This window comes from Enterococcus sp. DIV1067f (genome assembly GCF_050543505.1).
Taxonomy (GTDB): Bacteria; Bacillota; Bacilli; order Lactobacillales; family Enterococcaceae; genus Enterococcus_D; species Enterococcus_D entomosocium.
In genome coordinates this window covers 2,841,104-2,898,774 of record NZ_CP172940.1, presented here as the reverse complement: position 1 = coordinate 2,898,774, position 57,671 = coordinate 2,841,104, and the positions used below count along the sequence as shown (strand labels likewise).

The following is a 57,671-nucleotide window of genomic DNA, read 5'->3' as shown; positions in this document are numbered from 1 at the left end:
CTGAAGCCATTCTAGAAAAATTCGCAATCGCATCGGATTTACTGCCGCCGCTTTTTGAATCAGCAGCGCCTGTAGGGCAAATGCGAAAAGAACTGCAAGAAGCCTTTGGCTTTGAACAAGAGGTGACGATCTATGCAGGTGGCGCAGACAATGCCTGTGCTGCACTAGGGTCCGGGATCATCGCCGAAGGTGTCGGCATGGTGTCGATTGGCACTAGCGGTGTGTTCTTATCCTTTGAAGAAGCGCAAGAGGTTGATTATCAAGGCGATCTACACCTTTTCCGTCATGCGATCAAAGACAAGTTGTATTCAATGGGGGTCACGTTAGCCGCTGGAAATTCCTTAAGCTGGTATCGTGATACGTTTGCCCCAAACCAATCGTTTCAGGAATTGCTTTCAGCGATCAGTGAGGTAAAACCGGGGGCAGAAGGCCTGCTGTTTACGCCTTATATCGTGGGTGAACGCACACCACATACCGACAGTCAAATCAGGGGAAGTTTTATTGGCATTGACACACGGCATCGCGAAAAGCATTTCAGTCGTGCCGTCTTAGAAGGGATCACCTTCTCTCTGAAAGATTCCCAAATGATCATGGAAGAACGAGCACAGCGGAAATTCACCCAGATCGTTTCTGTGGGGGGCGGTGCGAAAAATGCCGAATGGCTGCAAATGCAAGCCGATATTTTTAATGCAGAAATGCTGACTTTATCTACTGAACAAGGTCCAGGTATGGGCGCAGCAATGCTGGCAGCAATCGGCAGCGGCATTTATCCAGATGCGGCCGCTTGTGTTAACGCCTTTGTCAAATACAGCAAGGCAATTGCACCGATTCCTGAAAATGTCGCCAAATACCAAGAAATCTATGCGATCTACCGGACCGTCTATCAGCAAACCGCGCCTATCTGCCATGCGTTGGCGCAAATCGAATAGCATAATGGCAGCAGAAAATCTGCTTGATTAAAGCGAGGAATCGTTTTTGGTTCTAAATGATTGGAACCAAGTAAGTTAGTTTATTACACTAAAAAACATAAAATGGAGGCAACAACAATGACTTATTTCCCAGAAATCGAAAAAATCCGCTACGAAGGTCCTAAAACAGACAATATGTTTGCATTTCGCCACTACGATGCCGAAGAAGTTGTTTTAGGCAAGAAAATGAAAGATCATCTACGTTTTGCAATCGCCTATTGGCATACGATGACGCAAGACGGCTCTGATCCTTTCGGCGCACCCGTCAACAAACGGACGTGGATTGGTGACACCGAAATGGAAACGGCGAAAAATCGAGTAGAAGCCTTCTTTGAGATTTGCGAAAAATTAGGGGCAGAGTTCTTCTGTTTCCATGATGTTGACGTGGCACCTGCGGGAGAAACGTTAGAAGAATTTTTCCAAAACTTAGACGAAATCACCGATTTGATCAAAGAAAAAATGGAACAAACGGGGATCAAACTATTATGGAATACAGCAAATATGTTCTCACACCCTCGTTTCAACAACGGCGCTGCTTCCACCAATAATGCGGAAGTTTACGCGTATGCAGCAGCCCAAGTTAAAAAAGGCTTAGATATCTCGAAAAAATTAGGCGGTGAAAACTATGTCTTCTGGGGCGGCCGTGAAGGCTATGAAACCTTGTTGAATACAGACATGAAATTTGAACAAGACAACATCGCCCGTCTATTCAAAATGGCGATCGCTTATGGCGAAAAAATCGGTCATAAACCGCAGTTCTTATTAGAGCCGAAACCAAAAGAACCATCGAAGCACCAATATGATTTTGATGCAGCGACAACGATGGCCTTCATTCAGCACTACGGCTTAGAAGGAGATTTCAAATTAAACCTAGAAGCCAATCATGCAACATTAGCTGGCCATACCTTTGAACATGAAATCGCCGTTGCCCGTAGCTATAACGCATTAGGCTCACTGGATGCCAACCAAGGAGATATGCTGTTAGGATGGGATACGGATGAATTTCCAACCAACGTTTTTGACTCGACACTCGCTTTATACGAAGTCTTAGAAAACGGCGGTATCGCACCGGGAGGAATCAACTTCGATTCTAAAGTCCGTCGTTCGTCATTTGAAATGGAAGATCTGTTGTTAGCTCACATCGCTGGTATGGATACGTATGCCCGAGCGTTGAAAGCAGCAGCGAAACTGAAAGGAGACCGCTTCTTAGACGAGTTGAAGGAAAAACGGTACGCCTCTTTCCAAGAAGGCATCGGAGCGAAGATCGTTGCTGATGAGGAAAACTTAGAAACACTGACAGATTACGCATTGGCGCATGATCAAATCGAATTAGAATCCAGCCACATTGAATATGTGAAATCTCGTTTGAATGATTACCTGTTTTAATAAGAAACGACTGTCGTTCTGAGGAGCGACAGTTTTTTCACCTAAAAAATATCTTTTGGCAATTGTTACGAATCAACCAAATTATGATACGATAAAATGTAACCGATTTAACTCGGTTTAGGAATTGAAGGAGGCAACTTGATGTTTCACACAAACTTAGATCCTTTCCCAGAAAACTTCTTATGGGGGGCGGCTTCGGCGGCCTATCAAATTGAAGGTGCATGGGCAGAAGACGGCAAAGGTCCGTCGATTTGGGATACCTATGCCCAAATTCCCGGCAATACCTTTGAGGAAACCAACGGCAAAGTGGCGATCGATCACTACCATCGATACAAAGAAGATGTTGCCTTGATGAAGCAAATGGGCTTGAAAGCCTATCGCTTCAGCGTGGCGTGGTCGCGAATCGTGCCTGATGGCGAAGGTGCGGTCAATGAAGCTGGTGTGGCGTTTTACGAAAAGCTGGTGGACGAATTGCTTCGGCAAGGAGTAGAACCGATTTTGACGCTGTATCATTGGGATCTTCCTCAGGCTTTGCAAGACAAATACCAAGGATGGGAGGGACGAGAAACAGCAGCGGCATTTGAACGGTATTGCCGAATCCTTTTTGAACGCTTAGGAAAGAAAGTCACCTATTGGGTCACCATGAATGAACAAAATGTCTTCACTTCTCTTGGGTACCGTTGGGCGGCACATCCACCGGGCTTGAAGGACTTAAAACGGATGTATGCAGCCAATCATATCATCAACCTTGCCAATGCAAAGGCAATTAATTTGTTCCATGAGCTGGTTCCACAGGGCAAGATTGGTCCAAGTTTTGGCTATGGTCCGATGTATCCGTTTAGCTGTGACCCAGAAGATGTGCTGGCTGCAGAAAATGGCGAAGCCTTCAACAACGCGTGGTTTTTAGATGTCTATTGCAAAGGCGAATACCCGAAATTTGTCTACAAGCAATTAGCCAAAGTCGGTCTGGCTCCTGAAGTCACTCCAGAAGATCAAGCACTATTAAAACAGGCAAAACCTGATTTCTTAGGGATCAATTACTATCACGGTGGAACGGCCCAACAAAACAATTTGCAAAAGCAGTCAGCTGAAAAGAAAGAATTTTCTAAAGTCGATCCGTATTTGATGCAAGCGGCAGCTGGCGAGTTCTCACCAGAAGAAACCATGTTTGTGTCAGCAGAAAATCCTCACTTGAAAAAAACAGATTGGGGCTGGGAGATCGATCCCGTTGGTTTCCGCGTAGCCTTGCGGCGCATCCAAGCCAATTATGACTTGCCGATTTTTATTACTGAAAATGGGTTAGGCGCTATCGATCAATTGACAGAAGACAAACAGATCCATGATCCATACCGCATTACCTATTTGCAAGAACATCTGGTGGAACTGCAAAAGGCCATCACGGATGGGGTTGAGCTGATCGGCTATTGTGCTTGGTCCTTTACAGATCTACTAAGTTGGTTGAATGGATACCAAAAACGCTATGGGTTTGTTTATGTCGATCGCGACAATCAAAACGAACGTCAGTTGGCGCGCATCCCGAAAGATAGTTTTTATTGGTATCAAGAGGTGATTCGCACCAACGGGGCAAGTTTGACAAGGGAAACATGATGTAACGAAGGAGTAGCTGAAAATGGAGGTTGGAAAATGCGTAAAGTGTTGATCGTTGATGATGAAGCATCGATCCGAAATGGACTGCCTCTGATCATCGATTGGGAACGTCTGGGGTATCAAATCGTCGGGTCGGCGGAAAACGGCGAAGCTGGCTTGGCAATGATCCGCGAATTGAAGCCAGACGTTGTGATCGCTGATATCCGTATGCCGGGAAAAAATGGTCTTGAGATGGTGCAAGCAGCATCGGAGGAAGGTCTTTTGTTTTTTGCCATTATTTTGTCCGGCTACTCAGATTTTGACTATGCCAAGCAAGCTTTGCAACTGGGCGCTGTGACCTATTTGCTGAAACCAGTTGATGAAGAAGAGCTGATCGGTATTTTGACGAAAATCGATCAAAAAGCCAAGACCGATCAGCAGAAAAATCAGAAGAGTCAGTTGATGGAGAAATTGTTTGGCGGGGATCGAACGGGGATCAAAGACGCACAAGCCATCAAGCTATTGCGACTTTCCGAGGAGGCAGATGCCCAAAAGCTGGTTGAGAAATTACAGGAGCAAGTGGCGCAAGTCATCACCTTGATCCATCGGCATCATCGGTATTTGGTTTTGTTAAACGAGGAACGCTTTCCCGACGAGGCGATCGATGCGTGGTGCCGCAAAAAAATGGCTCATCAAGAGATCTTGATCTCCCGCTGGTTTGCGGCGCAAGAGAACGTGAAGCCATTGATGATCGACATCCAGACATTGAGTAAATTGATTTTCTTATTTCCCAATCAAGTCATTTCTCACCATGTTTTGGATACGACCCAAGAAGCAGAAGAACGAAGCGATTTGCGTGAAGAATTAGTAAAAGCGATTTTGGCAAACGATCCGTTGGAACAGCCGTTATTCCGCTATTATCAAACCTTTTATCATTCATTGGCATTGGAAGAAGAGATCAAATGGCAAATCAATGGCGACATCGAATGGCTGCAGCATCAAATCAGTGAAAAAGTAGCCTTAGCGATCGAATGGTCGACAGACGAAGTGCATCAGCAGATTTTTCTCGCCCAAACGTTTCCGATGCTGCAAGAGGTCATCACCGCAAAACTAGCAGACTTGCAAGCAACAGTCGCCAGCAGTTTGAACCAAATCGATATCATTGCAGAATTGATCCAATACACGAAAAAGCATTATCAAGAAGATTTGACCTTGAAAAAAATCGGGGAACGTTTCAATTACAATAGTGCCTATCTAGGCAAGAAGTTTCGCAAAGAAACCGGTAAAAATTATTTGGCGTTCTTGGATGAAGTACGAATGGAAAAAGCGGTGGAAATCTTACGTCATTCCAATCTAATGGTCTACGAAGTTGCTGAATTGGTGGGCTACAGCAATGTTGATTATTTCTACAAAAAGTTCAAACAATACCATCAGGTTTCGCCGAATGAGTTTCGGAAAAATGAATAACCACAAAGATGTCCGTGATTTTCTACGGACATCTATTTTTTAGGGTAACGATGACTAAATTGCTTGGTAGGCTTTCTTTTTTTTCTTTTATATAATTTAAATGAAACTGTAAGCGCTTTTTGAACGGAGGAGGAGAAATGACAGATGTACGCCTGTGCTTTGATGTAGGCGGGACCTATATCAAATTCGGGGTTTTTACCGAGAAGAATCAATGGCTGGACCGAGGCAAAATCAAAACCCCGAGTAATACGCGGGATGAATTTTTTGCTGCCTTAGCTGCCAAAATACAAGAAGTCGAGCAAGCGCATGTTATCGAAGGGATCGGGTTGAGTTTTCCTGGTTTCATTGATTCAGTCAATGGCCGAGCGATCATGGCGGGGGCGTTGGCTCCTTTACACGGCTGTGCTGTCGTACAAGAGCTGCAGCAGCGTTTAACCAAGTCTTATCCGATCTGGATCGAAAATGATGCGAAATGTGCTGCTTTAGCAGAACTTTCGACCGGAAATGCTGCTGACGTACAAGATTTTGTCATGATCACATTAGGCACCGGTATTGGTGGCGCGCTCGTTCATCAGCGCCAGTTGATTCACGGAAATGGGTTTCGGGCAGGAGAATTCGGAATGATGATCACTGATTTTCAAGCATCTTCTTTTGCGACCCTCCATGATCTAGCTTCAACGAGAGGGCTGATTGCTGCCTATCGACGAGCAAAAGCGATTCCTGAATCAGAGGAGATTTTAGGAGAAACCATCATGCAGCAGCGGTCGAGTGATCCTGAAACGCAGGAGATTCTGAAACAGTGGGCACATTATGTCGCACTTGCGATTTACAACCTAGCTGTCACGATGAATCCCGAAAGAATACTGATCGGCGGCGGCATCAGCCAAAACCCTGATCTATTAGCTATAATCAAACAAGCAATCAATGAGAACCCCCATTGGCCGGACTTCCAAGTGCCGATCGAGACTTGTCGTTACTATAATGATTCTGGTCTGTTAGGGGCGTTGACATTGATCCAACAAGGAGGAAAAAAATGAAATTTTCAGATGGCGGTTGGTTATTTCGTGAAGGATTTGATGTGAAATTTGCGGTGCATGTCTACGATGCCCGTAAAGAAGAAAACAAATTGGTCTTATATCTGCCTTATAGCTATGTCGGGCATAAAGGGGCAACACTGGATGGCGGATTGTTAACGATGGAAGTCACTACCCCTAGAACCAATATCATTGGGATCACCCTCTACAATTATAAAGGGGTCCAAGCCAAAGCCCCCAACTTTGAATTGATGACAGAAGAGATCACTCCTGATATTTCAGAGGATGAGCAATCATATGTTTTTCGCTCGGGAGACTTGCAAGTCGTGATCAGCAAAGAGGAAAATGTGACAGCTTCGTTTTATTACAAAGAACAGCTGATTACCCAAAGCAAACCTCGCAGCAAAGCCTTAGTGATTGATCCGCAAGCAAATACCCATATCAGCGAACAGTTGACCCTGGATGTGGGAGAAACGATTTATGGTTTAGGGGAACGCTTTACAAATTTCGTGAAGAACGGCCAAAGTGTTGATATCTGGAATGCCGACGGGGGCACTGGTACGGAGCAAGCTTACAAAAATATTCCGTTTTATGTAAGTAATAAAGGGTATGGCGTCTTTGTCAATTCACCCGACCGGGTGCAATTTGAAGTGGGGAGTGAAAAAGTTTCTCGTGTTCAATTCAGCAATCCAGGACAAACGCTGCAGTACTTTGTGATCGCCGGTGATGAGTTAAAACAAGTGATCCAGCGCTACACTGATTTGACGGGGAAACCGTCGCTGCCACCTGCGTGGTCCTTTGGGTTGTGGCTAAGTACCTCGTTCTTGACGGATTATGATGAACAAACCGTAACATCTTTTGTAGACGGTATGGCAGAACGTGAGATTCCCCTTGAGGTCTTTCATTTTGACTGCTTATGGATGAAGGAATACGAGTGGTGCAACTTCACGTGGGACGAACGAACTTTCCCAGAACCGGAAAAAATGCTGCAGCGCTTGAAAGCCAAAGGATTGAAAATCTGTGTCTGGATCAATCCGTACATTGGGCAAAAATCACCCTTGTTTGACGAAGGGATGGCCAATGGCTACTTTTTGAAACGCGCCAATGGAGATGTCTGGCAATGGGACAAATGGCAAGCAGGTTTGGCGATCGTCGACTTCACCAACCCTGAAGCGGTCGCTTGGTACAATAGCAAGCTGCGTGCCTTATTAGACATGGGTGTGGATTGCTTCAAAACGGATTTTGGTGAACGGATTCCCACCGATGCGGTGTACTATGACGGCTCTGATCCAGAAAAAATGCACAATTATTACGCCTACCTATACAATAAAGTCGTCTTTGACTTGCTGAAAGAAGTCAAGGGAGCAGAAGAAGCCATCGTTTTTGCGCGGGCAGCTTCGGTTGGTTCGCAACGCTTGCCTGTACACTGGGGTGGCGACAGTACCTCAGATTATCCATCAATGGCAGAGTCACTGCGGGCAGGTCTGTCCTTTGGGTTAGGCGGCTTTGGATATTGGAGCCACGATATCTCAGGGTTTGAAGCTGGCTCAACCCCAGACCTTTACAAGCGCTGGACACAATTTGGTCTGCTGTCTTCCCATAGCCGTTACCATGGCAGCTGGGAATACAAAGTGCCTTGGGTTTATGACGACGAAGCCGTGGCGGTAGCCAAAGCCTTTACCAAGTTAAAATTGTCCTTGATGCCTTACTTGCAAACTCAATCGGTGCTAACCGCCCAAACGGGGATTCCGATGATGCGGGCGATGGTCTTAGAGTTTCCTGAAGACGAGATGACCCATCATTTGGATCGCCAATACATGCTGGGGGAACACCTTTTAGTTGCGCCCATTTTTAATGATCAAGGAACGGTCTCCTTTTACGTACCGAAGACGAAGGGGCATTGGATCGACTATTTATCTGGCAAAGCTTACGAGGGCGGACGTTGGTACCAAGAAACCTATGATTATTTCCACTTGCCACTGTTAGTCCGACCAAATCAACTGATTATCGAAGGCCATGAACAAACCAAAGCAGTCTATGACTATGCCGAACATCCAACGATCCATCTCTTTGATCCGCAAGACAAGACCGCTGCGGCTATCTATGATCACCACGGTGAGTGGATTGGCGAGGTGGCTGTTGAAAGAGTCGATCAAGAACTGATCGTCAAGCTGACAGGGATCCAGCAAGCATCCTTGCAGATTCACACGACTGCTGGAAAAACGAGCCATAAGCTGACGGCTGACCAAACCACGATAAAGGAGTTCTAGATGCCGATGCGAACCATCACGAATCCAATTTTACCTGGATTTCATCCAGATCCCAGTATTTGCCGTGTCGGTGAAGACTTTTATCTGGTGACGAGTACTTTTGAATATTTTCCTGGATTACCAATTTATCACAGTAAAAACTTGGCAGACTGGCAGCTGATTGGTCATGGACTTTCGCGACCTGAGCAGCTGCAGTTATCGACGGAAAATCCCAATGCTTTTGGTCTGTATGCCCCAACCTTGCGTTTTATCAAGGACCGCTTTTACCTCGTTTGTACCAACGTTGGGGCAAACGAAGGAAGAGAAGGCAACTTTCTGATCTGGACAGATGACATCGCCGGTGAATGGTCTGCCCCGATTTGGTTGGACACTCCTGGGATCGACCCGACGATTTTCGCAGATGACGATGGGCAGACCTATTACTTAGGCACCCATAAGGAGATCTATCTGCGGACGATCGATTTGGCTTCTGGAGAATTAGGCCCGCGCCAAAACATTTGGACTGGCAGCGGAGCGGCTGATCCAGAAGGCCCCCACTTGTATAAAAAAGACGGCTATTACTACCTGTTGATCTCCGAAGGCGGAACGTCCTATGGTCATATGCTGACCATGGCCCGCAGCCGTTCCTTGACGGGACCCTATGGAGCATGCCCCAACAATCCAGTGATGACCAATCGCAGTACGAATCTGCCGCTGCAAGCTGCAGGGCATGCGGACCTCGTGCAAGATACCCAAGGCAATTGGTGGGCAGTTTGTCTGGCAGTACGCCCCATCAGCTATCCTTTGAGGCATTTGCTAGGTCGGGAAACATGCCTGCTACCGGTGGACTGGTCAAACCCATGGCCGGTGTTTGGCGAGGAAGGTCACTTGCCAGAAATCATTCAGGTAGACACAGCGGCGGCACCAAAGGAAACACAAAAGAAGAGCAGCAAGCCTGATTACGTGACTTTATTCGAATGGGACCCGACGTTGATTGAAGAAGAGCCGCATGGCTTCTTGCTGCATCCTAATCAGACGGGTCTATCTGATCAAGGCAAACTCGCGGCTGTGTTCCAACGACAAACCGCCTTTGAGCAACAATTTCAGGCAACCTTTGATTGTCGGCAACTAACGGATGGGCAAGCAGGATTGACGGTTTTCTTAAATGCCACCCATCACTATGAGGGATACCTAGAAAAAACGGCGTCCAGTCAGCAGCTAGTTTTCCGCCGACAAATCGGTTCCTTATGGAAAGTGGAAAAGAAACTGCCTTATGCAGCAGATATGGTCACCTTGCAGCTGAGCGCCGATAAAGAAACCTATCGTTTTTCTGTTCTTGATGAACAAGGACAAGCACAGCTTTTAGGCAGTGGAGAAACAAAATATCTGACCACTGAAGTCGGTGGTGTCTTTACTGGGATCATGGTGGGCTGTTACGCCAGTGCTTCTTCACCACAACAAACCGTTCGTGTGCGGGATTTCTAATCAATCAAAAGCCCCCTTTCGATTTCTGAAACAGGAATCGAAGGGGGCTTTACTGTTTTAGTGAAGAGAAAATGAATCTTGGCTTAGATCATGGATGCGCAAGATGACTTGTGTGCCGCTACCCAGCACACTCTCGATCGTCAAGCCGTATTCAGGTCCATAAAACATTTTGACCCGATGATTGACGTTGGCTAGCCCAATGTTCTTTTTGGCATGGGTGGAGGGCGTCTTGATTTTTTGCTGCAAGCCTTCGAGTTTTTCTGGCGGTATCCCGCTGCCGTTGTCTTGTACCACGATCACCAGATCATGGCCGTCTTTGGTGATCGTCAAACGGACAAACCCTGGATAGGTGATGCCTTCCAAGCCATGGGAGATGGCGTTTTCCACCAATGGTTGAATCAGGAGGGGCAATATTTGGACTTCTTTTTGGTCGATCTCATTGGAGACTGAATAGGAAAAGTTGACTCGATCGCCAAAGCGCATCCGCTGGATCTTGACATATACGTGAACGGCATCTAAGGACTCTTCTAAACTCGTTCGCTTGGTTCCGTGGGCTTCTAGCGTATAGCGCATCGATTTTGCCAGTAATTTGATGGCGTAAACGACGTCAGAATTGCCGGAAGTCAGCGCCATCATGCGAATCGTTTCTAACGTGTTGAACAAAAAGTGGGGATTGATCTGCCCCGCTAAGATATTAAATTCCATTTGCTGTTGTTGAGTCAACAGCTCTTGCTGCGCCAGACGCGAACGGTAGATCTCTTCTTCTTTTTTCTTGATTCGTTGAATGATCTTATGGAAATCAAGAGAGATCTGAGAAATTTCGTCTTCGCCACTAATATTTTGAAAGAAATCATAATCCTCGATCGAGGCAAAGTAGACCGCCTGCTGCAGTTGAGAAATTCGTTTGGTAAAGAATCGAGCAAACAGAAAGACGATGATGAAAGTAGTGATCAAAATCACCAAAACGATCGTGCTCCAACGGATCAGATTGGCGCGTAGATTGCTATAGGCATTTGTATCCGCACTATAAATTGTGATGATGTCTTCTTTGTTACTCATGGGTAAGGTGCTTTTGGTGAGCATCACCTTGGTACCATCATCTTTTAAAAAGGCAGCACTCGTTTGCGGCTCAGAAAGAGTCGTAAGCTGTCCCGGTTCACCGACTTGATTGATTTTGTCGCTATAAAAGATGACATCATCATTTAACTGTAATTCCAATTCATAGGATGAATTACGAAGTCGGTTGCTGAGATAATTATAATCGACTTGGATCTCCAAAACGGCAGTTTCTTTTGATAAAGGCAAAGGCAACGTTTTATAAAGACTCAAACGATTTGCTTTGTAATCCTCTGGCATCGTCATCAAAAAAGCATCGGGTTGCTTGAGGGCTCGTTGGTACCAGGCGGTCGCTTGAATTGTGTCATCTGCCTGTTGAAAATATTTATAGTTCGGAATGGTTTGATTCGTCGTATAGATAGTTAATTTCGCAATCGAGGTTTGAAGATTTCTGATCTCATCTAGCTGATCATAGCTATTGATGTCCACGATCGCTTCTTGGTCGTCAAGGTAATTTGCAGTTAAAAGCTGACGTAGATGAGTATCGTTTGATAAGGAACTCGCCGTGTTGGTCAGCGTGTTTGTTGTATCAAAAAGAACAGATTTGACACGCTGAGCATTCAACTCTGCCAAGTGTTGGTAATTGCCTGTCAGCTGCTTGGTTGAATCGTAGACCAATAAGAGACCAATAGTCACTGTGGATAAAAAAACAACAGGCAGATAAAGAATGAATAATTGTCGCCGAATGGAAAACTGACTCAGACGACGAAAAAGTGAGAGATGACTGATTTTTTTCATGCTTGCTGATTACGAAAGATGGAAAGCAACAGGAACGAACTACAATAAATAACGAAAGAAAAACCAAAAATCAACAAGAGGAATTTAAACAACGGAAATAAAACAACAAAACAAAACGCAGCGATAGGAATAAGCGCGAGGGCTAACGAACGGATAGGGTCCGCGATCGGTAACAGAAACGCGTTTTTTAATGTTTGCCTAAAGCTGTTTTCATAACGTCCAATTAACGCGAGGCAATAGACTAACACAATAAACAGATAAATAGCTGTAACAATTAGAACGAAGGCAAAAATACTGGCAAGAATGGTTTTTGAGGAAAACCAAAACAAGCTACTATACAGTAGTGCTACCATGGGCAATCCAAGAAGGAGAAAACTACCGGTGGCTTTCATAAAGTTTGCTCGTAGCGCTCGGACATAGCCCACGATCAATTCACCACGCTCTTCATCCGCATAACGAATCGTCACTTCATAAAGGGCAGCTGTCGCAGCTCCAATCGTAATAATTGGCAAACAGCTAATGATATATAGTAAATTTAACAATGTGAATTGTGAAAAAACGGTGGTTATTTTGTACAGTTGACCATCAGGATTGTACTTCATTTTTATCCCTCCAAAATTGATATATTCCTATAGTACTCGCAAAAAACAAATTTTGAAAGCCTTACCATTTAGGTGTCTTTTATCTGAAACCTTGATATATCAGTATTCTTTATAAATAAAAGAAAAATAAAGTCTAAAATGTACGGATTGACCTCTATTTTTAACAGGTGGCAAATAAGATTTCAGGTGCTAGTATTAAAAATGTAAAAGCGGTTACAAAAAAGGGGGAGGAAAATGGAAAGTAAATTAAGCAGTGTCCCAAGAAAAAATAAGCGGGTGACACGAGAAGGGAAGATTTTGTTTTTATGTATCGTTCCCTTCCTGATTCTCGTGTTTTTGTTCTCTTATTTTCCTTTGCACGGATGGATTTATTCACTTTATGATTACAAACCAGCATTAGGTTTAGCGCGCAGCGAGTTTGTAGGCTTCAAATGGTTTCGACTTCTTGTCTCTAGTCCAACACAAGTGGATCAGATCGTACAAGTAATGAAAAACACCTTTGCCATGAGTTTTTTAGGGATCGCCACTTCGATCCTACCAGTAGGCTTCGCCATTTTACTGAACGAAATCAAGTGCAAATGGTTTAAAAACTTGGTCCAAACGCTGACCACGCTGCCAAATTTTATCAGTTGGGTTTTGGTGTATACGATCGCCTTTAGCTTGTTTTCTTCAACAGGGCTGGTAAACACGTTGCTGCAAGAATGGGGCTTCGTTACCGATCCAGTCAAATTTTTGGATAGCGGCAATCATACATGGCTGATGATGTGTCTTTGGAATATTTGGAAAGGCTTGGGCTGGGGTGCCATCATGTATCTGGCAGGCATTTCAGGAATTGACCCCGAATTGTATGAATCGGCACGAATCGATGGGGCGAATCGTTTCCATCTGATGCGTCATATCACACTACCTGCCTTGATGCCGACGTTCCTTGTGATGCTGATGCTGTCTATCGCCAACTTGCTGAACAACGGGATGGATCAGTACTTTGTTTTCCAAAATGCATTCAATCGAAATACGATCCAAGTCCTCGATTTGTATGTCTACAATTTAGGGATGGGCGGAAATAGTCTATCTCTGGCTACCGCGATCAGTATGCTAAAAAGTGTCATTTCTGTTGCCTTGTTAGCCATCGTCAATATTGCTTCGAAAAAAATTCGGGGGACTTCCATTATTTAGGAGAGGAGGATATCTATGGAACTATCGATTAGTGAAAAGAAAAAGGCGAAAAAAGTACCCAAACGTGAAAACCTGACGTTTAGTATCCTCAATTATACCTTTTTCTTTCTGATTACGTTGATTTGCGCGTATCCTTTTTATTACTTGATTATTAATTCAATCAGTAATAATGAGTTGAGTGCGTTAGGACAAATTCGCTTTTTTCCACAAGAGATCCATTTTGAAAACTACAGTCAAGTGTTACAACTAAAAGGGTTGCCATTAGCCGCAACCGTTTCGGTGGCTAGAACGGTGATCGGAACAGCAGCAACCGTCTTAGCTTCAGCCTTCTTAGGCTTTATGTTTACCCAAGAAAAAATGTGGAAACGAAAATTTTGGTATCGCTTTGTCGTGATTACAATGTATTTCAATGCAGGGCTGATTCCATTATTCATCACGATGAAGACATTAGGTTTAACGAATAATTTTTGGGTCTATATTTTGCCGGCTGTCGTTCAGCCTTTTAACATCATCTTAGTGAAAACCTATATTGAGTCAATCCCCAAATCGTTGCAAGAAGCAGCTGAAATGGATGGAGCTGGCATCATTCAAGTATTCTTTCGGGTAATTTTACCCAACTGTACGCCGATTTTAGCAACAGTCGCGATCTTCTCGGCAGTTGGTCAATGGAATTCTTTCCAAGATACACTGATTTACATTACGGATCAAAGTCTCTACTCCTTGCAATACCTTCTTTATACGTATATCAATCAAGCCAATTCGTTGGCACAAATGGTCAAAAATACATCGGGATCACTTTCCAGTATCGCTTCAGCTGCAACAACGCAGACACCGACTTCGATTCGCATGACCGTTTCAGTCATTGTTGTTTTACCAATCATGTTTATTTATCCGCTTTTCCAGAAATATTTTGTCAAAGGAATTATGTTGGGTGCGGTGAAAGGTTAATAAAAAGAAAGAGGGAAGAAAATGAAAAAAATGTCGAAATATGTAACAACAGGTTTGTTAGGCATGACATTGCTAGGTAGTTTAGCCGGCTGTGGAGGAGCGGCTGACTCTGACACAGACGCTGCTTCCAGCGAAAGTGGCTACGATGAAACGATCACGATCGATGTCTATAATGGGCTAGCCAACTATATGGGGATGCAAGAAGGTTGGTTTGCCAAAATCGTGCGGGATAAATTCAATATGGAATTGAACATCATCGCACCAAACGTTGCTGGAAACGGAGACACTCTTTATCAAACGAGGACGGCAGCAGGTGATTTGGGCGATTTGATCATTGTTGATAATGGCCAACAATACAACGAATTGGTTGAAGCTGGTTTGTTGACCGATGCGAGCGAGTATTATGAAACTATGGAAAATGTTCAGCGCTTCGATGCGGCTGTTCAAAATCTAAACAAAGATGCCGATGGTCTATATGGCTTTCCAACTTCCGTTTCTACATTAAAAGCCACCGATCCTTCAGAAGGATTAGATCCTACATTTGGTGCTTATGTGCGTTGGGATCTTTATGGGGAGCAAGGATATCCAGAAATCGGTACATTGGAAGACCTGCTTCCTGTGATTCAAAAAATGCAAGAAGACAATCCAACAACAGATTCTGGGAAAAAAGTTTATGGGTTTTCTCTATTCAGCGATTGGGACGGCAACATGATGAATGCAGGCAAACAGCTGGTCACCTACTATGGGTACGATGAATCAGGTTTTGTCTTGGCAAAAGCGGATGGTTCTGATTATCAAAGCATTCTCGATAGTGATTCTGAATATATTCGCGCACTTAAGTTTTATTTCCAAGCCAATCAAATGGGCTTAGTGGATCCAGAATCAACGACGCAAAATTACGATACACTTTTTGCCAAATTCCAAGAAGGACAAGTCTTATTCTCATGGTGGCCTTGGTTAGGTCAAGCGGCTTTTAATACGACTACGAACTTGAATGAAGGAAAAGGCTTTATGTTGGCACCGATTCAAGACCAAAAAATCTTCTCTTATGGTGCGGAAGTTTACGGTGGCAAACAATTTATCGGGATCGGTTCAAATGCCGAAGACCCAGAGCGAATCGCAGCCTTCATTGACTGGCTCTACTCTTCAGAAGGCGTGTTAGCAAATTCTTCTCAAACAAGCGGTAGTAGTGGCCCTGAAGGCTTAACTTGGGAAATGAAAGATGGCGAGCCTGTCTTAACTGAGTTTGGGAAACAAGCGTTGCTAGATGGCGATGGGGATGTGCCAGAAGAATATGGTGGCGGAAGTTACAAAGATGGTGTATCCGCGCTAAACGTCAATACGGTATTACCGATCGATATCAATCCTGATACCGGCTTCCCATATGCTTATACGATGTGGGAAAGCTATCAAAATGAAACAACCGATCCTGTAAAAGAAGATTGGTCAAAAAATATGGGTGGTGCAGAATCGACCATTGGCTATTTAGAGGAGAACGACCAATTGTTAGTTGCCCCTGGTGCCAGCTATGTAGCGCCAGAAGATAGTTCAGAGATCTCTACGTTGCGGAACCAAGCCAAAGCGACAATCATCGAGTACTCTTGGCGAATGGTTTTTGCCAAAGATGAAGCAGAATTTGACCAATTGCTAAAAGAAATGCAAGAAACAGCAGACGGCTTAGGCTATCAAACAGTGCTAGAATTTGACATGAATAATGCGAAAGATCAAAACGAAAAACGGGTAGAAGTAGCGAAAGAATTTGGGGACTAATCAAAAACAAAGAATCATAAAAATGGTTGGTCAACGGTTCCTTGACAAAAGTGAGTAAACAGCGTTTGGTTAAGCAATCACTTAAGAAGATTGATCCAGCACCAGCGGATCAGTCTTCTTTCTTTAAGGAGGAAAACAATGATAGTGGATAAAAAAGATCGTCTGCTTTTTATGGGGGATTCGATCACAGATAGTAATCGAAATTATCAAGCGATACCTGCGGGATGGTCGTCATGGGGGGACGGCTATGTTCATCTGATCAACGCCTATACCACAGCATTACTCCCACAAATGGAATTAATGATCGTTAACCGAGGCATCAGTGGAGATACAGTCGTCGATTTGAAGAAGCGTTGGAAGGATGATGTATTGGCATTTCAACCAGATTGGGTAACGATCATGATCGGTGTAAATGATGTGTGGCGGCATTTTGATGGCACATTTGCTCAAACGGAACTGGTGGGGATTGAAAGATTTGAATCAGAGTTGCGTGATTTGATCGCTCAGACATTACCGAGTGTCAAAGGAATGATTCTCTTGACCCCGTTTATGGTTGAAGCCAACAAAGAAGATCCACTAAGAGAAATGCTTACCAACTACCAACACGTGCTTGCTAAAGTAGCGCAAGAGTATGGTATCCTTTTAGGAGATACGCAGGAAAAGTTTGATGATTTTTTGCTTTATCAGTCATCCTATGTCTTAAGCAGTGATCGTGTGCATCCGTCGACTGCAGGACATGTGTTAATTGCAAAAACATGGCTGGAAACAGTCGGTATTTTGGAGGAAAGACCATGATCACAGTAGAAACGATCCACCAAGTCGCGCATCAAGGCCCCTTTTTCCCAAATTGGCAATCTTTGGGCGCTTTTGTTCTACCGGAATGGTTCCCCAAAGCAAAATTTGGGGTCTTCATTCATTGGGGATTGTATAGTGTTCCTGCATTTAATAACGAGTGGTACTCCAGAAATATGTACATCAAAGACCATCCGGAATACGATCACCATATCAACACCTACGGTCCGCAAAAAAACTTCGGCTACAAAGACTTTATTCCCATATTTACTGCAGAAAAATTCGATGCAAATGAGTGGATTCGACTGATCAAACAAGCCGGTGCCAATTATCTTTTTCCCGTTGCAGAACATCACGATGGGTTTCAGATGTACAAAAGCGAGATTTCTGAATGGAATGCGGCAGTTATGGGACCGAAAAAAGATATTCTTGCGGAATTAAAAGAAGCAGCTGAGGAACAAGGCCTGCATTTTTGCACCTCATCTCATCGTGCCGAACATTGGTTTTTCATGGGACATGGTAAGGAATTTGACAGCGACATCAAGGAACCGTTAGAAAAAGGCGACTTTTATTGGCCTGCTATGCCAGAACCTGATAATCAAGATTTGTATAGCGAGCCATATCCCTCAAAAGAGTTTTTAGATGATTGGCTACTGCGAACCTGTGAACTCGTCGACAACTATCAACCAGAGCTGCTGTATTTTGATTGGTGGATCCAACACGAAGCCTTCAAGGAGCACTTGCAACTTTTCGCTGCTTACTATTACAATCGTGGGGCTGAATGGGGCAAACAAGTTGGTATCTGCTACAAACACGATGCCATGATGTTTGGTAGTGGTATTGTGGAGATCGAACGGGGAAAATTTGCCGAACCACAACCTTTTTACTGGCAAACAGATACAGCGATCGCTCGCAATTCATGGTGTTATACCACAACGTTGGATTACAAAACAACGCGTGAGATTTTACAGGATTTGATCGAAGTCGTCAGTAAAAATGGCAATCTTCTTTTGAATATCGGGCCGAAAGGGAATGGTTCGATCCCAGAAAAAGATCAAACGATCTTAAAAGAAATCGGTGCGTGGCTGGATGTAAACGGTGAAGCCATTTATGAAGCGAAACCATGGCGCAAAGCCGGGGAAGGACCCACGACCGTTGTCTCAGGCCAATTTCAAGAGGCACAGGCGACGACATACACGAGCCAGGATTTCCGCTTTACGGTTCAGGGGGATTCGTTGTATGCTATTGGCATGGCAAGTCCTGAGAATGGACACGCAAGGATCCAAGCACTGGCCCAGTCTAAAGATCAAAATTTGCCAGAATTTCACGGCATCATCCAAACCGTGACGATTCTAGGACACGAAGAACAGCCTATTGATTGGCAAGTGACCGATGAAGGCTTGCAACTAACTTTTGAACCAATTGAAACCGACCAACCAATCGTCTATAAAATTACAATGAAATGAGGCGCAATCCGTGATACATGAAAAAAGAACCGCACTTTTACCAGAAAGCCAAGCCAGTTTAACCACGTATGTCATGGAAAATTCTCCTGAAATGGAACCAGATCGTGTTCGACCAGCGGTCATCATCTGTCCTGGCGGCGGCTATGAAATGTTGTCTGATCGCGAAGCGGAACCCATCGCCATCAAAATGATGAGCTTTGGTTTCCAAGCCTTTGTGTTGCATTATAGTATCAAACCGGCTGTCTATCCGTTAGCCTTAAAGGAATTGGCGGCTGCCGTTCGTCTTGTCCGCACCAATCATGAGGTCTGGCACGTCGATCCTGAAAAAATCATTGTTGCCGGTTTTTCAGCTGGCGGTCACTTAGCTGCTAATCTGGGTGTGTCTTGGCAGCAACCTTTTCTAGCAGAGGCTTTACAAGGAGCCAATGAAGAATGGCGACCTAACGGGTTACTGTTGAGTTATCCGGTCTTATCTAGTGGTGAACTTGGGCACCAAGATTCCTTCCGTTCATTATTAGCAGATCGCTATGAAACAGAAAAAGCGGCTTTGTCTTTAGAGACTTTAGTCAATGAACAGACACCGCCGACGTTTCTTTGGCATACGTTAGAAGATGGATTAGTCTTGGCGGAAAACAGCCTCCTTTTTGCCGAACAGCTGCGCAAATTTAATATACCTTATGAGCTGCACATTTTCCCTCGCGGTGGTCATGGACTAAGTTTAGGAACACCGGAAACCGCCAACGGCAATCAACACGGGATCGAAGCATCGGTTGTCCGTTGGCCAGAATTGTTTGCTGATTGGGTGAAGTGGAACATCTAAGAGGAATTCAAAAAAACAGTATAATCTCTAATCAATCATCTTTGTCTAATTCTCAAATCCATTTTTTCAGCAGCATAAAAAGGATTTACTGAAAACACAAGATTGAGTGCTTGGTTCATTTACAAAATTAGGAAAGTGAAAGGAGTATTCAGTGAAAGTCAGATTAAAAGACATTGCAAAAGAAGTAGGTGTATCGATCGCAGCCGTTTCTCAAGTGTTAAATGACAAACCGATTCGGATCACAGAAGAAAAAAAACAGCAAATCAAGCGCTTGGCGGCAGAAAACAATTATACGCCGAATGCTGCGGCTAAAAGCCTGGTTTTGAAAAAAACCAATACGATCGGACTGATCATCCCAGATATCAACAATCCTTTTTTTGCCAACTTGGCCAAGGTCTTAGAAGATTTGCTGCGAAAACAGGGGTATCTGCTGATTTTGGTCAACTCAGATGATAAAGTTGACGTTGAGAAGGAATTGATTCAGCTCCTGATTGACCGCAACGTTGATGCGTTGATCATCGCCCTTTCAACCGAATCCTACGCGGATGAGGTACAAACCAAAGAACGATTGAAGAATCTTTCGGTTCCAATCGTTTTGGTTGATAGAGGAATAGATAACTTTGAGGTCGATCAAGTCTTTTATAATAATCGGCATGGGGGATACATTGCTACCAGTGAGCTAATAAAAAAAGGACACAAAAAGATTGGTACGATGATGAACCCTGATAAAAATATCAATTGTGTGTATCGATACCAAGGCTATTTAGATGCGCTGAAGGAATTCAATCTCCAACGAAAAGACAGTTGGCATGTGGTAACAAAGTTCCAATTTGAAGACGCCTATGAAAAAGCAGACATTCTCTTAAAAAACCGAGATGTAACCGGCATTGTTGCTGGCAACGACTTGATTGCATTGGGAATTATGAAGCGTGCCAAAGAACTAGGAATCAAGGTTCCAGAGGATGTTTCGATCGTAGGATACGACAATCTTGTTTTGAATGATCTTTTAGAAGTATCTCTAACGTCTGTGGAACAAGATGTAAATGATTTAGGTGAAAAAACGGTTCTTGCCTTGATGAATGCAATCAGCGGACAGAAGCCACGTTACGTCCAATTGACACCTAGATTGATAAAAAAGAACAGTGTGACTGAAAGAGTTTCCTAGCGAAACTCTTTTTTTACTATTGACAGCGCTTTAAAACGATGCTATTCTTTGTGTGAACATTAGATAAAACGCTTTATCAGATGTTCGCTTTTTTTAGAAAAATGATAAAACGTTTTATCAAAGGTGAGAGGAGAATACGTATGTCAAAAAAAGAAGTCATTATTGATACGGATCCGGGGATCGATGATGCAGTTGCGTTGGGAATTGCTCTATTTAGTGAAGGCTTGGAGGTCAAGTTGATCACGACAGTGGCCGGAAATGTCGGTATTGAACATGTCACCAATAATTTACTGAAACTGCTTTCCTTTTGGGATTTGTCGATTCCAGCAGCACAAGGTGCATCTCAGCCACTAACGCGAGCAGTCAAAGATGCCAGCGATGTTCATGGGGTCACAGGAATGGCCGGCTATTCATTTCCAGAACCAGATCGTTCATTGCTGCTGGAAACTTCAGCTGTGGAAGCGATGTATCAAACGATCAAAAAGAATAAAGAAAAAATCACAATTGTCGCATTAGGTCCTCTAACGAATATTGCTCTTTTGCTTAAGATTTATCCAGAAGTCAAAGAAAAAATCGATGAGATCGTTTTAATGGGCGGAGCCTTAGGCAGAGGAAACTTTGGTGTATTGTCAGAGTTCAATATTGCGATTGACCCCGAGGCTGCAACGATTGTTTTTGAGAGCGGCTTACCACTTTCTGTAGCACCATTAGATGTGGGCGCAAAAGCGCTTGTTTACCCAGAAGACAGCGCAAAAATCAAAGAAATGAATCAAACCGGAGATATGATGGTTCAATTATTCAAAAAATACCGTGGTGGCAGTTTTGGCACGGGGCTGAAAATGTATGACAGTTGTGCGATCGCTTATCTTTTGTGTCCAGAGATGTTCACTGTTCAAGAGACTTTTGTTGCGATCGAAACACAAGGAGCCTACACAGCAGGTGCGACAATTGTCGATCTCAACAATCGTCTGAAGCAGAAAAACAATTGCCGTGTTTGTGTCGATATCGATGAAGCGCTCTTTAAAGAATGGTTTTTACAGGCAATCAGCAAGTGTAAATAGGAGGGGAAAGAAATGATAGAAGCGATTTTAGTACTCGTTGTTTTGGGGATCGTCGGATATTTTATTATTAAGAGTTATAATCCAGCATTGATTTTGATTATTGGGGCACTTGTCTTGCTTTGTGCATCCGTTACTTTAGGAAATCCGCTTTACCCAGAAGGCGAAGGGACTGGCTTGGCCTTATTCGATATTTTTTTAAAGCTTAAAGATACGATCATCTCTCAAGTAAGTTCTGCTGGTCTAGTGATCATGATCTTATTCGGATATTCAGGTTATATGAATCTCATTGGTGCCAATCAAAAAGCTGTCAATATCCTGGTTCAGCCAATGACCAAAATCAAGTCTAAGGCATTATTTATTCCGATCGTTTTCTTATTAGGGAATTTGATGTCGTTAGTCGTCCCAAGTGCATCTAGTTTGGCAATAATTTTGATGGCAATCCTTTATCCACTGCTTCAAGGGATTGGTATCTCTTCCTTAACAGCAGCCGGTGTTATCGCAATGACTGCCACGATCATGCCGACGCCATTAGGTGCGGATAATGTGATTGCGGCTCAGACATTGAATTACAACATCTTAACTTATGTTCTGTACCATGCGAAAATTTCCATCCCAACATTGCTGATCATGGCCATTGTTCATTACTTTTGGCAAACGTATTGTGATAAAAAAGAAGGCAAAGATGCCTTTGTAGAACTAAAAGAAATTGAAAGTAAGTCAGAAGAAACGGCTGTTCCTGGATTTTATGCAATTTTACCACTCCTTCCTTTGGTGTTGATCATTATCGTTGGTATAATCGGTATATTCAAAGAAGGTGTAACAATGGATATTTTCGTCCTAACGATGATTTCCTTTTTTGTCGCATTACTGATTGAATGTTTGAGAAAGAAATCTTTCAAAATCGCGCAAGAAAGTGCAGTGGAACTATTCAAAGGAATGGGACAAGGGTTTAGTCAAGTAGTCATGTTGGTTGTGGGTGGATCATTATTTACCACAGCTATCCAAAGCTTAGGAGTGATTGATTCACTAATGAGTGCGGTAGAAAATTCTCAATCTGCTGGCGTGTTAACGGCATTGATATTCAGCGGCGCAACCGCATTGTTCGGTATTTTGAGTGGCGGAGGATTGGCGATGTTTTACGCTGTGATTGAACTGATTCCCGATATTGCCGCTAAAGCGGGAATTGACGGGATTTTGATCGCCTTGCCAATGCAGATGATCGCCAATCTTGGCAGAACGATCTCACCAGTTGCCGCTGTAATTATGATTGTGTCTTCTTCAATCGACGTCAGCCCTGTTCGGTTACTGAAACGAACCAGCGTTCCAACGATCGTTGGGATTATAGCAGTGGTCATTTTGTCGTTGGTATTGCTCCCTTACTAGAGTCATGAATGAACTTCAAAGGGCGTCACGACAAGAATTAGCAGAGATTTTTCAAATGTTCATCGAAGCAAAGCAGCAGATGAATAGAAGGAAAATCTACCAGTGGACTGATACTTATCCCTCCCTAGAAATCTTAGCGAAGGATATCGAGAAAAAGGAACTGTTTGTGTTGAAGGATGAAAATAAAAACATTGTAAGTGCCGGTGTTTTGTCAGTTGACTCATTGTCAAATTGTAGCAAAGAATATCATGGGATAAGAACGATTCAGCGACTCGTTGCGAGACCATCTCAAGCGGGGCAAGGCTTTGGCCGCCAGTGGATCAGAAGCTGTTTGGAACAACAGTGTGATGAAGGGGAAACACTTCTTTCAATCACAAATCATACCAATCTGCCCATGCAGCGATTATTTGTAAAAACAGGGTTTTTAAAGGTTGGTGAAACGACCATTGAGGGTCGGGAAGCCTTTGGTCCTTTTTATATATTCAAGAGAAATAGGTGATTTTTTGAGTAAGATAACGATTTTAGGTAGTGTGAACATGGATATCGTGATCACGACAACACGAATGCCGAGGATCGGCGAAACGATCATTGGGGAGCAAATTGATTATTTTGTCGGGGGCAAAGGAGCAAATCAAGCAGTGGCAGCTTCTCGTTACGGTGCATCAACAAAATTTTTAGGGAAAATCGGGGAAGATACTTTTGGGGAAAAGGTTCTTCAGCACCTCAGCAGAGAAGCTCTCGATTTATCGGCTGTTTCCCGTGAAAAAAATATGTTCACAGGAATTGCGAGTATTTTTAAATTAGCAGAGGATAATTGTATCACTGTCGTCCCCGGTGCGAATGGACTGATCGATGAAGCCTACGTTCAGCAAACAATCAGTGAACTTTCACAAGGGGATATCTTACTTACTCAACTGGAAATTCCTGTGGAAACAATCAAACAAGCATTGATTCTTGCCAAGAAAAAAGGAGTTCTAACGATTTTGAATCCTGCTCCTTACAATGAAATCGTACCGGAACTCCTGCCGTATATTGATATTTTGACACCAAATGAAACGGAATTTGCCGCTTTGATCGGTAAAGAGGCCATTTTGGAAGACGAAATTGAGCAGGTCATTGCTGATTGGCAAAAAAAATATGCCACGCGAATCGTTGTCACACGAGGAAGCAAAGGGGTAACATTTGTAGAAAAGTCACAAGTTGTGACGATTCCATCGAACAAAGTTTCAGTTGTAGACACTACCGGTGCGGGGGATACCTTTAATGGCATCTTGGCAGCAGCTTTAGGGGAAGGAGCCGATTTTTATGAAGCCGTTTGTATGGCGAATAATGGAGCTAGTCTGTCCGTTCAAAAGCTGGGGGCTCAAACAGGAATGCCACTAAAAAGTGAAATAGAAGAGTTTATGAAGCAGCAGGTTGATTCATTTACCTGAAAGACTATGTACAATTAGCAAACGACTATTCCTGAAAAAAGGCATCTGCGCCTCTAAAAAGAAGCGCAGATGCCTTTTATATAGGTAAGATTTATGCGGTGAAAACAACTGTTCCTTGATAAAAGCTTTTGCTGACGAAGCCTTTACGGGCAACGAATTCTGCCGTACAAGTAGCTGGTGTCAGTAAGAAATCAGCCGAATCACCAACCTTAGGCCATTGCTGCACACCGTTTTTATCCAACGGGACTTTGCCATCCGTGACTAAACCTAATGCTTGCGTCAAGTCTTCCTGACTTTTGACGGCAAAAATCTCTAAATAGCGGGCCAGTTTTTCTTGTAAAGAACCATCTCCTAGAGAAGACCAAGAATCATAGACGTTGTCGCAACCAATATGAACAGCAACGCCATAGCTTTGCAATTCCTTAAGCGGTGGAATCGTGCCAGGGCTGATGGGAATACTTGAAATGATGTGGATCTCTAAATCTGCTAAGGCTTGAAAGACTTCTTTGCGTTCTGTGCCTTCAAAGTCATTTAGACCAAAGGCGTGACTGATCGCCACATTTCCTTGCATATTGAATTCCTTCGTCAAACGAATCATTTCTTTGACGGTCGCTCTGCCAGCTTCTTGCCGATCGTGAAGATGGAGGTCAATCCCGACATGTCCTTTTTGAGCAAGTTCAAAAGTTGTCCGTAAGGAAGCCTGGTAATCTTGATCGAGTGTATAAGGATCAACACCGCCAATAAAAGATGCTTTGCCCGTTGCTAAGGCTTCTTCAATCAAAGAAGCAGCATTTGAGCGCAATAAGCCATGTTGTGGGAATAAGACCAACTCCGAGCCAAAAGGTTGTTCGGCAACTAATTCGGTAATCGCATCAAAATAACGCAGCTGAGTCATTGGTTCAATATCAATATGTGAGCGGAACATCACCGCACCATGAGGCAGTTCTAAATCGATCAGCGCTTGTCCGCGTTCTTTGATCGATAACGGCAAGGCATCTAATTGGGGAATCTCAGTTTCAAATCGTTCCACCAAGCTAGCTGCCGGCGTTACTGGACGCCAAGGAGTACCTAATTTACTTTTGTCCAAATGACAATGTTTTTCGATCAATCCTGGCAACAATAACTGATTTCCCCCATCAATGATCGTCGCTTCGCTTGATGCCTGCCATTCGGTCATCGGCACGATCTTCGCTATTTTTCCATCATTGATTCCGATTGCTGTATTTTCTGTTTTGGTTCCATAAGACCAATCGCCTTCTTTTAAATAACTCGTCTCAAGTTGTACATTTGTAAGCCATAAATCCAAGAAATCGCCTTCTTTCGTATTTGCTTCATGGTATCACAAGTAAAGCTGGTTCCCAACCAAATCGCTTGCAAAAAAACAGACAATCTAAAACGTTTTAGTATTTACGCGATTTTCCATTAGGAAATCGGAAAAAATAAACATTATTTTTTTATGAAAACGCTTGAATAGAGAAAAGATGTCTGGTAATATGTGAATGTAACGAAAAGGTTTTCGGAAAAAGGAGGACAAATATGCTGTTACTAAGATTGCTAGCATTTTTGATTGATTGCATGATCATTTTTTTACCAAGTACCATGCTTAGCTATCTCCTAATGGTACCTGCTGGAGTAACGATTGTCTTGCCACAACTTCTCTTTGTGGTCTACAACATGATTTGTTTGAGTAGTTTTGAGGGGAAAACGATTGGCAAACATTTTGCGAAACTCGTTGTTTTTACGAATCAACGTAATTTATTAACTGTAGGAATGAGGGAAGTAGCAAAATTGCTCTACTTTTTACCAATGATCGGTTGGTTGTTTTTCACTGGTTCTTTCTTCCTCTATCTAGGTACGAAAAAAACGTTACACGACATTTTAGGACAAAGTGTAGTGGGGTTCAATAAGAAACAGGGGAATGATCAGTATGAACGAAACCTCCTTCGATGAGTTGTTAACAGGGAATCCTTTATTGGAGATCAATACACAAGCGCTACTTTTGTTAGTTATTTTTGCTTGGGCTAGTGCGAGTCTTATTGCTTGGAAGTGGCGAAACGAATACCAAGCCGCAAAAATAATTAGAGATTATGCTTACTATGCGCCACTCCACTTGATCGTAGGATGGGTGTTTCTTAACGCAGCAATTGTCCTAGTAATTGGTAGTTATTTCATGGGCTTGATTGTACTTTTGTTTCGGTCCAATAACTATTTTTATAAATAAAAAATTTTTGAAATAAACTAAAACGTTTTCTGAAGAAGTAGGAGGAAAAAATGGAGACAGCGATGCAGTATTTAAAAGAAGACCCTTGGAAAATTACGGAAAAGACCTTTGATACAAAATGGTTAGGCAAAGCAGAAGCCATCATGTGTTTGGGCAACGGGTATCTGGGGATGCGCTCTGTGACAGAAGAGAAATATGTTGGCGAAACGCGTAATCTTTTTGTTGCAGGAACCTTTAATAAATTCGACGAAAATGAAGTGACTGAGCTTCCTAATGTGCCGGATATGATTGGAATGGAGCTCCTTTTTGATGGCGAACGATTAGATTTATCAAAAGGCAAATATTCAAACTATTCACGTGTCTTAAATTTGAGAACTGGGGAACTCACGCGCTCCTTTCAATGGAAACATGGTCAGATTAATGTCGAACTGACCTTTAAGCGATGTGTTTCCTTTGCCCAAAAGCATGTGTTTGCGCAACAAGTGCTGGTCGAAAATTTAGGAAAAGAAGTCACGTTGGAAATTATTTCTGGTATTGACGGACAAAAGACAAATAGCGGCTCACAGCATTTTACTGAAGGTGACAAATCATTAACAGAAAATCGTTTCTTACAAATGATGCCAAAGACCACTCAATCTAAGATCGCCTTTGTTCTTTCGACAGCACATAATCTAGAAAAAACAGAAGATTGCTATGATGGAACCAAGAAGCGGATCGAGATGGGAAGACGGAAAATCTACAATCGTTACTGGCAAACCTTGGCACCTAATGAGACGTTGAAGCTTGAGAAGTTTTCTTCTGTTTATACCACGATCGATAAAGAGCATTTAGGAAAGACACCACAAGATTTGAAGAAGATTGCCCTTGAAGAGCTGAAAGAGATTCGCAAAAACGGCTATCAGGAATTAGCAAAAGCTTCAGCAACGGCATGGGACAAAGAAGTCTGGTCCGTCTTTCCAATCAAAATCAAGACAGAGAACACACTAGATCAATTAGCGATTCATTTTGCAAAATATCATCTACATGTGATGACACCAGCCCATGACGAACGCATGAACATAGGTGCCAAAGGCCTATCTGGGGAAGGGTACAAAGGACATACCTTTTGGGATACAGAGATTTTTATACTGCCATATTTTACCTTCACACACCCAGAAATCGCCAAAAAATTAGTGACTTATCGCTATTTAGGTTTGGCTGGTGCCCATAAAAAAGCTACTGATAACGGTTATCAAGGCGCCCAATTTCCGTGGGAAGCTGCTTGGCCTGAAGATGGTGAGACTACGCCAGTTTGGGGCGCTGCGGATATCCTTACGGGCTTACCAACGAAAATTTGGTCAGGATTTATTGAACAGCATATTACCAGCGATGTCACCTACGGCATCAAACAATTTATTGATGTAACGAATGATCAACAATTTGCATGGGAAAAAGGCTATGAAGTGATTTTTGATACAGCGATCTTCTGGGCGAGTCGTTTAGAGTGGTCCGAAGAAAACCAGCGCTTTGAAATTTTAGACGTTGTCGGACCAGATGAATATAAGGAGCATGTCGATAATAATGCTTTCACGAATCATACTGCGCACTGGAACATTCAATTAGCTATTTCATTGTATGAAGAGTTGAAAAAGAACCAGCCAGAACAATTTACGAAACTAGCTGAAAAATTACCATTAAATGAAGCTTATCAAGAATGGCAAGCAAAAGTAGCTGCTATTTATTTACCGCAACCGAATGAAGCGGGAATCATCCCGCAAGATGATACCTATTTGACGAAAAAAGAGATCGATCTCACGAAATATAAAAATGATTCGCAAGTAGGCACACTGTTCCATGAGTATAACTTAGAACAGGTCAACGAGATGCAAGTTTCGAAACAAGCGGATGTTCTTTTGCTCTTGTTCTTATTTGAGAACCTTTTTCCAAAAGAAGAGAAACGGTTGAATTGGGATTACTATGAGCCGAAAACGTTGCATGATTCTTCCTTATCCTTATCGACACATGCCATCCTCGCTGCTGATTTAGGGGAAGTAGCACTTTCTTATGATTTGTTTCAACAAGCAATCAACATTGATATGGGAGAAAATATGCTGTCTTCCAATGAAGGGATTCATGCAGCATCACTCGGCGGTATTTGGCAAATGACGGTCTTCGGCTATGGTGGTGTCCGTTGTTTAGACGGCCAGTTAAGAATCGAACCACATTTACCAAAGGCTTGGGAAGCACTTGAATTTGGTATTATGTGGCACCAACAGCCATTAAAGATTGAGGTCACACAGGAAGGTTTTACGGTCACCAACCATGGGGAGCAAGCGATTGAGTTTATCGCTTTTGATAAGGTTTATCTGCTTGAAGAACAAATCAAAATCACTTTTTAGGGGGAAATAAAATGACTGGATGGAAAAAAGTAGTAGGAACAGGGCTTCTATTGTCTGGAGCAGTGGTGCTGGCAGCTTGTGGTGGAAACGAAGACACCAGTAGTTCGACAGATCAGACGGATTTCACGGGGGATTCGTTAACGATCGGTGTTTGGGGTGGCAACGAGGCAGAAGAAAAATCGTTGGATGAAATGATCCAATCTTTTGAAGAAGCAACGGGTGCTACAGTTGAAAAGAAAGTATATACCGATTATAATACCCAAATTCAAGCTGACATGGCTGGTAGAACGGCACCAGATGTCTTTTACGTGGATGCCTATATGTTCCCATGGTTCTCAGAGAATGGCACACTTGCAGAGCTGGATCCGGCTAATTTTGAAAGTGAGCAGTTTTATGATAGCTTGATCGATGCTTTTACGACTTCGGATGGACAACTGCAGGCTGTTCCCAAAGATATGTCAACTTTAGCACTCTATTTCAATACAGCGATTTTTGAAGAAGCGGGTGTGTCGATCGATGAAGTGCCAGACACACTTGAAGCGTATGTTGAGTGGCTGCCGTCGTTCCAAGAAAAAATCAATGAGGCGTATGGTGACGGAAATGTTTTTGCCATGAGCTATAACCAAGATATGGCTCGCAACTATCATCTTGCAACGCGTGAAAATGCTCAACCAATCAATGAAGATGGGACGGCTAATTTGGCTGATCCAGCAGTAGTTGATAATCTTTCGATTTTAAAAGAGTTGGTCGATACGAAAGCAGCTGTTACACCGCAAGATATCGGAACAGGTTGGAACGGCGAAGCTTTTGGTTCTGGAAAAATTGCGATCATGGATGAAGGAAACTGGGTGTATGAGACACTTAAGACAGAATTTCCTGATATTCCTTTTGTTGTAAAAGAAATGCCAACGTATAAAGGAACGGAAGGGTCAATGATGTTTTCTGTCGGTTGGGGAAAATATGTTGGGACTGAAAAAAGTGCCTTGGCAGATAAATGGATTCAACACGCTACTGGTCAAAGCGGTATGCAAGCATGGGTTGAAGGAACCGGGACATTACCTAGTCGTCAAGATGTAGCAGATGCGGCCAAAATCACAGAAAACAGTGACTTGAATGTTCACCTAGAGGCTTGGGATTATGCAACGATTTGGCAAAAGGGCACCACTTTAGATACGATCAACAAAGCCTATCAAAACTTTTTACCGAATGCTTTAAATGGAAACATGACCTTTGAAGAAGCAATGGAAGCTGCTGATGAACAAGCGAACGCAGATATTACAGCAAACTAGTCTGAATTTGAACGAGGGAGAGGAACTCCTCTCTCTTTTCTTTTGGGAAAGGTGACAACATGATGGAACGAAAAAAAACTAACTATACAAAAAGCCAATGGCAAGAAATCCGACAAGCGTGGCTTTTTCTGGCTCCAGCAATCATTGTCGTAGGAATCTTTTTCGTCTTAGCTGTTCTCTTTGCTTTTTATCTATCTTTCAACGACGTCAATTTGTTTACCAATACATTTTCTTTTAAAGGGATAGAAAACTATTTACGTATCTTCACCGATCAAAAAGCGCGAATCGCTCTTAGAAATACGGCCACGTTTGCCTTGGTCGTCGTTCCGTTACAAACGATTTTTGCTTTGATTATCGCGTATATTTTAAGCAGCAAAGGAATCAAGGGGAAGAAACTGTTTCGGATGGTTTATTTTTTGCCAACTTTAACCTCTAGTTCAGCATTGACGATCATCTTTATGTTTATTTTTAATATTTACGGTCCAGTCAATGACTTATTTATGAATTTAGGATTTTACTCAGAACCAATCAATTTTTTACAAGAACCGGCCTATGCGTTGAAAGTGATTATGGTAATGAATATCTGGTCGACCGTGCCTTATTATATGACGATCTATTTGGCTTCTTTAGTTGATCTGCCTCATTCTTTGTACGAAGCAGCAGAGATCGATGGTGCGACAACCGTGGATAAATTACGGTATATCACGATTCCCTATCTACGCCCAATCACTACCTATGTACTGCTGACGGGGATCATTGGTACCTTTCAGATGTTTGACCAGGCGTATATCTTCTCGAACGGATCAGGGGGACCCAACAATTCGACTCTGACCTTGTCACTAATGATTTACCAATACGCCTTTGGACAAATGAACACGATGGGGTATGCGGCAGCATTAGCGATCGTTTTAGCAATTATTATCTTTATCACGTCACTTTTAGCAGAAAAATTGAACAAAGAAAGAGGGTAACGTCCGTGAGAGGAAAAGAGAAAACAAAAATTTTAAAGATCTTGCTCTATACGATCTTGATTCTTTATGCAGTACTGACCTTTTATCCTTTTGTCTGGGCAATTGCTGCATCTTTCAAACCCTATAGAGAAATTGTTTCCGGGGATATGAGTTTGATCCCCAATGAGTTTACTTTAGACAATTTTCGATATGTCTTGGGGCGCTCTTCTTTGTTTATGCGTTGGTTTCTAAACTCCGTGATTATATCCGTTATTGGAACGACCATCAATATTTTATTAAACACGATGGCAGGTTATGCCTTAGCAAGATTAAATTTTCCGGGGCGTGAACGAATTTACTATGGGTTTTTGGCATTGATGATGGTGCCAGCTCAGGTTTTGTTGATTCCAAATTACTTAATCTTGATGAATCTAGGAATGTTAGATAGTTTTTCAGCGTTGATTTTACCAGCTGCGATCAACATCGGGAATATCTTTATGATGCGTCAATTCTTTTTATCTTTTCCAAAAGATGTGGAAGAAGCTGCGGCAATCGATGGTCTCGGCAGATTTCAAACATTCTTTCGTATCGTGATGCCATTAGCAAAACCATCCATCGCAACACAAGCTGTCTTTATTTTTATGGGCTTTTGGAACGAATTCATGAAACCAATGCTCTATTTGACCACGCCAAGTAAATATACTTTGACTCTAGGGTTGCAGACTTTCCAAAGTCGAAATGGTGGTGTACGATGGGATCAGACGATGGCGGCAAGTGTGATCACGATCATTCCCATTGTGATCATTTACTTGCTGTTCAACAAATATTTCTTACAAGGAGTGCGAATGGATGGCGAAAAATGATTCATTTAAAGTAAGAACACAGGAACTTTCTCATCAAACCCCTGAATACTTAGAAACATTGTTTGCAGTTGGCAATGGTCAAATTGGCGTGCGGGCAGGGCATCCTTTAAAAGTTAATGAGCTTTACGAGGGAAACCCAGGCTCCTTTGTTAATGGCTTTTTTGATAGTGAGCCGATCCAATATGGTGAATGGGCATACGGCTATGCCAAAGAGCATCAGACGATCATCAAGCTGCCGAATCTAAGAGGCGTACGTTTACAGATTGGTGACGAGGACTCTAGTGCTTCAGAATGGCAAGTAAAGCCTATACAAATGACTTTGGATTTGGAAAAAGGCGTGTTGGATGAATCCTATAAAGTAGTAACGCCACTAGGTAAAACTTTTGAATTGGTGATGCAGTCGTTTGCCTCTGTGACACGAAGTGAACTCTACGTCTGTCAGTATCAAATTAAGAACACCAATTTCTCAGAGCCAATTTCCATGACACATCCGTTAGAACAAAAAGCAGCAATTGTTCAAACAGATGATCCTCGGGTTGCCAGTAAAGCACATCACTTACGAAAAGCTGATTATCAGGATTATGCGATTTGGACTGCTGAAAATAGTCAACGAAGTATAGCAATTCGAGTGATCAATGGCGAAAAGCAATTACAAGCAGAGGAGACGCTTACGACGGTTTTCCAAATGAAACTACTTGAAGATAATCAAAATCACGAAACACCTTTTAACCAAGAGTTAGCCGATTTTGAAGTTCTCTTGCAAGAGCAGCAACAAAGTTATCAGCAATTTTGGGCGGCAAGTGATATCCAAATCGAAGGAGATCCAGTTCTTCAAAAAGGCATTCGGTTCAATTTGTTTCATTTGAATCAAGGTGCGGGGCGAGACGGCAAAACAAATTTCGCAGCCAAAGGATTGACTGGCGAGGGATATGAAGGGCATTACTTCTGGGATACGGAAATGTATCTGTTGCCATTTTTTATTTTCACGAACCCTGAAATAGCCAAGGCATTGCTTTCCTATCGCGGGAAGATCTTGCCGCAAGCCAAACAACGGGCGCAGGAGCTAAGCCAAGAGGGTGCTTTGTTTGCTTGGCGAACAATTGATGGAAATGAGACGAGTGCTTATTATCCAGCGGGAACTGCCCAAGTCCATATCAATGCGGATATCGTTTATGCATTCCAATTGTATGAACGAGTGACTGGCGACCAGGCATTCATCGAAACGGTTGGCAGTGAAGTTGTTTTTGAAACGGCGAAATTCTGGTTGAGCTATGGCGATCTAGTAGAAAAAGAGGGCAAACTTGCCTTTTGCATCAATGGAGTGACTGGACCTGATGAGTACAGTGCCCTTGTTAATAATAATTTTTATACGAATAAAATGGTTCAAAATAATCTATATTATGCCATTGAGTTAGCACAGCGGTATGGTAAATACCAAGAAACAATTAGTGCTTGGCAGCAAGCAGCCGACTTAATGTACTTTGGTTACGATGAACAGCGAGGGATTACGAAGCAAGACGATGGATTCTTAGAACAAGCAGTCTGGCCATTTGAAACTACACCTGCTGAAAAGTATCCTCTCCTGCTGCATTATCATCCAATGGTCATCTACAAACATCAAGTCTGTAAGCAAGCCGATACGGTTTTGGCCCAAATGCTCTATACAGGAGACTTCAGTCTTGAGCAATTAAAAAAAGATTATGACTATTACGAACAAGTGACGACGCATGATTCCTCCTTGTCTCGTTCTATTTTTAGCGTGATGGCGAGTCGAATTGGGGATTCTGAAAAAGCCTATCGTTATTTTATGGATACGGCTTTGATGGATTTAACGGATCTCCAAAAAAATGTTGTCGATGGCATTCACGCAGCAAATATGGGGGGAAGTTGGCTGAGCTTGATTTACGGTTTTGCAGGGTTGTATTACGATCAAGGCCTGCGATTAGCGAATCATTTGCCACAGAAAATAAAAGAACTAAAATTTACGCTCTTTTATCAAGGAGAACCTGTTAAAATCAGTTTAAAGGATCGCGATATTGACTGTCAGTTAGCGGAGACAACCCAATTGCTCGCTACGAAGACTGATGGTGGTATTTGGATAAAGGAGAGATAGCAAATGCGAACAACGATTCGCGATGTGGCAAAGGCAGCCGGTGTATCAATAGCGACTGTATCCAAAGTTTTTAACGGGTATAGTGATATCAACCAACAAACCAAGCAAGAAATTTTAAAAATAGCGAAAGAATTAGACTATTCCCCAAACATGGCAGCAAGGACACTGTCTTCGAAGAAACAACAAACCATCGCCTTGATTTTAAATGAGTTGAATTTCAACCGAAAATCAACGATGCCTTTGGAAGTGTTGAATGGGGTCTATCGTTATACGGATCAGTCAGATTTTGAGTTTGTCTTTTATGGGACAAGTACTGAGAAACAAAAGCAAAAGACGTTTAGTCAGTTCTGCAATGAGCACAATATCACTGGTGTAGTGATCCAAGGGTTAAAAACCACCGATCCTTACTACCAGGAAGTACAGCAAACCTCTTTGCCGACAGTTCTGATTGATATGGAAATCGACAATCCTAAGATCGGCTTGGTTTCGATTGACAATGAAAAAGCGGCGCAAGAAGCTGTGGATTTTTTGATTGCCAATAATCATCGACAAATTGGCATGATCAACGGGAGTCGTGATGCCAATGTCAGTGAACTTAGAGAAAAAGGCTACCGCGCTTCTTTGGCAGCGCATGGCTTGTTAGTGAATGAGTCGTATATCCAGTACGCCAACTATGAAGAAGAAATTGCCTATTTGATTTGTAAAAATCTGTTAGAAAACAATCAAGAAATCACTGCACTGTTCTGTGCTAGTGATATTATGGCAATCGGAGCGATACGAGGAATCAAAGACATGGGCTTGCGGGTTCCTGAAGATATTTCGGTCATCGGGTTCGATGATATTATTTTGGCTAGCTACGTAACGCCTGAATTAACAACCGTTGCCCAAGATATGGAACGAATCGGTTATGAAGCAGCTGAATTACTAGCAGACATCATCACCAATCAAGCAGAAACGAGCCATCGAAAAATTAGTCCCCATCAATTAAAAGTGCGACAGTCGGTAGAGAAAATCAGCGAGGTTCGCTAAATAAAAAAGACATGACCTTCATTGAGTGAAGATCATGTCTTTTTTTGTGGAGAAGAAAACTCAAACAAATTGGTCGGTCATATGTGGCAACAACAAAGTGAAAGTCACGACCATTCGTTTTTTTCATAAGAAGCAAAGCACAAGGCAAGCAACTTCTTGTAGAAATTTCCCTTAATGAAAGGGAAGATATACCTATGGAGGTTGCTTGGGTTTGACTCTAAACTAGTAAGCGAGGGAGAGAGAGATGGAAAAATTAAGCCTATTGTTGTTAAGAACACTTTCGGAGCATGACGGTTTTATGACGAGTAAAGCGGCTGCTGCCGAGTTGGGTGTTAGCAGAAAAACCGTTCGCCGTTATGCAGAAGAAATCAACCAGCATCAAGAACGATACGGTTGTATGATTCAAGCGAAAAAAGGGAGTGGGTTGTATTTACAAATAACGAACGAAGAAGCTTTTCAGCGAAGGAAAGAACAAGCGTCCCACAATGACGACTTTGTTTCTAGAATTATTGAATTCTTTATTCAAGAAGAAACGTATATTAAATCCGAAATGCTTTGCGAACGCTTATTCATTTCTCAGAGTAAGCTATCTCAAGAATTGAAAAAGCTGCGACGGATACTAAGCCATTACCAGCTCTCCATTCAAACGAAGCCGTATTACGGAATGAAACTTAGCGGTAGCGAATTTGACTTGAGACGGTTTATGGCTAGTAATTATTTGCAAAGAACCCATATCAAGCAGTTAGAAGAGGGCACAATCAGCGAAGATACACCGTCGCTTCTTCACCAGCAGATAAAAGCGATCGTTTCGTCGGAGTTTTCGCAAAAAGCCTACCCCATGTCGGAGGCTATTTTGAACAATCTGGTGAATCATTTAGCGATCGCTGTCTTACGCATGCAAAGCGGCCGCTACTTAGATCGAAACCTACCGATCAGCGGCAGGACCAATGATGAGCAGACATTACTAGGAGAGCGAATCATCGCCAGAATTGAAAAAGAGTGTGCTGTACATTTTACCGAATACGAGCGAAATTATGTTTTAGGGCAAATCGTTGGCAAACGAGTAGTCCCTAGAAATGAAAAGATGACTGTTTCAGATGAAGCAGCAGAATTGGTCAGCAAAATTTTAAAAGCGATCAAGGAAAGCCGCCAAATCGATTTCAGCAAAGACTTGGATCTGCAAACGATATTGATGTTGCACTTTGCTCCGCTGATCGATCGGATCGAATTGGGGATCGAGCTGAAAAATCCTTTGTTGAATGAGGTGAAGGTACACTGTAATGTCGCTTATGATTTAGCCATTATTGCCGGTCAAGTCATTGCAAAGCAATTTGAAAAGACCGTCAGTGATCATGAACTCAGCTATTTGGCGATGCACTTTGATGTGGCTTTAAATAAGAAAGATTCGCAAACACAGCGCAAGTATATTTTAGTGGTCAATGACCTCGGCCGAGCGGCCAATACCTTCCTTAAAGAGAAATTTGAGTTTTATTTTCGCAATTATATCAAGAAAGTCACGGTATGCAATCCATATGAATTTTTGCAAATGATCGAAGAGCAGGAGTTCGATTTTATCTTTTCTTCGATTCCACTTCCTTACGAAGGAACGATTCCTGTTATGAATGTTGATTATTTTATGCAACCGGATATGATCAAAAAGATCGAAGCCGCATTGGCCGCTATCTTCACAGAAGAAGTGCTTTTGAACTACTTTAAGGAATCGTTATTCATCTGTGAACAAGAATTTGAAACAAAAGAAGCGGTGTTGCATTTTTTATGCCAACAAATCAAAGAACAGTATTCAATGCCTGAGAATTTTGAAACGTTGGTTTTTGAACGAGAAGCCTTTTTTGGAACCGATTTCTTACCGTCAGTCGCTTTCCCTCATCCCAATGCGCTGATTGGTGCAGAAACGGTGATTGCCGTTGCAAACTTGAAAAAGCCAGTGTTCTGGTACAAACAGACGGTTCGTCTCGTTTTCTTATTAGTGATTGCTGAACAAGATCACTTAAAAGTGAAACCGCTGAATGATCATTTGATCAAACAATGTTCTTCGTTGGATAAAGTAAACAAACTAGCTGCGACAACGGACTTTATGACGTTCATTAATTATTTAAAGGAGTAGTGTATGACAAATGAAAAAGTAACCTTAGAAGGTGCGTATAATTTTCGCGATTTTGGCGGCTATCGGACCAAAGAGGGCAAATACGTAGTGACTGGAAAACTATATCGCTCAGACGAATTGAGCAAATTGACAGAAGCCGATCAGAAAAAATTAGCAGCTCTGGGAATTGAGAAAATTATTGACTACCGCAATGACCGAGAAAGAGCAGACAATGAAGACAAACCCATTTGGAATGCTCAGATACTTTATTTGACGCCAATTGCTGATATTGCTGCTTTAGCTTCTTCAGAAGAAGGGGAACCAATGGCGCTTTCTGCAGAAAAAATCACCGCCGAAGTTGCAAAAGAATTGATGATTCGGCAAAATTATGAATTTGTTGAAAACAGTCAATGCAAGACCGTTTTCAAAGAAGTATTGGCCATTCATTTGGAAGCTGAAGGTGCAGTGGTTCAGCACTGCCGTGGTGGCAAAGACCGCACCGGGTATGGCGTTGCCCTGATTCAGTTACTGTTGGGTGTCAGTTATGAAGAGGTCATGGAAGATTACCTGCTGACCAACGAGTACAAAAGGGAGAAAAATACCAAGAGTCTCAAGCAGATACAAGAAGAAACGAACAACCCCGAATTTGTGGCAGCAATGCGATACTTCAAAGAAGCTGATCGGTGTTTTTTACAAACCGCTTTGGATTTGATTGAGGCTCATGGGGGGATTGAAACGTATGTAAAAGAAGAACTGGGTTTTTCACAGCAGAAAATCCAGCTGCTTAAAGATAAATACTTGCGGGATTAAGTGAAGGAGGACCTTATGAATACACTGAAAGATAAAATACTAGCTGCAGCCGTTCAAGTACAAAACAATATTTATATGAAAGCCATTGCCAATGCAATGATGGGCTTAATGCCCGTCATGATGATCAGTTCCATTGCTTCCTTGATCAATGCGATCGACATTGGGGCAACGCAACAGATAATGGAACAAATTGGTGTGAAAGCATTATTAACCCAAGTCAACGCGATGACGATCGATGTCGTTTCCGTTTATGTCGCCTTTCTAGTTGGCTATAAATTAGCCGAGCATTTAAATGCGGATCAACTAAATGCCGGTATCATGAGTTTGGTATCATTTTTGATCTTGAGTCCGATTTCGACTTTAGAAGAAACCCGTACGATGGAGTTGTCGACCCTTGGCTCCGGTGGGATGTTTGTCGCCATGTTTGGCGGATTGTTGGGTGCCAGAATTTACATTTTATGTGTACAGAAGAATTTGATGATCAAAATGCCGGATTCGGTACCGCCGATCGTCAACAAATCCTTTGCAGCGATCGTGCCAGCAATTATTGTTTCAGCCATTATGGGCATCATTTACGTGGGTATGGCGGCAACCCCTTATGGCACGCTGACAGATATGATCTATACTTGGGTACAAGCTCCATTGACCTTATTAGGAGCGAATATTTTTGCTTGTATGATCATTGTGGCGTTTATCGAATTTCTTTGGTTCTTTGGCATTCACGGAGTGTTGGCTGTTTATCCGATCTTGATGTTGGTCTTTTACCAACCAGGGCTTGATAATCTGGCGGCGTACAGTGCCGGCCAAGCATTACCACATCTGTTTACGATTGGGTTTATTTTGAACAATCGCGGGGCTCGTTCATTTGCAGTCGCTTTACTGGCTATTTTTGGCTGCAAATCAGAGCAACTAAAAGCTGTTGGTAAAATTGGATTGATCCCTTCCATGTTTGGTATTTCTGAGCCAATCAAATTTGGGATTCCTCAGGTGATGAATATCAGAATGCTGCTTCCCTTGATGTTAACACCGGCTGTTTCCGTGTTGTCAGCATATCTCTTAACAATTGTCGGCTTTTTGCCTTACCACAATGGAGTCAATATCCCAACTGGATTTCCGATTATTTTCGGTGGCTTCTTAGTGAATGGCTGGCAAGGGATCATTGCACAATTGATCCAATTTGTCTTATGTATCATCATCTACATCCCTTTTATGCGTCTGCAAGACAAAGCAGCACTAGCTGAAGAAAAGAATCTGCAAACCCAAGCGGCAGTCGTTGAGTAACAAATAACGAGAAAATGGAGGAAAAATGATGAAAAAAATAGTGTTAGTTTGCGCTGGCGGCATGTCTACTGGCGTCTTAGTAAATAATATGAAGAAAGCAGCGCAAGAAAAAGGAGAAGCGGTGGCGATCGATGCGTTCTCCATTGAATCTGTCACGACTGCAGCAAAAGATGCTGATTGCGTACTGTTAGGACCGCAAGTTTCTTACCGATTAAATGAAGTCCAAGGCTTAGTTGCTTGTCCAGCAGCCAGTATCGACATGCGCACCTATGGCATGATGGATGGAAAAAAAGCATTGGAACAAGCACTTGAACTAATAGGAGAGTAGAATGGAAGAAAAAGAACAAATTTGTTTTCAGATTATCTCGCAAGCGGGTATGGCAAGAAGTTGCTTTTTTGAAAGTATTCAAAAAGGAAGAGAAGCCCAGAATCTGGCTGCACTGCAAGCAATCGAAAAAGGAAAAGAACACTATCATGAAGCCCATTTGGCACATCGGAAGTTAGTTCAACAAGAAGCTCAAGGGGACAAAGTTTGGATGTCCTTACTATTAAGTCATGCGGAAGATCTTTTGATGAGCGCAGACATCATGAGTGAGCTTGCAAAAGAGTTTCAAGGGTTGTATGAAGAAATTCAGGCAATTAAGCAAACGATTCAGTCTACTGGCTTCTAGCCGAAAATCGCAATAAGAAAAAGAAACGAAGTGTCAGTCTTTTGACAATACACTTGGTTTCTTTTTGCTTAAATTTGGCACGCAAGTTGACAGGATTGCTTGAAAGTGTAGGATAGAAGAAAGATGGAACTTTAAATCAAGGCAAGGAGTCGGACGATGAAAGTTTTAAAATCCCATACCGCACTTTTGATCATCAGCAATACGATCACGATCATCCCGTATCTTTATTTCTTATCTTTGAGCAAAGAGCAGTCGCTAAGTGCAGCATTAGCCTTTGCGCTCTTTTATACCTTTCGCATGACAGGGGTCTTTTTCTTACAGACGCTTACGGCGCTTTTTGCACCATCATTGTTAGCAGCAAGTGTCTTGATCGGCGGCGCCGGCGCATTGGTAGGTATCTTGAGCACCTGGTGGAGCGTGGCACTCTTGCCAGCTGCTGGTTTGTTGGGGATCAGTGCTTCTTGGCTGCCGCCAGCTGATCTGATGGTACGACAAAAAGCCAAGCTCACTGAACAGCCGCTGAAAAATGATTGGAAGGAGGCGCTGTTCTTTCTTTTTGTTTTACTGTTTGCCTTACGGTTGCCTGATGACCTTCAAGGCGTTGGCCTATTTGGCAGTTATTTTGCACTCTTTGTGCTGGCAGCTAAGAGTAGTCAAACCTTCAACAACCTCCCAAAAAGACCGTTGATGCAGCGCAACCAGTTATTCAACAAGCAGTTTTTGTTGTATTTCTTTTTCTTTCTCTTACTGTTTGGCTTGCGAGCAGCCAGGCTGATCAAGTCGAATGCCCTGTTTGAGTGGGCGATTACTGGCTTCTTGTTTCTCTTTGCTTTGCTGCTGATCACTTTAACGAAACGCAGCCGCTCGTGGAAACAGCCGCTTCACTTGAACATCCTCACCTTTATTCGGGGAGTGATCGGTAACTTTCTTTTTCTTTTCGGCTCGGTCTATGTTACCGGTCGATTTGGGGCACAAGCGCTTAGTACTCACGTTTACTTGCCTTATGCACTGGGCCTTTTTGGCGCAATGTTTCTCGGAGGAAAACTCGCACGCTTGCTAGAAAAACAGTTAGTACCGGCGTATTTGCTTGGATTGATGGTTGGTGTTCTTCTATTTAGCAGCGATCTTTTGATCCCAATAAGTTTATTTGTCATTAGTTTCTTTAATGCGGGATTGAATCAATGGCTCACGAAACAGTATTTGGCGGCAAAACCGGAAGCAATTGAAAAGCAGAGCTTAGCCAAGTATGCCACACAAAGCAAAGGGAGTCTGGTACATCAATTTCTTTTGATGACACTCCTATTTGTTATTCTTCGTTTTGAACATCAGCCGCTGGCTTTCTTGTTTCAGCTATCAGGAACGACGGCAACGAATCAGACCTCAAGGATCCAAAGCTTTTTAGAGCCAGCAAAATGGGGCTCGATTGCAGGAGTACTCTGTTTGCTAGTAGGTGGACTGGTGGTATTTTATCGGCAACTAAAGAAAACAAAAGTATAAGCGTCGTTAACTGACACTGTCTTATTTCTAGACGGTGTCTTTTTTTGAAATCGCATAAAAACCGAACGTTTATCGTTTTATCTTTCTTTATGATAGTGAATTTTATTGCACTATTTTCGAATAGCGTTAAAATAAGAACATCGTGTTAGTGAAAAAGGAACATTAAATGAACGGCTTTTTCCTGACAATGTCTTAGAGAACGGGGGAAATCAAACAAATGGCAACCATTCACTATTTTAAAGGAGATGTTTTCCATACGCCAACTGATGGAAAACTAGAATATATAGAAGAAGCTTTGATTCAAGTCGATGACGCAGGGATCATCACGAAAGTCACTGCCAAAACAGATCAAGGGTATGAGGCAGAGCTGGCAAAAGCATCAGAGAATCTTCAGGCTTTATCTGAAGGCCAGTGCTTTTTACCAGGGTTTGTCGATCTGCATGTCCATGCACCGCAATGGCCGCAAGCAGGGATCGCGTTAGATGAACCGTTAAATGTCTGGTTAGATGAATGCACGTTTCCGCTGGAGGCAAAATATGCCGATCCAGCATTTGCCAAAGCTGTCTATCAAGATTTGGTGGCACAGCTATTGGCAAGAGGAACGACAACGGTTCTTTATTTTGCAACGATCCATCTAGAAGCGAGCCTTCAATTGGCGAAGATTTGTGCCGCTCTTGGTCAACGGGGTTTAGTCGGAAAAGTCGTTATGGACGATCCTCAAGCCAATCCTGCTTTTTATCGGGACGCATCAACAGAAGAGGCATTAGCGGATACAGAACGTTTTATTCAAGAAGTACAAGCAATCGCAAAGACCGCACCTCAAGGCGTTTATCCTGTGGTTACTCCGCGATTTGTCCCGAGCTGTACCGATGAAGGCTTGGCAGGGTTAGGCGCATTGGCTCAAAAATATGATGTCCATGTTCAGACCCACTGCAGTGAAGGGCAATGGGAACATGACTTTGTTCAAGAGCGATTTGGCAAAACGGATACCGAAGTGCTGCAAGATTTCGGCTTGTTGCGAGAAAAAGCAGTGATGGCTCATGGCAATTTCATCAGCCCAGCTGAAGGCGCCCGTTTTGTCGAAAGCGGCGCCGCAGTTGCGCACTGTCCCATCTCAAATGCCTACTTTGCCAATGGTGTGATCCCAATCAAGCGCTTGAAAGAGCAAGGGGTCACGATTGGTTTAGGAACGGATATCTCCGGCGGTTTTTCACCGAGTTTGTATGACAACATCAAACAAGCTGTGATGTCTTCGAGAATGTTAGAAGATGGCGTGGATGTCACGCTTCCTCAAAACACACGAGGAGTAGCCGGTTCTTGTATATCCGTGATCGATGCGTTCTCATTGGCGACAAAAGGCGGCGGTGAGGCACTGAAATTACCAGTAGGTGTCATCAAAGAAGGTTATGCGTTTGATGTGCAAGTGATCGATACGCGACAAAAAGAAAATCCTTTGCCTGACTTCGGTGTGTTCACCTCACCCGAAGCAAGATTACAAAAAATCCTGTACTTAGCAACGATGCAAAATATTCGCCAAGTCTGGGTCCAAGGAAAAAAAGTACACGAAAAACGAGGAGAATGAGACAGTGGAATCAACGAAAAATAAACATTTAACGATCGGAATGAATGAAGACATTCCCTTTGGTCAAGCAGTACTTTTAGGGTTGCAGCATGTGTTGGCAATGGACGTGTATGTGCCGCCATTTATTATCGCAACGGCGGTGGCGATGTCCTCTTCAGACGCATCAGGTTTGATCCAATCGACCTTTTTAGGAGCAGGGATCGCTTCTTTGATCCAAGTCCTCTTTTTCTTGAAATTACCCGTATGTCAAGGGCCGTCCTTTGTCCCCGTTGGAGCGATCATCGGTATTTATTTTGGTGCCAACGGCATGGACACGGTGTTAGGAGCCAGCATCGTTGGTGCCGCAGCAGTCATTTTACTAGGTTTTACTGGAATCTATAAGTATATCGTTCGTCATTTTATTCCTACGATCGTCAGTGGAACGATCATCATGATCGTTGGTTTGACGCTGTTGCCAACGGCATTTACTAGCAATATCTATCCTGCCACTGAAACACTAAGTGCCAATCAAAACATGTTGTTGGCTGCGATTACTGCGGCGATTTTGATCTTGTTTTCCATGTTAGGCGATTATTTTCCAGGAATGGGAAAATACTTCCGAATCAGTTCGGTCATTATTGCTTTGGTTATCGGTACCGTGATTGCTTCCTTTATGGGAGGCGTTGATTTTCAGTCGGTGGCGGATGCTTCTTTCTTTAGCCTGCCAAAACTGGTATTTCTAAACTATGGCCTGCATTTTGATGTTTCAGCGATCTTAACGATGCTAGTGATCTATATGGTTCTCCTAGCAGAAACAACAGGAACTTGGTACGCGGTCAGTTCTGTGACAGAAGAACCTGTTACGGATGAACAGATCAATAAAGGCGTGATCGGTGAAGGGTTAGGCTGCTTGGTTGCCGCCTTAGTTGGAACGACACCTGTAACTGGTTATTCTACCAATGCAGGGATCATTTCGATCACCGGGGTTGCTAGTAAAAAAGTCTTTGTGATGGCGTCCGTCTGGTTTATCCTATTGTCCTTCATGGGAAAACTTTCAGCCTTGATTCACGCAGTACCTTCTGCTGTCATCGGCGGCGTGTTCGCGGTCGTCTGTGTCATTATTTTGTTGAGCGGCTTTCGGGTCATTAAGAATGAAGAGTTTTCCGAGCGTGAGTTGTATATTATCGGGGTACCATTGATTATTGCCATCGGCTTGTTGTTTATGCCAGCAGAAATCAAAGAATCTGCGCCTCAATTCTTACAATATTTATTAGATTCACCGATTGCTTTAAGCGCTATTGCGGCGATCGTCATGAATAAATTGATCCCAGTGAAGAAAAAATAGGAAGTAAATGAGGAATGAGACCTTGTCTCGTTCCTTCTTTTGTTACAAATCTGTGTAAAAAGAGGGTTTTTTGTAATATAGGAAAGGTTTTCTAAGGTTAACTGGTTTACCTAGAAACAAAATAACTGTAATGTTAAAAATTACAGCAGAGAAAAGCTTGATATGATAGTCTTTTTCAATTCTTACGAAACGTAAGGCAACTGTCGTTTTCGTAATCATCTGTAATGATTTCTTTACCTATGAAATATTCTTCGGTGTTAGACTTGTTTATGCGCTTGAGTCATCTCAAATGACGCAAAATGAGTTTCAAAGAAGGAGATTTAATTATATGAAGTCTTTAAAAACTGTTTTACTTAGTACAGCTGTCCTTGCCGGTTTCGGCCTTTTCTTAGGTGGGAAAGACGCCTTTGCAGACGAACAATACACTGTTCAATCTGGTGATACATTATCAACAATCGCTACTAACTTTTACGGTTATAGCTCTGATGATACGATCAATGCGATCGTTGAAGCAAACGAGATTGCTGATAAAAACTTGATTTTTGTTGGGGAAGCATTGATCATCCCTACAGATGGCACTGCCACTTATACAGAATCTGCAAACACGACTGCTGCAGCAAGTGTACAACAACCAAGTGAACCAGCAGCTTCACAATCAAGCAACACACAATCTGCTGCTGCAAGCACACAAAGCAGCTCAAGCTACAGCTCTTCAGCTAGCGGCTCAGAAGCTTCAGCAAAAGAATGGATCGCAAACAAAGAATCTGGTGGTTCTTACACAGCGACAAACGGACAATACTACGGCCGTTACCAATTAACCAACTCTTACTTAAATGGTGACTATTCAGCTGCTAACCAAGAAAAGGTTGCCGATGAATATGTTGCATCACGTTATGGTTCTTGGTCTGCTGCCAAAGCATTCTGGGAAGCAAATGGTTGGTACTAAGATTCTAAAATGAATCTTGTCCATGACATCTAGTAATCAATTGCCCTTATTGGCGAGTACATCTTACTCGCTGATAAGGGTTTTTTTGTATCTTCTGAGAGAGATGAATGAATGTAACGCCGCATGCAACTCTCAAGAGTCATTTTCAGGCAACATGCCATTGATAAAAAATCCCTTTTTCCACGACAACCATGTATAATAGTAGGAAATAGAGCAGAAAGCGATTCAATCTGTCAAAATTGAGACAGAAAATGGCGATTTTGATAGCAGAAAGTGGGGGAAACACAATGAGTACATCGATTGAAGAAAAAATTGCAAAAAAAATGCAGCGATTTCAAGCATTTGGGGAAGGCTTGCCGGGAGCCAAAGTCTATTACCGCGAAGATTGGGATGCAATCTACTTTGATTTAGTAGGGAAACAGTTTGGGATCATGAGTCCGCAAGCAGAAGAAACAGCGTTTTTGACTTTGAAAAATCTGCCCGAGGTCAACGAAACGCTGCGAGAGCAATTTCCTGACGTCATCATTCCAGGGTATTATGCCAATAAGACCCATTGGAATACCATCAAGTTGGTATCTGATGCCTTGATGGATGAAAACATCGAACAAATGATTTTGGTTTCCTACGATCTAGTCAAACAAAAACTGACAAAAAAACAAAAAAGTGAGCTGGAAAACAGCGAATCGTAAGTCAAAGATTTAGCGACAGAAAATAAGGAAGACCCTATTGAGGATCATCATAATCCCTTTATCATTCATTATTTTCGCCAACATTTATGCAATATTTTCAAAGAGCTTTCATGAAAGCTCTTTTTGTTTTATTTGTTCGCTTGTTTCTAGCCGTAATCCATGGTAAATTGTTTTGCAACCGAAATTTTTTGGCAGTCTTTTCTGCTAAACACAAAGGAGTGGTACGTATATGGATCTGGTCTTACGCCATGTCAAAAAGTACAAAGCGGCAACCAGCATTGCCTTATTATCGGTCATTTTAATGGTCGTTGCTGCATTATGGCAGCCAAAGCTCTTGCAGCAAGTGCTAGAATCAATTATTACCGAAAACAATGATGAAATGAAAAAAATTGGTGTGCAGTTGATTGGGCTAGCATTGCTAGGCCTTGTTGCAGGGATCATCAACACGGTTTTTTCTGCGAAAGTGGCGCAAGGCGTTAGTGCCGATATTCGAGAAGAAATGTTTCGGAAAATCCAGACTTTCTCATTTGGTAATATCGAAACCTTCTCGGCAGGAAACTTAGTGGTGCGTTTGACCAATGACATCACGCAAATTCAAAACTTAGTGATGATCTCACTACAATCGTTGTTTCGCATCCCGTTCTTATTTATCGGTGCCTTCATTTTGGCGATGACAACCATGCCGCAACTGTGGTGGATCATCGTCTTACTGATTATCGCTGTTCTAGTGATTACGGCACTCTCCTTTACACGGATGGGGAAACACTTTATGATTATCCAAAACTTGATCGACAAAATCAACGGGATCGCCAAAGAAAATTTGATGGGGATTCGTGTGGTGAAATCCTTTGTCCAAGAAGACAACCAACTGCAAGGCTTTTCCAAAGTCAGTGAAACGTTAACGAAGCATAATATTATTGTAGGAACCCTGTTCTCTGTAATGATCCCCTCCTTTATGCTGGCGGCCAACTTAGCCGTGGTCGGCGCGATTTTCTTTGTCAGTGATCTAGCGAAAGATGACCCAACCTTGATTGGGGGAATTGCCTCATTCATGAATTATTTGATGCAAATTATGATGGCGATCATTATCGGCGGCATGATGATGATGATGACTTCACGGGCTGCAGTTTCGCTAAAACGGATCAAAGAGATTCTAGATACCGAACCGGATCTGCAATACCAAGATGTCCCAGAACAAGAATTGTCTGGAAGTGTCGCTTTTGAAAACGTCAGCTTCCGTTACCCTGGGGATGAAAAAAATGCCCTAACGGCTATCAGTTTTACCATCAAACCTGGCGAAATGATTGGGATCGTAGGGGCGACTGGTGCCGGCAAATCAACACTGGCGCAACTGATTCCCCGTTTGTTTGACCCAACGGAAGGTGTCGTGCGGGTTGGCGGCGTTGACTTGAAAGAAGTCAATGAACAAAGCTTGCGTAAAACGGTCGCTTTTGTCTTGCAAAAAGCGATCCTCTTTTCAGGAACGATTGCCCAAAACTTGCGGCAAGGGAAAAAAGATGCCTCAGAGTCTGAGATGTCTCGCGCAACAGAAATCGCTCAAGCCAGCGAATTTATTCAAAAATTGACAGCGGGTTTTGAAGCGCCGGTCTCCGAGCGCAGCAGCAATTTTTCTGGAGGACAAAAGCAACGCTTATCGATTTCTCGAGGCGTGATCGGTGAACCGAAAATTTTGATTTTGGATGATAGTACGAGTGCATTAGATGCTCGTTCGGAAAAATTGGTTCGCGAAGCGTTTGAAAAACAATTAAAAGACACGACAACAATCATTATCGCGCAAAAGATTGCCTCTGTTGTGAAAGCCGACCGCATCTTCGTTTTAGATAATGGACGTTTGGTTGGTGAAGGAAGCCATGAATTTTTAGCCAATAACAATGCCATCTATCAAGAAATCTTCGCAACACAGAAAGGAGAGGAGTAACCATGACAGATTTGTTCAAAGCGAGTAAATTTTTCTACCATTACTTAAAACAATACAAGTGGTCGTTTCTATTCATTTTTGTGACGGTGATTCTGGCAACGTATCTGCAAGTACAAGCGCCAGTCTTTATCGGAGAAGCGTTCCAGGAATTGGCGAATTATGTTGGCGGTTTGATGCAAGGGGTCGATGATAAATCGGCTTTTCTATCGATCATTTGGAAACTGTTGATTTTTTATGTCTTAGCCAGTGCAGCTAATTTTGTCTATAGTATCTTGTTCACGCAAGTGGTGGGGAAATCAACCAACAGAATGCGGATCGGTTTATTTAATAAACTGGAAAAATTGACGATCAAATTCTTTGATTCTCATCAAGACGGTGATATTTTGAGCCGTTTCACCAGTGACTTGGATAACATCCAAAACAGTCTGAACCAAGCATTGTTGCAAGTGCTGACCAATGTAGTCTTAATGGTGGGGATCTTGATCATGATGTTCCGTCAAAACGTTGAATTGGCATGGGCAACGATTGCTTCTACCCCGATTGCGGTGTTGATCGCGGTGATCGTGATCCAAAAAGCCCGCAAATATGTCGATCTGCAGCAAGATGAAGTCGGAAAATTAAACGGCTATATCGATGAAAAAATCAGTGGTCAACGAATCATCATCACCAATGGACTGCAAGAAGAAACCATCGATGGTTTTCTGGTCCACAACCAACAAGTCCGGGAAGCTACCTACAAAGGGCAAGTCTACTCTGGGCTGCTTTTCCCCTTGATGCAAGGGATGTCCTTGTTGAACACGGCAATCGTGATTTTCTTTGGTGGCTGGTTAGCATTGAACGGTGACTTAGAACGTTCCGTTGCTTTAGGATTAGTTGTGACCTTTGTCCAGTATTCGCAGCAGTATTACCAACCATTGATGCAGATCTCTTCTGGTTACAGCATGATTCAGTTGGCGATCACCGGTGCGCGCAGAATCAATGAAATGTTTGATGAACCTGATGAGGTCAAACCAAAAGACGGGATCAAAGTGAAGGGCATCAAAGAGGCGGTTGCTTTGAATCATGTGGACTTTGGGTATGACAGTCAAAAATTGGTCCTAAAAGATGTGTCGATCACGGTCAACAAAGGCGAAATGGTCGCATTGGTCGGACCGACTGGTTCAGGAAAAACGACCATCATGAACTTGTTGAATCGTTTCTATGATGTGAATGGTGGTTCTGTGACCTTTGACGGCATCGACATCCGGGAGCTAGACTTGGATCTGCTGCGTTCTCAAGTGGGAATCGTTTTGCAAGAATCCGTGCTGTTCTCAGGGACGATTCGTGAAAACATTGCTTTTGGGAAACCAGAAGCGACTGAAGCCGAAGTCATTGCAGCAGCGAAACAAGCCAATATCCATGAGTTTGTTATGACGTTGGAAAAAGGCTATGACACGGAGATCACCGAAGAGAACAATCTTTTCAGTACTGGTCAAAAACAATTGATGAGTATTGCCCGAACGATTTTGACCAATCCAGAACTGTTGATTTTGGATGAAGCCACCAGTAATGTTGATACCGTGACCGAAGCGAAAATTCAACGAGCAATGGATGAAGCAATCAAAGGACGAACCAGTTTTGTGATCGCCCATCGCTTGAAGACGATTTTGAATGCCGATCGCATCGTTGTCTTAAAGGACGGCGAAGTCATTGAAGAAGGCAATCACCATCAATTGGTGGCGGCTGACGGCTTTTATGCGGAACTGTATCACAATCAATTCGTTTTTGAATAAGCGCAAACCAACGTAAAATCATCAAGAAGACACTAGCAGGACAGCCCGCTGATTTCGTCAACCAATCGACGAGACAGCGAGCTGTTTTTTTAGGTTAAAGTAAGCACTTCTTATGACGACAATGTCTATGAGCAGTTAGTGGTATAAGGGGGCCGTTGTTCTGATTACCAAAAAAGACCAGCCTGAAGCATGGTCTTCTTTGGCTGTTTAGTGATACGCAGCGGTTTGAGCCAACCACTCAATAAAATGGTCAGGCTGTTGCGTATCCTGTGCCACGATATTCCACTGCTGGTTTTTGCAGCGAGTGCATTGATGCAGCAGCTGATAGCCTTTTTTGGAATGTTGGCGATAATCGATGGGTCGCATCAGGCCATGGCAAGTATTTTGACGATCACCCGGGCGAATATCCACGTGTAACGAGTAGAGACACTGGGGACAATGGTTGCGGTAAGAACCATTGGTCAAGGGTGCCACAGGCGTACTGCAGTTTTTACAAACAAAGGTCGTATTTTCACCTTTTCTCATTTTGCTTTCCTCCAAAAGAATGATTTCTTTTGAGAGAAAAGGGTTCCGTTCGTTCTTCATCAGGCTTCTTTGGCTAGGGACACATTCACCGTCCGTAACGATTACTTCTGCTTCCAGCTTCATGCGATTTCGCAATCCGTACCACGCTTAGTTTTTTCGTTTTGTGCTAAGCACTGTGTTGCGGCAGCCCACAACCCAGCAGTAAGTGTAGTCCAAAGTCACTGTCATTGGCGTCGTCCCCTAGAAAGCAATTGAGGAATGCTTTTTCATAGAGTCCCTCCTATGTGTTTATGAGGGGATTATAGCAGAAATAGAGTTGGAATTCTATGACAGAGAAAACCTGATCGTAATTTATCTCCTTTTTTATCTTTAAAAACAACAAAATGTAGATTATAATGCTATTTTATGACAAAATGTTCGTATGTAGGTTTCGCTCAATTTTATTTTGGTCACTGAAGAAGAGACACGGAATCACAAAATGGAGGAAGGATGACCTAACGAAAGGAGAACAAAAATGTTTGGTACGAACAAGAAATCTGAAAATTCGAATGGCACACAAGGCAAGAAACGAAAAAAGCGTTTGACTGTAGAAGACCTGATCAACCAGTATATTGTAGAAAAAAAGGTTCATGAATTGAGTGAGGGACTGTCTGTTCAGATCTTTAATGACTTATCTGCACACCGAATACATTTCATGGAGATCCCCAACCTTAGTTACAAAAATCTCGGAGCAGCTATCCAAATCGACCAAAACTGGATTAAAATCAAGCAACAAGATACGATCATCAAACAACAGGCACAGATCATTCAGCTTTTGAAAGAAACACGATAGAAGAAAAGTATTTTTTCTATTGAAAAACCGAAGAACGAGCTGAGCGTTTTTCCTTGAAAAGGAGGGCCGTTAGCTGGTTCTTCGGTTCTTTGTTGACGATGAAAGATTAATAATACTCCCCGTGGCGATAGTCCCATGAGTTGAAGTGATCAGAAAGGTACATTTGGATTTTTTCAACATCGAGTCCTTTACGGATCAAGACAGGTGCGGGAGTGATGGAGCGTTGGTCTCCTTGCTCTGGAATCAAGTTACCGTCTTTATCAACGAAAGAAACCATGACTCCTTGTTCGTAGCGGGTTTCCAGCGTTTTGTCTGGTTGGATCGATGCAACATAGTCGTTGCCTTCAATGATTAGATCGGCTTCTTGCGCGATTTGTTCGCCGATCCCTTCAACAAGTCCGCGGTTTCCTTTGCCTGAAGGGTTCGCTGAGCTTGCGAAAAGCAATTTCTTTTTTTGATCCCAAAGTTCTTTTGAGATCTGCTCACCAGGGACACCGAATTTGATCACGAAACAGCTGGTTCCCCGAATGTCCGTCATCAATTCTTCTGAACCATCTTTTGGGATATAGGCTTTTCCTGATTCTTTCCAAGGCAAAATCGCACCGAATAACACGTCATTGTTCCAACACGTTTCATAAACAGCGGCGGTTTCCGCATTTAACTCGGCTAATTCATGTAGCTGCTCCAATGAGCTGCAAAGAACGACACCTGGTTTGTTACGCTTGCGATTCTTTGCTGAAAACTTGCGTTCCAGCCCTTTTTTATCAGAGACGGCAATGATATAGCCGACTTTGGTTGGGCAGACGATCACTTTGCCTTCTTCATTCAAATAGTTGATCGCTCGTTGGTTTGGTTCTCCTGCCCATGGGACTTGTTTTGCTTCATTCACTCTCTTCATCCTCCCTGTCTTCCAATGAATCGCCGTTATGAAAAATATAACGGAATATTCTGAAAATTCTGATTGAATATGGTTACCCTTGATGATAAGGGAATCAATCCGCGTAGTCAAGGGGGTTTACACCAGAATGTAAAAAGAGTGGAATAGAAAGATCGAATATGCATCACTAGAGAATAGAGTGAATGATTGACAGCAATACTATTTTTTTCCGCTTTGCATGAAAAAATTGACTGTTTTTTATGTTATTTATATGGGAAGATAGGCTTATAGATAGAAGAATGCAATCAAATTGATAGTTTTTTTGAAAAAAAGAAAGAGGAGTATCATGAGTGAAAAGAAAAAAATACGCAAGCTTTTGCTGGCATCGATTGTCGCTGGGAGTATTTATGGTGGCGGTGCCTTGCTTTTTGGGTTACTGGTCAGTTATAACGTCCTCTTGTTAGATGGTGTTTATACATTGATTGGTGCAGTGATGTCACTGATTGCTTTGTATGTGGCAAAATATATCCAAGCCCAAGACTTTGAACGTTTCCCATTCGGCAAAGAAGCGTTGATGCCGTTGGTTGTTTTTATTCAATATAGTATCATCTTGCTGATTTCAATTTATGGAATCATTGAATCTGCTTTTAGTTTATTACACGTCAGTGATGGCATGATTGATCCAATCGGTTTGTATTTCTCGCTGATTGGTACGATCTACTGTTTCTCTTTTTACTTGTACTTAAAAAAGAAACCACTGACTCATCCCTTTTACTGGGTAGAACTAGAACAATGGCGTTTCGGCTTTTTCTTTAGTCTGGGTGTCGTCGGTTCATTTCTTGTGTCATGGCTGATTCAAGCCAGTCCCTATGGGAATTTTGCGATGTATGTCGACCCAATCATCTCCATCGGGATCACCCTATTCTTTATCCAGCTTTCGATAAAAGAGTTGAAAGCAGCGATTTTAGAATTGACTTCTTCTACCCCAAAAGAAGAACTGCGAGAAACGATCATGACGATCGTTGAAAAAGAATTGCGCGCAGAAGAAGTGGTGGACTTTGTGTTACGTACCGCTAAAGTCGGTAATCAAGTTATTGTGGAATTAGATGTAGTGATTTTACCTGCAACTCCTCTTGATACAGTAGGGCGGCAAGATCCCTTGCGAGAACGATTGAATCAAGCAATCAGCCAACAGATTTCCGGTTATTCCCTCTGGCTAAACATAAATTTTGTCGGTGACATCAAATGGGCGTATAGTGAGGAGTAAGAATGGCTGCTAATCGGTCACTGACGGAATCAACTTGTGAAAATGACAGAGAAAAGAGGAAACAAATGACAATTCTGAAAACCTATGGAAAAATCACCGCAGCACTTTTCTTGTTAGCGGCAAGCATCAATTTATTTTTAGGCCCGCATCATGTGGCAGCTGGCGGTGTCAGCGGAATCGGTATTTTATTAGAGTCAGCACTCGGTTGGGATCGAGCGGCTGTGATCATGGTCTTGAATATTCTCATGCTTATTCTTGCCTATGCCTTTTTAGGGAAGGGGCCTTTTTTGAAAGTCCTCTATGGTAGTTTTGCTTTTCCAGTAGCAATTGCTTTAGTCCCAGAATATATGGTGGCTGAAGATCGGCTGCTTTCCGTGATATTTGGCAGTGCGATTTTTGCTTTAGGAGTAGCGATTTTGTACAAAAATCAATCTTCTAGCGGTGGTACAACGATTCCACCGCTGATTTTCAAGAAATACTTTAATTTGAATCCAGCGATTGGCTTGCTGGCGACCGATGCGATCGTGGTCTCCATGAACTTGTTCGTTTTCGGGTTTGAAGAGTTCTTGTTTGCGATATTATCGATCGTGATCACCTCTGGTGTGATGACCTACATTGAAACGGGCTTTAACCGGAAGAAATCCATCATGATCTTAAGTGAGAACCACGTGAACGAGATTCGAGAAGCAGTCTTTGATAAAACAGCTCGTGGTGCCACACTATTGGCTGCCCAAGGCGGCTACCAGCAAGCAGACAAACAAGTACTGTTGATCGTGGCCAGCGACCAAGAATTTATGCAGATCAGACAAATCATTGAGACCATTGACCCAAAAGCGTTTGTGATCGTCAATAATGTCTCAGAAGTACTGGGCCAAGGCTTTAGTTATCACCCAATCGAATGAGCGTATTCTCGCTTGTTCAGCGTATGAAACCACCCTCGTCAAGTAGGCAATCTACTCGACGAGGGTGGTTTTTAAGGTCCATGATTTTCAAATAGCTTTACTCCGTAAAGTAATCGGGAAAGGCCTTTTCCACAAAAATCAAATCGTTATCAATGACATCAATGTGTTGTCCGACCAAGGGAGCAATTTTGGCTTGGTCTTTTTCTTTTAAAGTGGCTAAGATTTCTTCGTGATCCCGCAAAATAATTTCCCAAGACAATTCCTCCACCTCTAAACGTAAGAAGCGGAAGCGATTTAAAGGCAGATTGATCGTTTGTAGCCAATTCCAGACATTTTCTTTGTCGGCAATCTTATAGATCAACTGATGGAAGGCCTCGTCGAGTTGGAAAAACTCGATTTCATCCTTCAATTGGGCATAGGTCCGCTGCAAAATAACGAGTTTTTCTAGTTCTTTCAGCTGCTCTTCTGTAATGGCTTGGCAGGCCGCTACGAATACTTCTTTTTCAAGCGTCTCTCTGACAAAACGAGCTTCTTCAATTTGTTTGATACTGATTTTAGAAATATAGGTGCCGCTTTGGGGAACGACATGGATCAGTGCTTCACGGCGCAGACGAATAATTGCTTCACGGATCGGCGTCCTGCCAATGGTTAGCCGTTGCTCCAATTCCTTTTCAGATATTTTTTGACCGGGAATCAGTTTGGCGGTTAAAATCAACTCTTTGATTGATTCATAAGCTTGTGATTGAAAATTTGTAGGGTTCAACATAAACGCTTCTTTCTGTATCAGGCATTCAATTACCTTCTAAAGAAAAACTCTGAAGGAAGGTGCCTAGGGATAGTTTTGAGTAATAAAACTAGTATATAAGTTGAATAACCTTTTGTAAAGGCTTGCAATTCAGTATAGAATGAACTAGAATACTAATATATCAGTTTTAAGAAAAAGGAGGAAGTAGGATGTTTGATTTTGCTGCCTTGAAGCAGGCAGGAGTTACGATGCCGATCGTTCCCAAAGAAGTGACGGATCAATCAGATACTCAGTTTCAATGGTTACACTTTGGTGGGGGAAATTTGTATCGGGCATTTCACGCAGAAGTAGCCCAAACGTTGATCGATCAACAAGCGCTGACAAAAGGAATCGTAGTTTGTGAAACCTTTGATGAACAGGTGATTGATCAAGTATATGCCCCTTACGAGAATGATATTTTAGAAGTGGTCATGCATGAAGGGGGACGGTTAGAGAAAAAATTGCTCCAGTCAACGGCGGCTAGTTATTATTGCCATCCTTCCCGCATTGCGAGTTATGAGCAAATACGCAAAGTATTTCAGGAGCCGTCACTACAGTTGGTTACCGTAACGATCACAGAAAAAGGCTATGGCTTAAAAGACAGTCAGGGGAAATTTTTACCTGTCGTACAAGCGGATCTCGCTGCGGGTCCCCATCAGGTCAACCATACAATGAGCATTTTGGCTAGCTTTTTATGGGATCGTTTTCAATCAGGGGCACTTCCGATCGCTATGGTTTCCACCGATAATTTTTCGCAAAATGGGCTCCGTTTCCAAACGGCGATTGTCACCATTGCAAAAGAATGGCAAAAGCTGGGGCATGTTTCAGAAGCGTTTGTCCGATACTTAGAAAACAACGCGCAGGTGACGTTTCCGTGGTCAATGATCGATCGGATCACGCCAAATCCTTCAACAGCAGTTGCAGAAGAATTAGCAGCAGCTGGGATCGAGCAGCTGCCAGTCATCCGTACCGATAAAGGAACGAATATCGCTCCGTTTGCTAACACAGAGACGACTCATTACCTGGTGATTGAAGATGATTTTCCAAATGGTCGCCCGAATTTGGATAAAGCGGGGGTGATCTTGACGAGTCGAGAGATCGTCGACAAAACCGATAGTATGAAAGTCACAACTTGTTTGAATCCACTGCATACCGCAATGAGTTTGTTCGGCTGTTTACTCGGTTATACATCTATTGCTGCGGAAATGACCGATCCAGATATTGTTGCTTTGATCAAAGGAATCGGCTATCGTGAAGGCTTGCCGGTAGTGGAAGATCCTGAGATCATTCAGCCAAAGAAATTTATCGATGAGGTGGTGGGCCTTCGTTTACCGAATCCCCTGATTCCTGACACTCCACAGCGGATCGCCGCAGATACCTCACAGAAAATCGCCATCCGTTTTGGCGAAACCATCAAAAAGTATGTGGAGAAAGAAGGCTCGGCTTCTGAGCTGACTTTCATTCCCTTAGCGATTGCAGGCTGGTTGCGTTATCTCTTAGCGATCGATGATGAAGGCCATCCATTTGGCCCAAGTCCTGATCCCCTCTTAGCAGAATTACAAGAGATTTTACGTGAGTGTCAGTTAGGGACAGCCGCCGATGTTCAAGGGATCATTCGACCAATCTTAGCAAATCCGCAGATTTTTGGTTTGGATCTTTATCAAGCAGGAATCGCTGAAAAGGTGGGTCACTTGTTCGCTAAGATGCTGGCAGGAACCGGCGCAGTCCGTAAAACATTACATGAAACAGTAGAAGGGATCGAATAAAAAATGGAAATGACATTTCGTTGGTATGGAAAAGACTACGATAAAATCAAGTTAGCAGATATCCGTCAAATTCCTGGAATGAAAGGCATCGTCGGCACACTCTTTGATTTGCCTGCTGGGGCAGTTTGGCCGAAAGAACGGATCAAGGCGCTCGTGGAAGAAGTCGAAGCAGTTGGCCTTTCCCTGAAGGTGATCGAAAGCGTCAATATTCATGATGACATCAAGATTGGCTTGCCTTCGAGAGACCTGTATATCGAAAACTACAAAAAAACGATTCGTAATTTGGCAGCATATGGGGTCGAAGTGATCTGCTATAATTTTATGCCGATTTTCGATTGGATCAAAACGGATCTCGATTATCGCTTAGCCGACGGTTCTTCTACGATGGCATTTGAAAAAGCAGGGATCGACAAAGACCCAGAAGAGATCGTCAAAGAAGTTGAGGAGTCAAGCTCTGGCTATACCTTGCCAGGCTGGGAACCAGAACGTTTGGCACATGTCAAAGAATTGTTTGCTGCGTATAAGGATGTCGATGATGACAAATTAAGAGAAAACTTTGCTTATTTCCTAAAAGCCATCATTCCCACCTGTGAAGAGGTCGGCATCAAGATGGC

The 57,671-nt window shown here is 42.8% G+C and carries 49 protein-coding genes (2 of these 49 running past the window's edge); 43 read left to right on the top strand and 6 right to left on the bottom strand.

What is annotated here, in order from left to right; genetic code table 11:
* The 7 genes from xylB to IGJ42_RS13285 form a co-directional block, all read left to right on the top strand.
* Nucleotides 1-929 carry the 3' portion of a xylulokinase gene (gene xylB, locus IGJ42_RS13315; RefSeq protein WP_086316540.1) on the top strand. Its footprint begins 568 nt before the window's first position, so only the last 929 of its 1,497 coding nucleotides appear in the window; the start codon falls outside the window, past its left edge; it ends in the stop codon at nucleotides 927-929.
* Nucleotides 930-1,046: 117 nt separating this feature from the next.
* On the top strand, nucleotides 1,047-2,354 hold the full coding sequence (gene xylA / locus IGJ42_RS13310) for a xylose isomerase (protein ID WP_042890500.1): 1,308 nt from the start codon (nucleotides 1,047-1,049) through the stop codon (nucleotides 2,352-2,354).
* 141 nt (nucleotides 2,355-2,495) lie between these two features.
* Nucleotides 2,496-3,962, top strand: a complete 1,467-nt coding sequence (locus IGJ42_RS13305) for a glycoside hydrolase family 1 protein (RefSeq protein ID WP_430615738.1) — start codon at nucleotides 2,496-2,498, stop codon at nucleotides 3,960-3,962.
* A gap of 36 nt (nucleotides 3,963-3,998) precedes the next feature.
* Nucleotides 3,999-5,408 carry a response regulator transcription factor gene (locus IGJ42_RS13300; protein ID WP_430615737.1) on the top strand — a complete coding sequence of 470 codons (1,410 nt, stop codon included), beginning with the start codon at nucleotides 3,999-4,001 and terminating at the stop codon, nucleotides 5,406-5,408.
* A gap of 137 nt (nucleotides 5,409-5,545) precedes the next feature.
* On the top strand, nucleotides 5,546-6,445 hold the full coding sequence (locus IGJ42_RS13295) for an ROK family protein (RefSeq protein ID WP_430615736.1): 900 nt from the start codon (nucleotides 5,546-5,548) through the stop codon (nucleotides 6,443-6,445).
* Nucleotides 6,442-8,712: an alpha-xylosidase gene (yicI, locus tag IGJ42_RS13290; protein WP_430615734.1), complete on the top strand. Its 2,271-nt coding sequence runs from the start codon at nucleotides 6,442-6,444 to the stop codon at nucleotides 8,710-8,712. Before IGJ42_RS13295 ends, yicI begins: the two co-directional genes overlap by 4 nt.
* Complete coding sequence (locus IGJ42_RS13285; RefSeq protein WP_430615732.1) at nucleotides 8,713-10,176, top strand: family 43 glycosylhydrolase; 1,464 nt, start codon at nucleotides 8,713-8,715, stop codon at nucleotides 10,174-10,176.
* Between the two features lie 57 nt (nucleotides 10,177-10,233).
* Here the strand turns inward: IGJ42_RS13285 and IGJ42_RS13280 are convergent, their stop codons facing one another.
* Together IGJ42_RS13280 and IGJ42_RS13275 are read right to left on the bottom strand one after the other, a co-directional pair.
* Nucleotides 10,234-12,030 (bottom strand): sensor histidine kinase, encoded by a 1,797-nt coding sequence (locus tag IGJ42_RS13280; protein WP_086316535.1) that lies wholly within the window; start codon nucleotides 12,028-12,030, stop codon nucleotides 10,234-10,236.
* Complete coding sequence (locus IGJ42_RS13275) at nucleotides 12,027-12,632, bottom strand: YesL family protein (RefSeq protein WP_005234068.1); 606 nt, start codon at nucleotides 12,630-12,632, stop codon at nucleotides 12,027-12,029. Before IGJ42_RS13275 ends, IGJ42_RS13280 begins: the two co-directional genes overlap by 4 nt.
* Before the next feature lie 234 nt (nucleotides 12,633-12,866).
* Here IGJ42_RS13275 and IGJ42_RS13270 point away from each other — a divergent pair, with 234 nt between their 5' ends.
* The 11 genes from IGJ42_RS13270 to rbsK all read left to right on the top strand — a co-directional run bounded on the left by IGJ42_RS13270 (nucleotide 12,867) and on the right by rbsK (nucleotide 24,646).
* The gene (locus IGJ42_RS13270) at nucleotides 12,867-13,808 is read left to right on the top strand and encodes an ABC transporter permease (RefSeq protein ID WP_005228459.1); all 942 of its coding nucleotides are present in this window, start codon (nucleotides 12,867-12,869) and stop codon (nucleotides 13,806-13,808) included.
* A 15-nt stretch (nucleotides 13,809-13,823) separates the two neighbouring features.
* Nucleotides 13,824-14,756 (top strand): carbohydrate ABC transporter permease, encoded by a 933-nt coding sequence (locus tag IGJ42_RS13265; RefSeq protein ID WP_005234069.1) that lies wholly within the window; start codon nucleotides 13,824-13,826, stop codon nucleotides 14,754-14,756.
* 21 nt (nucleotides 14,757-14,777) lie between these two features.
* A complete protein-coding gene (locus tag IGJ42_RS13260; RefSeq protein ID WP_016612762.1) occupies nucleotides 14,778-16,526 on the top strand; it encodes an ABC transporter solute-binding protein in 1,749 nt (582 codons plus the stop codon).
* Between the two features lie 138 nt (nucleotides 16,527-16,664).
* Nucleotides 16,665-17,321 carry an SGNH/GDSL hydrolase family protein gene (locus IGJ42_RS13255; protein ID WP_005234072.1) on the top strand — a complete coding sequence of 219 codons (657 nt, stop codon included), beginning with the start codon at nucleotides 16,665-16,667 and terminating at the stop codon, nucleotides 17,319-17,321.
* Nucleotides 17,318-18,784, top strand: coding sequence for an alpha-L-fucosidase (locus IGJ42_RS13250; protein ID WP_430615731.1), 1,467 nt, complete (start codon nucleotides 17,318-17,320; stop codon nucleotides 18,782-18,784). The genes IGJ42_RS13255 and IGJ42_RS13250 overlap by 4 nt, the downstream gene beginning before the upstream one ends.
* A gap of 10 nt (nucleotides 18,785-18,794) precedes the next feature.
* Complete coding sequence (locus tag IGJ42_RS13245) at nucleotides 18,795-19,604, top strand: alpha/beta hydrolase (protein WP_086316532.1); 810 nt, start codon at nucleotides 18,795-18,797, stop codon at nucleotides 19,602-19,604.
* A 151-nt stretch (nucleotides 19,605-19,755) separates the two neighbouring features.
* Complete coding sequence (locus IGJ42_RS13240; protein WP_008380606.1) at nucleotides 19,756-20,769, top strand: LacI family DNA-binding transcriptional regulator; 1,014 nt, start codon at nucleotides 19,756-19,758, stop codon at nucleotides 20,767-20,769.
* Nucleotides 20,770-20,909: 140 nt separating this feature from the next.
* Nucleotides 20,910-21,830 carry a ribonucleoside hydrolase RihC gene (rihC, locus tag IGJ42_RS13235; RefSeq protein ID WP_430615730.1) on the top strand — a complete coding sequence of 307 codons (921 nt, stop codon included), beginning with the start codon at nucleotides 20,910-20,912 and terminating at the stop codon, nucleotides 21,828-21,830.
* 12 nt (nucleotides 21,831-21,842) lie between these two features.
* On the top strand, nucleotides 21,843-23,213 hold the full coding sequence (dcuC, locus tag IGJ42_RS13230) for a C4-dicarboxylate transporter DcuC (RefSeq protein WP_430615729.1): 1,371 nt from the start codon (nucleotides 21,843-21,845) through the stop codon (nucleotides 23,211-23,213).
* A 4-nt stretch (nucleotides 23,214-23,217) separates the two neighbouring features.
* Nucleotides 23,218-23,712: a GNAT family N-acetyltransferase gene (locus IGJ42_RS13225; protein WP_086332659.1), complete on the top strand. Its 495-nt coding sequence runs from the start codon at nucleotides 23,218-23,220 to the stop codon at nucleotides 23,710-23,712.
* Nucleotides 23,713-23,716: 4 nt separating this feature from the next.
* Nucleotides 23,717-24,646, top strand: a complete 930-nt coding sequence (gene rbsK, locus IGJ42_RS13220; RefSeq protein ID WP_086316529.1) for a ribokinase — start codon at nucleotides 23,717-23,719, stop codon at nucleotides 24,644-24,646.
* A gap of 91 nt (nucleotides 24,647-24,737) precedes the next feature.
* On the opposite strand, the gene IGJ42_RS13215 is transcribed toward rbsK, so the two are convergent.
* Entirely contained in the window at nucleotides 24,738-25,952 is a 1,215-nt protein-coding gene (locus IGJ42_RS13215; protein WP_429961512.1) for an amidohydrolase family protein, read from the bottom strand.
* Nucleotides 25,953-26,182: 230 nt separating this feature from the next.
* On the opposite strand from IGJ42_RS13215, the gene IGJ42_RS13210 reads away from it, so the two are divergent.
* From IGJ42_RS13210 to IGJ42_RS13115, 20 genes are all read left to right on the top strand, one after another.
* Nucleotides 26,183-26,596: an RDD family protein gene (locus tag IGJ42_RS13210; protein WP_005234081.1), complete on the top strand. Its 414-nt coding sequence runs from the start codon at nucleotides 26,183-26,185 to the stop codon at nucleotides 26,594-26,596.
* Nucleotides 26,574-26,867 carry a hypothetical protein gene (locus IGJ42_RS13205; protein WP_005234082.1) on the top strand — a complete coding sequence of 98 codons (294 nt, stop codon included), beginning with the start codon at nucleotides 26,574-26,576 and terminating at the stop codon, nucleotides 26,865-26,867. Before IGJ42_RS13210 ends, IGJ42_RS13205 begins: the two co-directional genes overlap by 23 nt.
* Before the next feature lie 50 nt (nucleotides 26,868-26,917).
* Nucleotides 26,918-29,245: a glycoside hydrolase family 65 protein gene (locus tag IGJ42_RS13200; protein ID WP_430615728.1), complete on the top strand. Its 2,328-nt coding sequence runs from the start codon at nucleotides 26,918-26,920 to the stop codon at nucleotides 29,243-29,245.
* A gap of 11 nt (nucleotides 29,246-29,256) precedes the next feature.
* Complete coding sequence (locus IGJ42_RS13195) at nucleotides 29,257-30,534, top strand: sugar ABC transporter substrate-binding protein (protein WP_005234084.1); 1,278 nt, start codon at nucleotides 29,257-29,259, stop codon at nucleotides 30,532-30,534.
* Between the two features lie 62 nt (nucleotides 30,535-30,596).
* Nucleotides 30,597-31,505, top strand: a complete 909-nt coding sequence (locus IGJ42_RS13190; protein WP_008380619.1) for a carbohydrate ABC transporter permease — start codon at nucleotides 30,597-30,599, stop codon at nucleotides 31,503-31,505.
* 5 nt (nucleotides 31,506-31,510) lie between these two features.
* Nucleotides 31,511-32,347, top strand: a complete 837-nt coding sequence (locus IGJ42_RS13185; protein WP_016612747.1) for a carbohydrate ABC transporter permease — start codon at nucleotides 31,511-31,513, stop codon at nucleotides 32,345-32,347.
* Nucleotides 32,334-34,460 carry a glycoside hydrolase family 65 protein gene (locus tag IGJ42_RS13180; RefSeq protein WP_430615727.1) on the top strand — a complete coding sequence of 709 codons (2,127 nt, stop codon included), beginning with the start codon at nucleotides 32,334-32,336 and terminating at the stop codon, nucleotides 34,458-34,460. The genes IGJ42_RS13185 and IGJ42_RS13180 overlap by 14 nt, the downstream gene beginning before the upstream one ends.
* A gap of 3 nt (nucleotides 34,461-34,463) precedes the next feature.
* Nucleotides 34,464-35,489, top strand: a complete 1,026-nt coding sequence (locus IGJ42_RS13175; protein WP_005234088.1) for a LacI family DNA-binding transcriptional regulator — start codon at nucleotides 34,464-34,466, stop codon at nucleotides 35,487-35,489.
* Between the two features lie 244 nt (nucleotides 35,490-35,733).
* Complete coding sequence (locus IGJ42_RS13170; RefSeq protein WP_430615725.1) at nucleotides 35,734-37,614, top strand: BglG family transcription antiterminator; 1,881 nt, start codon at nucleotides 35,734-35,736, stop codon at nucleotides 37,612-37,614.
* A 3-nt stretch (nucleotides 37,615-37,617) separates the two neighbouring features.
* On the top strand, nucleotides 37,618-38,403 hold the full coding sequence (locus IGJ42_RS13165; RefSeq protein WP_430615724.1) for a tyrosine-protein phosphatase: 786 nt from the start codon (nucleotides 37,618-37,620) through the stop codon (nucleotides 38,401-38,403).
* A gap of 15 nt (nucleotides 38,404-38,418) precedes the next feature.
* Nucleotides 38,419-39,684 (top strand): PTS sugar transporter subunit IIC, encoded by a 1,266-nt coding sequence (locus IGJ42_RS13160; RefSeq protein ID WP_430615723.1) that lies wholly within the window; start codon nucleotides 38,419-38,421, stop codon nucleotides 39,682-39,684.
* A 28-nt stretch (nucleotides 39,685-39,712) separates the two neighbouring features.
* Nucleotides 39,713-40,012, top strand: coding sequence for a PTS sugar transporter subunit IIB (locus IGJ42_RS13155; RefSeq protein WP_034872120.1), 300 nt, complete (start codon nucleotides 39,713-39,715; stop codon nucleotides 40,010-40,012).
* 1 nt (nucleotide 40,013) lies between these two features.
* Nucleotides 40,014-40,355, top strand: a complete 342-nt coding sequence (locus IGJ42_RS13150) for a PTS lactose/cellobiose transporter subunit IIA (RefSeq protein ID WP_005234093.1) — start codon at nucleotides 40,014-40,016, stop codon at nucleotides 40,353-40,355.
* Between the two features lie 156 nt (nucleotides 40,356-40,511).
* Nucleotides 40,512-41,852: a hypothetical protein gene (locus IGJ42_RS13145; protein WP_430615722.1), complete on the top strand. Its 1,341-nt coding sequence runs from the start codon at nucleotides 40,512-40,514 to the stop codon at nucleotides 41,850-41,852.
* Nucleotides 41,853-42,069: 217 nt separating this feature from the next.
* Nucleotides 42,070-43,434: a guanine deaminase gene (gene guaD / locus IGJ42_RS13140; protein WP_430615721.1), complete on the top strand. Its 1,365-nt coding sequence runs from the start codon at nucleotides 42,070-42,072 to the stop codon at nucleotides 43,432-43,434.
* A 40-nt stretch (nucleotides 43,435-43,474) separates the two neighbouring features.
* Nucleotides 43,475-44,758 carry a uracil-xanthine permease family protein gene (locus tag IGJ42_RS13135; RefSeq protein ID WP_016612741.1) on the top strand — a complete coding sequence of 428 codons (1,284 nt, stop codon included), beginning with the start codon at nucleotides 43,475-43,477 and terminating at the stop codon, nucleotides 44,756-44,758.
* Between the two features lie 328 nt (nucleotides 44,759-45,086).
* Entirely contained in the window at nucleotides 45,087-45,704 is a 618-nt protein-coding gene (locus tag IGJ42_RS13130; protein WP_008380639.1) for a LysM peptidoglycan-binding domain-containing protein, read from the top strand.
* 287 nt (nucleotides 45,705-45,991) lie between these two features.
* Nucleotides 45,992-46,393 (top strand): MmcQ/YjbR family DNA-binding protein, encoded by a 402-nt coding sequence (locus IGJ42_RS13125; protein WP_034878364.1) that lies wholly within the window; start codon nucleotides 45,992-45,994, stop codon nucleotides 46,391-46,393.
* A 229-nt stretch (nucleotides 46,394-46,622) separates the two neighbouring features.
* Entirely contained in the window at nucleotides 46,623-48,332 is a 1,710-nt protein-coding gene (locus IGJ42_RS13120; RefSeq protein ID WP_005234099.1) for an ABC transporter ATP-binding protein, read from the top strand.
* Nucleotides 48,333-48,334: 2 nt separating this feature from the next.
* A complete protein-coding gene (locus IGJ42_RS13115) occupies nucleotides 48,335-50,104 on the top strand; it encodes an ABC transporter ATP-binding protein (RefSeq protein ID WP_005234100.1) in 1,770 nt (589 codons plus the stop codon).
* 207 nt (nucleotides 50,105-50,311) lie between these two features.
* On the opposite strand, the gene IGJ42_RS13110 is transcribed toward IGJ42_RS13115, so the two are convergent.
* Nucleotides 50,312-50,629 (bottom strand): RNHCP domain-containing protein, encoded by a 318-nt coding sequence (locus IGJ42_RS13110; protein ID WP_008380645.1) that lies wholly within the window; start codon nucleotides 50,627-50,629, stop codon nucleotides 50,312-50,314.
* 514 nt (nucleotides 50,630-51,143) lie between these two features.
* Between IGJ42_RS13110 and IGJ42_RS13105 the strand changes: the two genes are divergently transcribed.
* Nucleotides 51,144-51,461, top strand: coding sequence for a hypothetical protein (locus IGJ42_RS13105; protein ID WP_429960203.1), 318 nt, complete (start codon nucleotides 51,144-51,146; stop codon nucleotides 51,459-51,461).
* 106 nt (nucleotides 51,462-51,567) lie between these two features.
* Here the strand turns inward: IGJ42_RS13105 and IGJ42_RS13100 are convergent, their stop codons facing one another.
* On the bottom strand, nucleotides 51,568-52,359 hold the full coding sequence (locus IGJ42_RS13100) for an L-threonylcarbamoyladenylate synthase (RefSeq protein WP_429960202.1): 792 nt from the start codon (nucleotides 52,357-52,359) through the stop codon (nucleotides 51,568-51,570).
* 325 nt (nucleotides 52,360-52,684) lie between these two features.
* Between IGJ42_RS13100 and IGJ42_RS13095 the strand changes: the two genes are divergently transcribed.
* Together IGJ42_RS13095 and IGJ42_RS13090 are read left to right on the top strand one after the other, a co-directional pair.
* Nucleotides 52,685-53,605, top strand: coding sequence for a cation transporter (locus IGJ42_RS13095; RefSeq protein ID WP_086297959.1), 921 nt, complete (start codon nucleotides 52,685-52,687; stop codon nucleotides 53,603-53,605).
* A gap of 65 nt (nucleotides 53,606-53,670) precedes the next feature.
* Nucleotides 53,671-54,507, top strand: a complete 837-nt coding sequence (locus IGJ42_RS13090) for a YitT family protein (protein ID WP_005234105.1) — start codon at nucleotides 53,671-53,673, stop codon at nucleotides 54,505-54,507.
* 97 nt (nucleotides 54,508-54,604) lie between these two features.
* Here IGJ42_RS13090 and IGJ42_RS13085 read toward each other — a convergent pair whose 3' ends face one another.
* Nucleotides 54,605-55,273, bottom strand: a complete 669-nt coding sequence (locus IGJ42_RS13085; protein ID WP_005234106.1) for a GntR family transcriptional regulator — start codon at nucleotides 55,271-55,273, stop codon at nucleotides 54,605-54,607.
* 188 nt (nucleotides 55,274-55,461) lie between these two features.
* Between IGJ42_RS13085 and IGJ42_RS13080 the strand changes: the two genes are divergently transcribed.
* Nucleotides 55,462-57,057, top strand: a complete 1,596-nt coding sequence (locus tag IGJ42_RS13080) for a mannitol dehydrogenase family protein (RefSeq protein WP_008380658.1) — start codon at nucleotides 55,462-55,464, stop codon at nucleotides 57,055-57,057.
* A gap of 3 nt (nucleotides 57,058-57,060) precedes the next feature.
* Nucleotides 57,061-57,671, top strand: partial view of a mannonate dehydratase gene (gene uxuA / locus IGJ42_RS13075; protein ID WP_008380661.1) — the 5' portion only. The gene runs 466 nt beyond the window's last position; the window shows 611 of its 1,077 coding nt (coding positions 1-611); its start codon is at nucleotides 57,061-57,063; its stop codon lies off the right edge, out of view.

Excerpts from the sequence above, each read along its gene's own strand:
- xylA (WP_042890500.1), top strand. The coding sequence starts at position 1,047 with ATGACTTATTTCCCAGAAATCGAAAAAATCCGCTACGAAGGTCCTAAA.
- IGJ42_RS13305 (WP_430615738.1), top strand. The coding sequence starts at position 2,496 with ATGTTTCACACAAACTTAGATCCTTTCCCAGAAAACTTCTTATGGGGG.
- IGJ42_RS13300 (WP_430615737.1), top strand. The coding sequence starts at position 3,999 with ATGCGTAAAGTGTTGATCGTTGATGATGAAGCATCGATCCGAAATGGA.
- IGJ42_RS13295 (WP_430615736.1), top strand. The coding sequence starts at position 5,546 with ATGACAGATGTACGCCTGTGCTTTGATGTAGGCGGGACCTATATCAAA.
- yicI (WP_430615734.1), top strand. The coding sequence starts at position 6,442 with ATGAAATTTTCAGATGGCGGTTGGTTATTTCGTGAAGGATTTGATGTG.
- IGJ42_RS13285 (WP_430615732.1), top strand. The coding sequence starts at position 8,713 with ATGCCGATGCGAACCATCACGAATCCAATTTTACCTGGATTTCATCCA.
- IGJ42_RS13280 (WP_086316535.1), bottom strand. The coding sequence starts at position 12,030 with ATGAAAAAAATCAGTCATCTCTCACTTTTTCGTCGTCTGAGTCAGTTT.
- IGJ42_RS13275 (WP_005234068.1), bottom strand. The coding sequence starts at position 12,632 with ATGAAGTACAATCCTGATGGTCAACTGTACAAAATAACCACCGTTTTT.
- IGJ42_RS13270 (WP_005228459.1), top strand. The coding sequence starts at position 12,867 with ATGGAAAGTAAATTAAGCAGTGTCCCAAGAAAAAATAAGCGGGTGACA.
- IGJ42_RS13265 (WP_005234069.1), top strand. The coding sequence starts at position 13,824 with ATGGAACTATCGATTAGTGAAAAGAAAAAGGCGAAAAAAGTACCCAAA.
- IGJ42_RS13260 (WP_016612762.1), top strand. The coding sequence starts at position 14,778 with ATGAAAAAAATGTCGAAATATGTAACAACAGGTTTGTTAGGCATGACA.
- IGJ42_RS13255 (WP_005234072.1), top strand. The coding sequence starts at position 16,665 with ATGATAGTGGATAAAAAAGATCGTCTGCTTTTTATGGGGGATTCGATC.
- IGJ42_RS13250 (WP_430615731.1), top strand. The coding sequence starts at position 17,318 with ATGATCACAGTAGAAACGATCCACCAAGTCGCGCATCAAGGCCCCTTT.
- rihC (WP_430615730.1), top strand. The coding sequence starts at position 20,910 with ATGTCAAAAAAAGAAGTCATTATTGATACGGATCCGGGGATCGATGAT.
- dcuC (WP_430615729.1), top strand. The coding sequence starts at position 21,843 with ATGATAGAAGCGATTTTAGTACTCGTTGTTTTGGGGATCGTCGGATAT.
- IGJ42_RS13225 (WP_086332659.1), top strand. The coding sequence starts at position 23,218 with ATGAATGAACTTCAAAGGGCGTCACGACAAGAATTAGCAGAGATTTTT.
- IGJ42_RS13210 (WP_005234081.1), top strand. The coding sequence starts at position 26,183 with ATGCTGTTACTAAGATTGCTAGCATTTTTGATTGATTGCATGATCATT.
- IGJ42_RS13205 (WP_005234082.1), top strand. The coding sequence starts at position 26,574 with ATGAACGAAACCTCCTTCGATGAGTTGTTAACAGGGAATCCTTTATTG.
- IGJ42_RS13200 (WP_430615728.1), top strand. The coding sequence starts at position 26,918 with ATGGAGACAGCGATGCAGTATTTAAAAGAAGACCCTTGGAAAATTACG.
- IGJ42_RS13195 (WP_005234084.1), top strand. The coding sequence starts at position 29,257 with ATGACTGGATGGAAAAAAGTAGTAGGAACAGGGCTTCTATTGTCTGGA.
- IGJ42_RS13190 (WP_008380619.1), top strand. The coding sequence starts at position 30,597 with ATGGAACGAAAAAAAACTAACTATACAAAAAGCCAATGGCAAGAAATC.
- IGJ42_RS13180 (WP_430615727.1), top strand. The coding sequence starts at position 32,334 with ATGGCGAAAAATGATTCATTTAAAGTAAGAACACAGGAACTTTCTCAT.
- IGJ42_RS13175 (WP_005234088.1), top strand. The coding sequence starts at position 34,464 with ATGCGAACAACGATTCGCGATGTGGCAAAGGCAGCCGGTGTATCAATA.
- IGJ42_RS13170 (WP_430615725.1), top strand. The coding sequence starts at position 35,734 with ATGGAAAAATTAAGCCTATTGTTGTTAAGAACACTTTCGGAGCATGAC.
- IGJ42_RS13165 (WP_430615724.1), top strand. The coding sequence starts at position 37,618 with ATGACAAATGAAAAAGTAACCTTAGAAGGTGCGTATAATTTTCGCGAT.
- IGJ42_RS13160 (WP_430615723.1), top strand. The coding sequence starts at position 38,419 with ATGAATACACTGAAAGATAAAATACTAGCTGCAGCCGTTCAAGTACAA.
- IGJ42_RS13155 (WP_034872120.1), top strand. The coding sequence starts at position 39,713 with ATGAAAAAAATAGTGTTAGTTTGCGCTGGCGGCATGTCTACTGGCGTC.
- IGJ42_RS13150 (WP_005234093.1), top strand. The coding sequence starts at position 40,014 with ATGGAAGAAAAAGAACAAATTTGTTTTCAGATTATCTCGCAAGCGGGT.
- IGJ42_RS13145 (WP_430615722.1), top strand. The coding sequence starts at position 40,512 with ATGAAAGTTTTAAAATCCCATACCGCACTTTTGATCATCAGCAATACG.
- guaD (WP_430615721.1), top strand. The coding sequence starts at position 42,070 with ATGGCAACCATTCACTATTTTAAAGGAGATGTTTTCCATACGCCAACT.
- IGJ42_RS13135 (WP_016612741.1), top strand. The coding sequence starts at position 43,475 with ATGAATGAAGACATTCCCTTTGGTCAAGCAGTACTTTTAGGGTTGCAG.
- IGJ42_RS13130 (WP_008380639.1), top strand. The coding sequence starts at position 45,087 with ATGAAGTCTTTAAAAACTGTTTTACTTAGTACAGCTGTCCTTGCCGGT.
- IGJ42_RS13125 (WP_034878364.1), top strand. The coding sequence starts at position 45,992 with ATGAGTACATCGATTGAAGAAAAAATTGCAAAAAAAATGCAGCGATTT.
- IGJ42_RS13120 (WP_005234099.1), top strand. The coding sequence starts at position 46,623 with ATGGATCTGGTCTTACGCCATGTCAAAAAGTACAAAGCGGCAACCAGC.
- IGJ42_RS13115 (WP_005234100.1), top strand. The coding sequence starts at position 48,335 with ATGACAGATTTGTTCAAAGCGAGTAAATTTTTCTACCATTACTTAAAA.
- IGJ42_RS13110 (WP_008380645.1), bottom strand. The coding sequence starts at position 50,629 with ATGAGAAAAGGTGAAAATACGACCTTTGTTTGTAAAAACTGCAGTACG.
- IGJ42_RS13105 (WP_429960203.1), top strand. The coding sequence starts at position 51,144 with ATGTTTGGTACGAACAAGAAATCTGAAAATTCGAATGGCACACAAGGC.
- IGJ42_RS13100 (WP_429960202.1), bottom strand. The coding sequence starts at position 52,359 with ATGAAGAGAGTGAATGAAGCAAAACAAGTCCCATGGGCAGGAGAACCA.
- IGJ42_RS13095 (WP_086297959.1), top strand. The coding sequence starts at position 52,685 with ATGAGTGAAAAGAAAAAAATACGCAAGCTTTTGCTGGCATCGATTGTC.
- IGJ42_RS13090 (WP_005234105.1), top strand. The coding sequence starts at position 53,671 with ATGACAATTCTGAAAACCTATGGAAAAATCACCGCAGCACTTTTCTTG.
- IGJ42_RS13085 (WP_005234106.1), bottom strand. The coding sequence starts at position 55,273 with ATGTTGAACCCTACAAATTTTCAATCACAAGCTTATGAATCAATCAAA.
- IGJ42_RS13080 (WP_008380658.1), top strand. The coding sequence starts at position 55,462 with ATGTTTGATTTTGCTGCCTTGAAGCAGGCAGGAGTTACGATGCCGATC.